At 70.9% G+C, this 56319-nt stretch carries 57 protein-coding genes (2 of these 57 only partly in view); 31 read left to right on the forward strand and 26 right to left on the reverse strand.

The features are described from left to right. On the reverse strand, positions 1–686 hold the 5' portion of the coding sequence (locus tag AMO33_RS22515) for an XdhC family protein (protein ID WP_060594156.1). The gene continues 355 nt to the left of window position 1, outside the view; only the first 686 of its 1041 coding nucleotides appear in the window; the start codon lies at positions 684–686; its stop codon lies off the left edge, out of view. A gap of 17 nt (positions 687–703) precedes the next feature. Next, positions 704–1270 carry a nucleotidyltransferase family protein gene (locus tag AMO33_RS22520; RefSeq protein WP_011211779.1) on the reverse strand — a complete coding sequence of 189 codons (567 nt, stop codon included), beginning with the start codon at positions 1268–1270 and terminating at the stop codon, positions 704–706. 132 nt (positions 1271–1402) lie between these two features. Between AMO33_RS22520 and uraD the strand changes: the two genes are divergently transcribed. The 9 genes from uraD (at position 1403) to puuE (ending at position 11449) form a co-directional block, all read left to right on the forward strand. Further along, positions 1403–1921, forward strand: a complete 519-nt coding sequence (uraD, locus tag AMO33_RS22525; protein WP_060594157.1) for a 2-oxo-4-hydroxy-4-carboxy-5-ureidoimidazoline decarboxylase — start codon at positions 1403–1405, stop codon at positions 1919–1921. Further along, on the forward strand, positions 1918–2247 hold the full coding sequence (uraH, locus tag AMO33_RS22530; protein WP_011211777.1) for a hydroxyisourate hydrolase: 330 nt from the start codon (positions 1918–1920) through the stop codon (positions 2245–2247). Before uraD ends, uraH begins: the two co-directional genes overlap by 4 nt. A 6-nt stretch (positions 2248–2253) precedes the next feature. Further along, the gene (pucL, locus tag AMO33_RS22535) at positions 2254–3147 is read left to right on the forward strand and encodes a factor-independent urate hydroxylase (RefSeq protein ID WP_060594158.1); all 894 of its coding nucleotides are present in this window, start codon (positions 2254–2256) and stop codon (positions 3145–3147) included. Beyond that, on the forward strand, positions 3135–4502 hold the full coding sequence (locus AMO33_RS22540; RefSeq protein ID WP_041560457.1) for an 8-oxoguanine deaminase: 1368 nt from the start codon (positions 3135–3137) through the stop codon (positions 4500–4502). Before pucL ends, AMO33_RS22540 begins: the two co-directional genes overlap by 13 nt. 231 nt (positions 4503–4733) lie before the next feature. After that, positions 4734–5582: an FAD binding domain-containing protein gene (locus AMO33_RS22545; RefSeq protein WP_060594159.1), complete on the forward strand. Its 849-nt coding sequence runs from the start codon at positions 4734–4736 to the stop codon at positions 5580–5582. Beyond that, complete coding sequence (locus tag AMO33_RS22550) at positions 5579–8299, forward strand: molybdopterin-dependent oxidoreductase (protein ID WP_060594160.1); 2721 nt, start codon at positions 5579–5581, stop codon at positions 8297–8299. Before AMO33_RS22545 ends, AMO33_RS22550 begins: the two co-directional genes overlap by 4 nt. Then, positions 8296–9567, forward strand: coding sequence for a DUF6986 family protein (locus AMO33_RS22555; RefSeq protein ID WP_060594161.1), 1272 nt, complete (start codon positions 8296–8298; stop codon positions 9565–9567). The genes AMO33_RS22550 and AMO33_RS22555 overlap by 4 nt, the downstream gene beginning before the upstream one ends. Continuing rightward, on the forward strand, positions 9564–10553 hold the full coding sequence (gene alc / locus AMO33_RS22560) for an allantoicase (RefSeq protein WP_060594162.1): 990 nt from the start codon (positions 9564–9566) through the stop codon (positions 10551–10553). Before AMO33_RS22555 ends, alc begins: the two co-directional genes overlap by 4 nt. After that, positions 10550–11449: an allantoinase PuuE gene (gene puuE / locus AMO33_RS22565; protein ID WP_060594163.1), complete on the forward strand. Its 900-nt coding sequence runs from the start codon at positions 10550–10552 to the stop codon at positions 11447–11449. Before alc ends, puuE begins: the two co-directional genes overlap by 4 nt. A gap of 198 nt (positions 11450–11647) precedes the next feature. Here puuE and AMO33_RS31705 read toward each other — a convergent pair whose 3' ends face one another. Both AMO33_RS31705 and AMO33_RS22575 read right to left on the reverse strand, forming a co-directional pair. Beyond that, on the reverse strand, positions 11648–12847 hold the full coding sequence (locus tag AMO33_RS31705) for a hypothetical protein (RefSeq protein WP_139337568.1): 1200 nt from the start codon (positions 12845–12847) through the stop codon (positions 11648–11650). A gap of 251 nt (positions 12848–13098) precedes the next feature. Further along, the gene (locus tag AMO33_RS22575; protein WP_139337567.1) at positions 13099–13590 is read right to left on the reverse strand and encodes a hypothetical protein; all 492 of its coding nucleotides are present in this window, start codon (positions 13588–13590) and stop codon (positions 13099–13101) included. Positions 13591–14194: 604 nt separating this feature from the next. On the opposite strand from AMO33_RS22575, the gene AMO33_RS22580 reads away from it, so the two are divergent. Both AMO33_RS22580 and AMO33_RS22585 read left to right on the forward strand, forming a co-directional pair. Then, positions 14195–14980 carry an aminotransferase class IV family protein gene (locus tag AMO33_RS22580; RefSeq protein ID WP_060594166.1) on the forward strand — a complete coding sequence of 262 codons (786 nt, stop codon included), beginning with the start codon at positions 14195–14197 and terminating at the stop codon, positions 14978–14980. A gap of 66 nt (positions 14981–15046) precedes the next feature. Then, entirely contained in the window at positions 15047–15970 is a 924-nt protein-coding gene (locus AMO33_RS22585) for an SUMF1/EgtB/PvdO family nonheme iron enzyme (RefSeq protein ID WP_060594167.1), read from the forward strand. Between the two features lie 681 nt (positions 15971–16651). Here the strand turns inward: AMO33_RS22585 and AMO33_RS22590 are convergent. Then, positions 16652–17785, reverse strand: a complete 1134-nt coding sequence (locus AMO33_RS22590; protein WP_060594168.1) for an alpha/beta hydrolase family protein — start codon at positions 17783–17785, stop codon at positions 16652–16654. A gap of 79 nt (positions 17786–17864) precedes the next feature. Beyond that, the gene (locus AMO33_RS22595) at positions 17865–18788 is read right to left on the reverse strand and encodes a cation diffusion facilitator family transporter (protein WP_082668851.1); all 924 of its coding nucleotides are present in this window, start codon (positions 18786–18788) and stop codon (positions 17865–17867) included. Between the two features lie 507 nt (positions 18789–19295). Between AMO33_RS22595 and aceA the strand changes: the two genes are divergently transcribed. The 4 genes from aceA to AMO33_RS22615 all read left to right on the forward strand — a co-directional run bounded on the left by aceA (position 19296) and on the right by AMO33_RS22615 (position 25352). After that, a complete protein-coding gene (aceA, locus tag AMO33_RS22600) occupies positions 19296–20585 on the forward strand; it encodes an isocitrate lyase (protein WP_011211764.1) in 1290 nt (429 codons plus the stop codon). A gap of 159 nt (positions 20586–20744) precedes the next feature. Continuing rightward, positions 20745–21614: a 3-hydroxybutyryl-CoA dehydrogenase gene (locus tag AMO33_RS22605; RefSeq protein ID WP_011211763.1), complete on the forward strand. Its 870-nt coding sequence runs from the start codon at positions 20745–20747 to the stop codon at positions 21612–21614. Positions 21615–21798: 184 nt separating this feature from the next. Beyond that, the gene (gene metE, locus AMO33_RS22610; protein WP_060594169.1) at positions 21799–24102 is read left to right on the forward strand and encodes a 5-methyltetrahydropteroyltriglutamate--homocysteine S-methyltransferase; all 2304 of its coding nucleotides are present in this window, start codon (positions 21799–21801) and stop codon (positions 24100–24102) included. A gap of 101 nt (positions 24103–24203) precedes the next feature. After that, positions 24204–25352, forward strand: coding sequence for a Fic family protein (locus tag AMO33_RS22615; protein WP_060594170.1), 1149 nt, complete (start codon positions 24204–24206; stop codon positions 25350–25352). 1 nt (position 25353) lies between these two features. Here the strand turns inward: AMO33_RS22615 and AMO33_RS22620 are convergent, their stop codons facing one another. Together AMO33_RS22620 and AMO33_RS22625 are read right to left on the reverse strand one after the other, a co-directional pair. Further along, positions 25354–26580 (reverse strand): AI-2E family transporter, encoded by a 1227-nt coding sequence (locus AMO33_RS22620; protein WP_240327290.1) that lies wholly within the window; start codon positions 26578–26580, stop codon positions 25354–25356. A gap of 49 nt (positions 26581–26629) precedes the next feature. Next, positions 26630–27685, reverse strand: a complete 1056-nt coding sequence (locus AMO33_RS22625) for an NAD(P)-dependent alcohol dehydrogenase (protein WP_060594171.1) — start codon at positions 27683–27685, stop codon at positions 26630–26632. Between the two features lie 107 nt (positions 27686–27792). Between AMO33_RS22625 and AMO33_RS22630 the strand changes: the two genes are divergently transcribed. After that, positions 27793–28887, forward strand: a complete 1095-nt coding sequence (locus AMO33_RS22630; RefSeq protein ID WP_060594172.1) for a S1C family serine protease — start codon at positions 27793–27795, stop codon at positions 28885–28887. 3 nt (positions 28888–28890) lie between these two features. On the opposite strand, the gene AMO33_RS22635 is transcribed toward AMO33_RS22630, so the two are convergent. The 3 genes from AMO33_RS22635 to AMO33_RS22645 form a co-directional block, all read right to left on the reverse strand. Further along, positions 28891–29457, reverse strand: a complete 567-nt coding sequence (locus tag AMO33_RS22635) for a vitamin K epoxide reductase family protein (protein ID WP_011211758.1) — start codon at positions 29455–29457, stop codon at positions 28891–28893. Beyond that, entirely contained in the window at positions 29454–30200 is a 747-nt protein-coding gene (locus AMO33_RS22640; RefSeq protein ID WP_060594173.1) for a DsbA family protein, read from the reverse strand. The genes AMO33_RS22635 and AMO33_RS22640 overlap by 4 nt, the downstream gene beginning before the upstream one ends. Positions 30201–30374: 174 nt before the next feature. After that, a complete protein-coding gene (locus AMO33_RS22645) occupies positions 30375–30950 on the reverse strand; it encodes a TetR-like C-terminal domain-containing protein (RefSeq protein WP_060594174.1) in 576 nt (191 codons plus the stop codon). A 94-nt stretch (positions 30951–31044) separates the two neighbouring features. Between AMO33_RS22645 and AMO33_RS22650 the strand changes: the two genes are divergently transcribed. From AMO33_RS22650 to lexA, 4 genes are read left to right on the forward strand one after another with little or no spacing between them, the layout of a single operon-like run. Further along, entirely contained in the window at positions 31045–32373 is a 1329-nt protein-coding gene (locus AMO33_RS22650; protein WP_060594175.1) for a carboxylesterase family protein, read from the forward strand. 23 nt (positions 32374–32396) lie between these two features. Then, positions 32397–33530 (forward strand): FAD-dependent oxidoreductase, encoded by a 1134-nt coding sequence (locus tag AMO33_RS22655; protein WP_060594176.1) that lies wholly within the window; start codon positions 32397–32399, stop codon positions 33528–33530. Positions 33531–33556: 26 nt separating this feature from the next. Next, positions 33557–34375, forward strand: coding sequence for an alpha/beta fold hydrolase (locus tag AMO33_RS22660; protein ID WP_011211753.1), 819 nt, complete (start codon positions 33557–33559; stop codon positions 34373–34375). A gap of 49 nt (positions 34376–34424) precedes the next feature. Then, positions 34425–35075 carry a transcriptional repressor LexA gene (gene lexA / locus AMO33_RS22665; protein WP_060594177.1) on the forward strand — a complete coding sequence of 217 codons (651 nt, stop codon included), beginning with the start codon at positions 34425–34427 and terminating at the stop codon, positions 35073–35075. Between the two features lie 4 nt (positions 35076–35079). Here lexA and AMO33_RS22670 read toward each other — a convergent pair whose 3' ends face one another. From AMO33_RS22670 to AMO33_RS22700, 7 genes are all read right to left on the reverse strand, one after another. Next, positions 35080–35925 (reverse strand): polyphosphate kinase 2 family protein, encoded by an 846-nt coding sequence (locus tag AMO33_RS22670; protein WP_041560454.1) that lies wholly within the window; start codon positions 35923–35925, stop codon positions 35080–35082. A 21-nt stretch (positions 35926–35946) separates the two neighbouring features. Next, the gene (locus AMO33_RS22675; protein WP_011211750.1) at positions 35947–36645 is read right to left on the reverse strand and encodes an ESX secretion-associated protein EspG; all 699 of its coding nucleotides are present in this window, start codon (positions 36643–36645) and stop codon (positions 35947–35949) included. After that, positions 36642–37289, reverse strand: coding sequence for a hypothetical protein (locus tag AMO33_RS22680; RefSeq protein WP_240327292.1), 648 nt, complete (start codon positions 37287–37289; stop codon positions 36642–36644). The genes AMO33_RS22675 and AMO33_RS22680 overlap by 4 nt, the downstream gene beginning before the upstream one ends. Positions 37290–37321: 32 nt before the next feature. After that, positions 37322–37702 (reverse strand): hypothetical protein, encoded by a 381-nt coding sequence (locus tag AMO33_RS22685; RefSeq protein WP_060594178.1) that lies wholly within the window; start codon positions 37700–37702, stop codon positions 37322–37324. 121 nt (positions 37703–37823) lie between these two features. Further along, complete coding sequence (locus AMO33_RS22690; RefSeq protein ID WP_060594179.1) at positions 37824–39068, reverse strand: saccharopine dehydrogenase family protein; 1245 nt, start codon at positions 39066–39068, stop codon at positions 37824–37826. 66 nt (positions 39069–39134) lie between these two features. Further along, positions 39135–40553: an ABC1 kinase family protein gene (locus AMO33_RS22695; RefSeq protein ID WP_060594180.1), complete on the reverse strand. Its 1419-nt coding sequence runs from the start codon at positions 40551–40553 to the stop codon at positions 39135–39137. Between the two features lie 110 nt (positions 40554–40663). Further along, the gene (locus AMO33_RS22700) at positions 40664–41344 is read right to left on the reverse strand and encodes a TetR/AcrR family transcriptional regulator (RefSeq protein WP_011211745.1); all 681 of its coding nucleotides are present in this window, start codon (positions 41342–41344) and stop codon (positions 40664–40666) included. Positions 41345–41478: 134 nt separating this feature from the next. Between AMO33_RS22700 and AMO33_RS22705 the strand changes: the two genes are divergently transcribed. The 5 genes from AMO33_RS22705 (at position 41479) to AMO33_RS22725 (ending at position 45486) form a co-directional block, all read left to right on the forward strand. Next, positions 41479–42822, forward strand: coding sequence for a DUF445 domain-containing protein (locus AMO33_RS22705; protein WP_011211744.1), 1344 nt, complete (start codon positions 41479–41481; stop codon positions 42820–42822). Positions 42823–42926: 104 nt separating this feature from the next. Next, on the forward strand, positions 42927–43334 hold the full coding sequence (locus AMO33_RS22710) for a helix-turn-helix domain-containing protein (RefSeq protein WP_041560452.1): 408 nt from the start codon (positions 42927–42929) through the stop codon (positions 43332–43334). Next, entirely contained in the window at positions 43331–43996 is a 666-nt protein-coding gene (locus AMO33_RS22715; protein WP_011211742.1) for a hypothetical protein, read from the forward strand. Before AMO33_RS22710 ends, AMO33_RS22715 begins: the two co-directional genes overlap by 4 nt. A gap of 82 nt (positions 43997–44078) precedes the next feature. Next, on the forward strand, positions 44079–44375 hold the full coding sequence (locus AMO33_RS22720; RefSeq protein WP_041560451.1) for a DUF2516 family protein: 297 nt from the start codon (positions 44079–44081) through the stop codon (positions 44373–44375). A gap of 70 nt (positions 44376–44445) precedes the next feature. Next, entirely contained in the window at positions 44446–45486 is a 1041-nt protein-coding gene (locus AMO33_RS22725) for an alpha/beta fold hydrolase (protein ID WP_060594181.1), read from the forward strand. Between the two features lie 54 nt (positions 45487–45540). On the opposite strand, the gene purU is transcribed toward AMO33_RS22725, so the two are convergent. Together purU and AMO33_RS22735 are read right to left on the reverse strand one after the other, a co-directional pair. After that, entirely contained in the window at positions 45541–46431 is an 891-nt protein-coding gene (gene purU, locus AMO33_RS22730) for a formyltetrahydrofolate deformylase (RefSeq protein ID WP_011211739.1), read from the reverse strand. Between the two features lie 57 nt (positions 46432–46488). After that, positions 46489–47013 carry a GNAT family N-acetyltransferase gene (locus AMO33_RS22735; RefSeq protein ID WP_041560450.1) on the reverse strand — a complete coding sequence of 175 codons (525 nt, stop codon included), beginning with the start codon at positions 47011–47013 and terminating at the stop codon, positions 46489–46491. Positions 47014–47195: 182 nt separating this feature from the next. On the opposite strand from AMO33_RS22735, the gene deoC reads away from it, so the two are divergent. Beyond that, entirely contained in the window at positions 47196–47864 is a 669-nt protein-coding gene (gene deoC, locus AMO33_RS22740; RefSeq protein ID WP_011211737.1) for a deoxyribose-phosphate aldolase, read from the forward strand. 10 nt (positions 47865–47874) lie between these two features. Here the strand turns inward: deoC and AMO33_RS22745 are convergent, their stop codons facing one another. Next, a complete protein-coding gene (locus AMO33_RS22745; RefSeq protein WP_060594183.1) occupies positions 47875–48597 on the reverse strand; it encodes an LmeA family phospholipid-binding protein in 723 nt (240 codons plus the stop codon). A gap of 99 nt (positions 48598–48696) precedes the next feature. On the opposite strand from AMO33_RS22745, the gene AMO33_RS22750 reads away from it, so the two are divergent. Continuing rightward, a complete protein-coding gene (locus AMO33_RS22750; RefSeq protein ID WP_060594185.1) occupies positions 48697–49305 on the forward strand; it encodes a type IV toxin-antitoxin system AbiEi family antitoxin domain-containing protein in 609 nt (202 codons plus the stop codon). Here AMO33_RS22750 and AMO33_RS22755 read toward each other — a convergent pair whose 3' ends face one another. The 3 genes from AMO33_RS22755 to AMO33_RS22765 are packed head-to-tail and all read right to left on the reverse strand — an operon-like array spanning position 49306 to position 51116. After that, the gene (locus AMO33_RS22755; RefSeq protein WP_011211734.1) at positions 49306–50103 is read right to left on the reverse strand and encodes a hypothetical protein; all 798 of its coding nucleotides are present in this window, start codon (positions 50101–50103) and stop codon (positions 49306–49308) included. After that, positions 50073–50594 carry a DUF2505 domain-containing protein gene (locus AMO33_RS22760; RefSeq protein ID WP_011211733.1) on the reverse strand — a complete coding sequence of 174 codons (522 nt, stop codon included), beginning with the start codon at positions 50592–50594 and terminating at the stop codon, positions 50073–50075. Before AMO33_RS22760 ends, AMO33_RS22755 begins: the two co-directional genes overlap by 31 nt. Before the next feature lie 36 nt (positions 50595–50630). Further along, on the reverse strand, positions 50631–51116 hold the full coding sequence (locus AMO33_RS22765; RefSeq protein WP_011211732.1) for a DUF2505 domain-containing protein: 486 nt from the start codon (positions 51114–51116) through the stop codon (positions 50631–50633). Positions 51117–51174: 58 nt separating this feature from the next. Between AMO33_RS22765 and AMO33_RS22770 the strand changes: the two genes are divergently transcribed. Both AMO33_RS22770 and AMO33_RS22775 read left to right on the forward strand, forming a co-directional pair. Next, complete coding sequence (locus AMO33_RS22770; RefSeq protein WP_240327569.1) at positions 51175–52263, forward strand: UDP-N-acetylmuramate dehydrogenase; 1089 nt, start codon at positions 51175–51177, stop codon at positions 52261–52263. A gap of 78 nt (positions 52264–52341) precedes the next feature. After that, positions 52342–53571: a L,D-transpeptidase gene (locus AMO33_RS22775; protein WP_060594187.1), complete on the forward strand. Its 1230-nt coding sequence runs from the start codon at positions 52342–52344 to the stop codon at positions 53569–53571. Between the two features lie 9 nt (positions 53572–53580). Here AMO33_RS22775 and cutA read toward each other — a convergent pair whose 3' ends face one another. Further along, positions 53581–53913, reverse strand: a complete 333-nt coding sequence (gene cutA, locus AMO33_RS22780; protein ID WP_060594188.1) for a divalent-cation tolerance protein CutA — start codon at positions 53911–53913, stop codon at positions 53581–53583. A gap of 22 nt (positions 53914–53935) precedes the next feature. After that, on the reverse strand, positions 53936–54670 hold the full coding sequence (locus AMO33_RS22785) for an SDR family oxidoreductase (protein ID WP_011211728.1): 735 nt from the start codon (positions 54668–54670) through the stop codon (positions 53936–53938). Between the two features lie 46 nt (positions 54671–54716). Here AMO33_RS22785 and AMO33_RS22790 point away from each other — a divergent pair, with 46 nt between their 5' ends. Both AMO33_RS22790 and mshA read left to right on the forward strand, forming a co-directional pair. Continuing rightward, a complete protein-coding gene (locus AMO33_RS22790; protein ID WP_082668852.1) occupies positions 54717–55538 on the forward strand; it encodes an alpha/beta fold hydrolase in 822 nt (273 codons plus the stop codon). 75 nt (positions 55539–55613) lie between these two features. After that, a protein-coding gene (gene mshA, locus AMO33_RS22795) for a D-inositol-3-phosphate glycosyltransferase (RefSeq protein ID WP_060594192.1) crosses the window boundary here: on the forward strand, positions 55614–56319 show its 5' portion. The gene runs 650 nt beyond the window's last position; the window shows 706 of its 1356 coding nt (coding positions 1–706); the start codon lies at positions 55614–55616; its stop codon lies beyond the right edge, outside the window.

The raw sequence follows: 56319 nt of genomic DNA on the forward strand, positions 1-56319 counted from the left end.
TCGATCTCGTCGGCCGCGGCGAGGGTGTTGAGGTAGCGGTGCGGCCAGTCGACCACCACCTCCGCGCCCGGGTAGGCCTCCGGCCTGGCGAACTCCTCGCGGGAATCGCAGACGGTGACGCGGTAGCCGAGCATCCTGGCCTGGGTGGCCAGCGCCGCCGCGTAGGAGTTGGCGCCGAAGATGATCAGGCGCGGCGCGGGTGCGAACGAGGCGACGAAGATGTCGGATTCGGGCAGGGCGACCAATTCGGTGTTGTGCCGCTTGTCGGTGATGAGGTGCTGGCCGATCAGGTCGGTGTCGGGGTTCCAGACCACGGTGAACACGGTGACCCGCCGGTTGGCGGCGATCTCGGCGGCGACGGTGGGGAATTCGGGAAAGTCGTGCTGGGAGAAGGGTTCGGCGAAGACGTCGATGCTGCCGCCCGCCTCCAACCCGGGCTCGCCGGGCGGCACGGACAGCCGGTGCATGGCCCGGTGGCCGGTGCGCGCCGCGCTCGCGGCGGCCTCGCGGATGCTGTTGTCGAGCGTGCCGCCCAGCCCCGCGCCGAAGACGGCGCCGTCGGCGTCGACCAGCATGGCCGTGCCGACCGGCAGCCGCTCACCGCCCGCCGCCCGCACCACGGTGGCCAGACCACCCGTGCGGCCCGAATACCACACCCGCAAGAGGTCGTCGACGATGTCGCGCATGCAGTTCTCAACTCCACTCAGTGTGCGGTGGCCGGGAAATCGTGATCGACTCCAGTCGCCAGATCGTCGCACGTGACGCACACCATATCGCTCCTGGACGCGGTATAGGTCCCGGCACCTCGATCTGCTGTGGCCATCGCGAGCGCCCCGGCCCAGTGCTTGTGCTCCATCACAACCGGATGCCCCGGCGTGCCCGCGAAAACGGCTCTGGCCAGCCCGCTCGGTGCGTGGAGCGCGGCCTCGACAACCCGGGCGACGACGGCGGCGCCGACATCGGGGGTGTCCACCGGCATGATCACCGCGTAGTCACCGCCCGCCGCGGCGCGCAACCCCGCCCGCAGTGAGGCCGACAGCCCCCGGGCCCAGTCGGGCGCCCAGACCGGGGTCGCCTCCGGAGGCAGGTCCAGCGCGTGCGGGTGCGGGCCGGTGGCGCCGAGCACGACGACCACCCGCTCGCAGCCGCCGCCGTGCAGGGCCGCGATGGCCGAACGCAGCCAGGCGCCGCCCTCGGCGAGCGCCTTGGGACGGCCGTAGCGGGTTCCCGCGCCCGCGGCGAGCACGATGCCGACGCGGGATACTGCCATGCCGGTCACCGTAATCACGGATCGTTGCTTGTGGGTTACACACGGGCGGCGGAACGGCGTAGGCCCGACACGCCGGAGCATCCATCCGTCCCTGCGCTGGCGCCGGGCGGTCGCGTCACCGATGCTGGACCGATGACGCACCCCGCACCGGCGGGTACCGCCGCCTTCGACGCGCTGCCGGCGGCCGCGGCCACCGCGGCGCTGCTCGAGGTCTGCGCGTCGCCGGAATGGGCGCGCCGGGTGGTCGCCGGTCGCCCCTACGGCACCGCCGAGCGGCTGTACGCCGCGGCCGAGCGGGTGCTCGCCGACCTGCCGGAGCGCGAGATCGACCGGGCGCTGGCCGGGCATCCCCGCATCGGCGAACAGCCGGGCGGCGCGGCCGCGTCCCACGAGCAGGCGGGCGTGGCGGGCGCCGACGCCGCGACGCGCGCGGCACTGGCCGCCGGGAACCGGGCCTACGAGCGCCGCTTCGGCCGGATCTACCTGGTGAGCGCCGCGGGTCGGTCGGCCGACGAGCTGCTCGCGATCCTCGAGGCCCGCCTGCGCAACGACCCGGAAGTCGAAAAACGCGTCGTCCGAGAGGAATTGGCGAAGATCAATCGGCTCCGGCTGGCCCGCCTGCCTGCCGTCACGGGAGAGGACCCGGTATGAGCACACCCGGTACGAGCACACTCAGTACCCACGTGCTGGACGCCGTGCGCGGCGTCCCTGCCGCCGGGGTCGCCGTCACGCTGTACGCCGGAGCCGAACCGGTCGCCTCGGGCGCGACCGACGCCGACGGACGCATCGGCGGGCTCGCCGAGGTGTCGCCGGGGACCTACCGCCTGGTGTTCGACACCGGCGCGTATTTCGCCGCGCAGGGCACACCGACCTTCTACCCGGAGGTCGCGATCACCTTCGCGGTGACCGAGGAACGTCACCACCACGTGCCGTTGCTGCTGTCGCCCTTCGCTTTTTCCACCTACCGAGGGAGTTGAGCGCCCGTGCCGCTGACCGGACCGATCGTGCTGTCGGACAATCGCTACGGCAAGTCCGAGAACCGCATCGTGCGCATCCACCGGGACGGGCCGCGGCACGAGATCCGCGACGTCACCGTCTCCACCCGGCTGCGCGGTGATTTCGCCGACGCCTACGTCACCGGCGACCAGTCGGCGGTGCTGCCCACCGACAGCCAGAAGCAGACCGCCTACGCCTACGCCAAGACCCAGGGCCTGCACCACATCGAGGACTACGGGCTCGCCTTGGCCGGGCATTTCGTCCGCGACATCGCCCCGGTCCACGCGGCCAGGGTGGAGATCGACGAATTCGCCTGGGAGCGCGCGCGGGTCGGGCCGGGCGAGCACGACCACACCTGGGTGCGGCGGGGCCCGGAGGTGCGCACGGCGGCGGTGACGGTCACGGGCACCGGGTCCTGGGTGGTCGGCGGCGTGCGGGATCTGGTGCTGCTCAAATCGACCGGATCGGAGTTCGCGGGCTTCCTGCGCGACGAATTCACCGTGCTCGCGCCGACCGACGACCGGATGCTGGCCACCGCCCTGACCGCGCGGTGGCTCTTCGCCGACACCGCGGCCGTGGACTGGGCGGCCACGTATACGGGCGTGCGCGCCCGATTGATCGAAGTGTTCGCCACCCACCATTCCAAGGCGTTGCAACAGACGCTGTTCGAGATGGGCTCGGCGGTGCTGGCCGACTTCCCGGTGCTGGCCGAGATCCGGCTGGTCGCGCCCAACAGACACCACTTCGACTACGACCTGTCGCCGTTCGGGATCGCCAACCACGGCGAGGTGTACTACGCCGCCGACCGGCCCTACGGGCTCATCGAGGCCGCGCTGCGCCGCGCCGACGCGCCGGACGCCGGGCAGGCATGGGAGCTGTGAACGCGCCGACGCTGGTGCTGGACCGCTGCGCGGTCGTCACCGTCGACGCCGCGGGGACGGAGTACCGCGAGGGCCACGTCGTGGTGCACGGCAACCGGATCGGCGCGGTCGCGGCGGGCCCGGCGCCCGCCCTGGACGTCCCCCGTATCGACGGGCGGGGCTGCCTGCTCACCCCGGGCCTGGTCAACACCCATCATCACCTGTACCAGTGGATCACCCGCGGGATCGCCGCCGATGCCACCCTGTTCGAGTGGCTGCGCACGCTCTACCCGATCTGGGCGGGCATCGACGAGGACGCCGTGCGGGTCGCGGCCACCGGCGCGCTCGCGGCGCTGGCCCGCACCGGCTGCACCACCACCGCCGACCACCACTATCTGTTCCCCCGCACCGGCGGTGACCTGCTCGGCGCCGAGATCGCCGCGGCCGCCGCGGTCGGCGTGCGATTCCACGCGTGCCGCGGATCGATGGATCTCGGCGCGAGCGACGGGGGTCTGCCGCCCGACTCGGTGGTCGAACGGCTCGACCACATTCTCACCGCCGGCGCCGAGGCGATCGATCGCTGGCACGATCCCGGCTTCGACGCCATGGTGCGGATCGCGCTCGCGCCCTGTTCCCCGTTCTCGGTGACGCCGGACCTGCTGCGCGAGTCGGCGGCGCTGGCCAGATCCGCCGGGGTCCGCCTGCACACCCACGTGGCCGAGACCCGCGACGAACTCGACTACTGCCGCACGCGCTTCGGCTGCACGCCCGTGCAGTACCTGGAACAACTGGGCTGGACCGGGCCCGACGTCTGGTTCGCGCACGCGGTGCACCTCGACGACACGGCGGTCGCCACGCTGGCTCGCACGCGAACCGGCGTGGCGCACTGCCCGACCTCCAACGGACGGCTGGGTGCGGGCATCGCGCGGGTGCCCGAGCTGGTGGCGGCCGGGGTCGCGGTGGGGCTCGGGGTGGACGGCGCCGCCAGCAACGAGGCCGCCGTGATGCTCGAGGAGCCACGTCACGCCCTGCTGTTCGCCCGCGCCGCGCACGGGCCACGCGCGATGAGCGTGCGCCGGGCGCTGGAGCTGGCGACGATGGGCGGCGCGCGGGTGCTCGGGCGGGCGGCGGAGATCGGGTCGATCGAGCCGGGCAAGCTGGCGGATCTGGCGCTGTGGCGGCTCGACACCGCCGCGCACGCCGGAATCGAGGACCCGGTCACGGCACTGATCCTGGGCGCGCCGCCGCCGCTGGCGGCGTTGGTCGTCGACGGCCGGGTGATCGTGCGGGACGGGCGGGTGCGCACGGTCGACGAGGCCGCGGTGGGGCGCGAGGTCGCGGCGGCGCAGGCGGCGCTGCTGCGCGCGGCCCGGTAGCCGTCGGATTGCTCCGCGCGGGTGTTCGCGCTGCTCGGCCGCGATCACCTGCGGATTTCGGTTCGGTCGTGTCGGGCGTGGACCGGTCGCCCGCGGGGCATACTGCGGAAGCGGCTGGTAGGGGTTACGCCCGCGAAACGCGGACGTGGCCGCGGCGCAACGCCGCGGCAATCGCACACCCCTACCGTGAGCCCTCCGAGGACGGGTCGGGCGACGGGAGCGAGGTGAGCGGTGGACCTGGACACGATCCGCGAGGTGGTCGTGGCACGCGACCGCCGCGACCTGGCCGAGGTGGGTGGCGGCACGGCGGTGCTGGCCGGCGGCACGTTCCTGTTCTCCGAGCCGCAGGAGCACCTGCACCGGCTCGTCGACATCACCGCGCTGGACTGGCCACCGCTCACCCTGCACGAGGCCGGCCTGGAGATCGCCGCGACCTGCACCCTGGCCGAGTTCGCCGGTGCGCGGCCGGGCCGCGAACTGGGGCGGTCGCCGCGATTCCCCGGTCTGCCCGCGACGACGTGCTTCGCGGCGGCCTGCCGGGCGCTGGTGGCCTCGCACAAGATATGGCGGACGGCGACCGTCGGCGGGAACGTGTGCCTTGCCCTGCCCGCTGGTGCGGTGCTGGCCGTGCTGGTGGCGTTGGACGCGGTCGCGGTGGTGTGGCCGCGCGCGGGTGGGGAGCGGCGGATTCCGTTGCGCGAGTTCGTGACCGGGCCGGGCCGGACCGTGCTCGCCGAGGGGGAGGTGTTGCGGGCGCTCGTCGTACCGCGGCGGACCCTGTCGGCACGCACCGTGCTGCGCAGGATCGCGCTCGCCCCGCTCGGTCGCTCCGGCGCACTGGTGATCGGCCGGCTCGACGCCGCGGGCGTCGTCCTGACCATCAGCGCGGCCACCGTGCGGCCCGTCGTCCTCGGCTTCGACGGCGTGCCCGCGCCCGACGCCGTCGCCGCGGCCGTCGCGGGTCTGGATCCGCGGTTGTGGTTCGACGATCCGCACGGCGCCCCGGACTGGCGCGCGCATGTCACCGGGCTGCTCGCCCGCCAGGTGGTCGCGGAGCTGAACGGCGGTGCGGCGCCGTGAGATTCGAGGTCGACGGCCGCTCCGTCGAAGCCCGGCCCCGGCCCGGCCAGTGCCTGCGCACCCTGCTGCGCGAACACGGGGCCCGCGCCGTCAAGAAGGGCTGCGACGCCGGCGACTGCGGCGCCTGCTCGGTCCTGCTCGACGGCCTCGCGGTGCACTCCTGCCTCGTCCCGGCCCATCGCGCCGCCGACGCGCGCGTCGTCACCGCCGCCGGCCTCGGCACTCCCGCCGATCCGCACCCGATCCAGCGCCGCTTCCTCGCCGAATCCGCCTTCCAGTGCGGCTTCTGCACACCCGGCATGGTCGTCACCGCCGCCGGGCTGACCGGGGCGGCCACCCCGCCCGAGGCCGATCTCCCCGAACTGTTCAAGGGCAACCTCTGCCGCTGCACCGGCTACCGGCCGATCCTCGCGGCGGTCTCCCCGGCGCCCGCGGGTGCCGCCGAGCGTCCCGCTCCGGTCGGCGCACCGGCCGGGCCGCGGGTCGTCGCCGGACTGGAACCGTTCACCCTGGATTTCGAGCCGGGGGACGACGAGCGCACCCCACCGGCCGCGCCGCTGCACCTCGCCGTGCTGCCCAGCCCGCAGCCGCACGCGCGGATCGTCGCCATCGACACCGCCGCCGCCGAGGCGCTACCGGGCGTGCACGCCGTGCTCACCTACGCCGACGCCCCCGCGCGCGCCTTCTCCACGGCCCGCCACGAACTGCGCACCGACGACCCCGACGACACCTACGTCCTCGACCGCACGGTGCGATTCGCCGGGCAGCGGGTGGCCGCCGTCGTCGCCGACACCCTCGACATCGCGCGCGCCGGCTGCCGGCTGCTGCGGGTGACCTACGCGGAGTTGCCCGCGGTGTTCGATCCCGCACTGGCACTGGCGGAGGGTGCGCCCGCGCTGCACGGTGACAAACCAGCCGAGGCGCGCATCGCCGATCCCGCCCGGAACCTGGTCGCCGAGATCCACGGCGAGGTCGGTTCGGTCGCGGCCGGGCTGGCCGACGCCGCCCACGTGGTGCGGGGTGTGTGGCACAGTCCACGGGTGCAGCACGTGCACCTGGAAACCCACGGTGGCGTCGGCTGGCTCGACCGGGCCGGGCGACTGGTGATCCGCTGTTCGACCCAGGTGCCGTTCCTGGTGCGCGACGAACTCTGCGAGGTGTTCGGGCTCGCCCGCGACCGGGTGCGGGTGTTCGCGGCCCGCGTGGGCGGGGGTTTCGGCGCCAAGCAGGAGATGCTGGTCGAGGACTTGATCGCGCTGGCCGTGCTGCGCACCGGGCGGCCGGTGCAGTACGAGTACACCCGCACCGACGAGTTCACCGCCGCGACCAGCCGCCATCCGGCGCGGGTCGAGGTCACCGCGGCCGCCGACGCGGCGGGCATCCTCACCGCCTTGGCCGTGGATGTGCTGCTGGACGCGGGCGCCTACGGCAATCACAGTCCGGGTGTGCTCTTCCACGGCGTCGGGGAGTCGGTGCAGCTCTATCGGTGCCCGAACAAGCGGGTGGACGGCCGCGCCGCCTACACCAACAACGTCCCCTCCGGCGCCTTCCGCGGTTACGGCCTCGGCCAGCTGGTCTTCGGCATCGAATCCGCGCTCGACGAGCTGGCCCGTGCGCTGGGCATCGACCCGTTCGAGTTCCGCGCCCGCAACGCCGTGCGGCCCGGCGATCCGTTCGTCGGCGCCGAGGCCGAGCCCGGCGATCTGCGCTTCGGCAGCTACGGCCTGGACCAGTGCCTGGACCTGGCGCGCGCGGCGCTGCGGCGCGGCAACGGGGTGGCCGCACCGGGCCCGCGGTGGCGGGTCGGGGAGGGCATGGCCGCGGCGATGATCGCGACCATCCCGCCGCGCGGCCACCACGCCGAGACGGTGGCCGTCCTGCGCGCCGACGGCCGCTACGAAATACGGGTCGGCACCGCCGAATTCGGCAACGGCACGACCACCGCGCACCTGACCCTGGCCGCCGCCGCGCTCGGCGTGGCCGCCGACCGCATCGACATCCGCCAGTCCGACACCGACCTCGTCGGCCACGACACCGGCGCGTTCGGCTCCACCGGCATCGTCGTCGCGGGCAAGGCCACCCACCTCGCCGCCACCGCGTTGCGCGAACGGATCCGCACCCGCGCCGCCGAACTGACCGGCCTGCCCGCCGACGCCTGCGTGCCCGGGCCGGACGGCGTGCGCTGCGGCGACCGGCTGGTCACGGCCGCCGAGCTGTGCGCGGCGGGGGAGTTGCGCGCCCGCGGCACCCACGCGGGCAGTCCGCGCTCGGTCAGCTTCAACGTGCAGGCCTTCCGCGTCGCCGTGCATCCCGACACCGGCCGGGTCCGGATCCTGCACTCGGTGCAGACCGCCGACGCCGGCACCGTGTTGCACCCGGCGCAGTGCCGCGGCCAGGTGGAAGGCGGTGCGGCGCAGGCGATCGGCACCGCGCTGTACGAGGACATGCGCGTCGAGCGCGGCGTGGTCACCACCCGCACGCTGCGCCACTATCACATTCCGCAGGCCGCCGACCTGCCCGTCACCGAGGTCGCCTTCGCCGACACCGCCGACGAACTCGGCCCGCTCGGCGCCAAATCGATGAGCGAATCCCCGTACAACCCGGTCGCGCCCGCACTGGCCAACGCGATCCGCGACGCCGTGGGCGTGCGGATGTACCGGCTGCCGATGACGGCGGACCGAATCTGGCGTGCCCTGCAGGAAGGAGAGTCGCGATGACCGCGACGCGGTTGCCGGAGAACGTGCGAGCCAGGATCGAGGCGATGCTCGACGCCGTCGACACCGAGCTGCGCACCCGATATCCCGGTTCCGACGGGCGGGCCCAGCCGATCCACACGGTCTACGTCCCGGCCGACCGGGCGGCGGCCGACACCCCCGCTCGGTGGGGCGCCGCCGCCGTCGACCTGCTCGACCGGCACCGCGACACTCTCGCCGAGCTCGACCCGATCGACGTGCTGCCCGCCGTGCGCGACCGCCTCAGCACCGCACCGGTGCAGGATCTGCGCATCGACTTCGAGGACGGCTACGGCCCGCGGCCCGACGACGAGGAGGACGCGGCCGCGCTCGCCGCGGGCGCGGTGCTCGCCGCCTGGGCCGCCGACCCCGCCGGACCGGCCCGCTGCGGTATCCGGACGAAAGGGCTGGCCGGGCTGGAACGCCGGCGTGCGGTGCGCACCCTCGAACTCGTGCTCGACGGGGCGGGTGGCGTCCCCGCCGGGTTCGTCGTCACGGTGCCGAAGGTGCGCGCGCCCGAACAGGTTTCGGCGCTGGTGGCGCTGTGCGAGGGGCTGGAGCGCGGCGCGGGCCTGCCGGAGGGGGCGTTGCGGTTCGAACTGCAGATCGAGAGCCCGCAGGCCATCATCGGCGCCGACGGCGGCACGCCCGTCGCCCGCATGCTCACCGTCGCCGAACGTCGCTGCGACGCGCTGCATTTCGGCACCTACGACTACACCGCCGACTGCGGCGTCGCCGCGCACTGCCAGGCGCTGGACCACCCCGCGGCCGACCACGCCAAGGCCGTCATGCAGGCCGCGGCCGCGCAGACGGGCGTGTGGGTGTGCGACGGCTCCACGCTGATCGTGCCGGACGGGGATCCGCCCGCCGCGCTGCGGGAACATCACCGACTGGTCACCCGGGCGCTGCGGCGCGGGTACTACCAGGGCTGGGACATGCATCCCGGCCACCTGGTGACCCGCTGGTCCGCCACCTACGCCTTCTTCCGCACCGCCGTCGAGGCGGCCGTCCCGCGGTTGCGCTCCTACCTGGTCGGGCGCGCCGGTGCCGGGCACGGCGGCGGTGCCGGGCACGGCGTTGTCGACGAACCGGCCACGGCGCAGGCGCTCGCCTCGACCGTGCTGCGCGCCACCCGGTGCGGCGCCGTCACCGAGGACGAAGTGCGTGCCGACGCACCGGAACTGGACGCGGCGGTGGTGCGCGCGCTGGCCTTGCGCAGACCGCTGCCCCAGCTGGAACAGGAGACGCCGTGAACGAGACGGCCGCCGACCGCGTCGCACCGCGCGGCTTCACCGAACTGCCGGATCTGGCGGTGCGCTCGCTCGGCGGTGCGGTGATCTGGGCCGACGACGAGTTCTTCGCCGAGAAGGAGAACCTGATCGTGCCCGAGGCACCGGAGTTCCGGCCCGCGACCTACGGGCACAGAGGCCAGGTGTACGACGGCTGGGAGACCCGCAGGCACCGTGGCCTGCCCGGCGACGACGCCGCCGTCGTCCGGCTCGGCGTGCCCGGAGTGATCCACGGCGTCGTCGTCGACACCTCCTGGTTCACCGGCAACTATCCGCCCGCGATCTCGCTGTCCGCCCTCGCGATCGACGGCTACCCGCCCGCCGCGGACATCGCCGCCCGCACCGACTGGGTACCCCTGCTCGACCGGGTGCCGGTTCGCGGCGACGCCCGCAACCCCTTCCCGATCCCCAGCCGCGACCGCTGGACCCATGTGCGCCTCACCATGCACCCCGACGGCGGCATCGCCCGGCTGCGCGTCCACGGCGAGGGCAGGCCCGACCCGGCGCTGCTCGGCCTCGGCCCGGTGGACCTGGCCGCCCTGGAGAACGGCGCCCTGGTGCTCGACTGCTCCGACCGCTTCTACGGGTCCCCGCACCAGCTGCTCCATCCCGGCAACGCCCGCCGGATGGGCGACGGCTGGGAGACCGCGCGCCGCCGCGACGACGGCAACGACTGGGTGCGCATCCGGCTCGCCGGTCCCGGCCTGATCCGGCTGGCCGAACTCGACACCTCCTACTTCCTCGGCAACAGTCCCGCCGCCGCGCGGCTGACCGGGCGCACCACCGACGGCACCGAGGTGGAGCTGCTGCCGCGCACGCCGCTGCAACCCGACACCAGGCACCGCTTCCCGATCGCTGCGGTCGCCGCCTCCGTCGAGGAGGTCCGGCTCGACATCTATCCCGACGGCGGCCTGGCCCGGGTCCGGCTGTTCGGGGAGCTGGGCGGATGACCCGCGATTTCGTCGGCTACGGACCGCACCCGCCGCACCCGCACTGGCCCGGTGCCGCGCGGATCGCCGTCCAGTTCGTGCTCAACTACGAGGAAGGCGCCGAGCGCAACATCCTCGACGGCGACCCGCACTCGGAGACGTTCCTGACCGAGCTGACCCCCTGCGAACCCTTCCCGAACCGGCACATGAGCGTCGAATCGCTCTACGAGTACGGCTCGCGCGCGGGCCTGTGGCGGGTCTTGCGGGTGTTCGAGCGGCGCGGGCTGCCGCTGACGATCTTCGCCGTCGCCCGCGCGATGCAACGCAACCCCGACGCCGTGGCCGCCTGCGTCGAGCTCGGCCACGAGATCGCCTGCCACGGCCTGCGCTGGATCTCCTATCAACTCGTCGACCGGGAGGCCGAACGCGCGGACATGGCCGAGGCGGTCGGCATCCTCACCGAACTCACCGGCGCGCCACCGCTGGGCTGGTACACCGGCCGCGACTCACCCCACACCCGCGAACTGGTCGTCGAACACGGCGGCTTCGTCTACGACGCGGACTCCTACGCCGACGACCTGCCCTACTGGGTGCGCGTGCACGACCGCGACCACCTCGTCGTGCCGTACACCCTCGACACCAACGACATGCGCTTCGCCTCCCCCGCCGGATTCCCCAGCGGCGACCAGTTCTTCACCCACCTCCGCGACGCCTTCGACGTCCTCTACCGGGAGGGCGCACAGGGCGCGCCGAAAATGCTCTCCGTCGGACTGCACTGCCGGCTCGTCGGCCGCCCCGCCCGCACAGCCGCCCTCGAGCGATTCCTCGACCACGTGCAATCCCACGACCGGGTGTGGATCACCCGCCGCATCGACATCGCCGAACACTGGCGGCGGGTGCATCCGGCCCCGGGTTAGGGCTCAGCCCTCGCCCATTTCCGACAGCCACGCCAACCATCGCGGGTCCTGTTGGTCGGCTTCCATCTGCCGGCGCTCGGCCCCGGTGGCGCCCAGATCGACACCCACCGGTTCCTCCCTGCCCGACCATGAACCGCACAACGACGAACACGCCAGTACCTGTTTTGGTTGCCCGGCTTTCGGACGGCGGTACGGGAGCTAGCAGCTTCGTTCCGGCCCCCGGTCGATGCCTCGTTCGCGGTCGCGTTCGGGTTGGCGGTGTCGGCGCTGGCTCGTCGTTGCCCGGTGGATCGCGTCTGCTCGCGCTGCCTCGATCCCTGGCTCGGCAGCGCTGACTTCCATCACGTCGCGCGTGAGGATCTGATCGACCGACAGCCCGTGCTCGACGTCGCGGGCGATGCGGGCCAGGCGCCGTTCTCGCGCGTCGTGTTCGACTTGGACGGCTGGCATGTCCGGCCGTCGATAGGTATGGGTTCTGTTCTGCGGGTCGTAACCGGTGTCGCGCCCGTCACGGACAGCGTGGAACCGGTCGAGGTCGAGTCCTGCGGTTTTGTCCGGCGTGAAGAGAAGCCGCTCGGCTCGGCGCCGAGCTTGCTCGATCGCCAAATCTCGCTCGGGCCCTGCCCGGACGAAACGCTGCTCCACCGCCCGCACATGCTCGACACCGAGTTCCCGCACTCGGGCGTTGTGCTCATTCGAGATCTCGCGCCACCGCCCCCGCTCGACCTCGCGGCCGATCAGCTCGAGATCGGTCACGACATCCCGGCGGCGCAGTTCGCGCTGCTCTTCCTTGACCTGTTCCACCGTGCGCAACTGCTCCTCCGACAGCTGTATGCCCAAGGAGCGCAGCAAAGTGCGCTCGTTCTTGCGCTCGGCTTCCCGGATTTTGTCGAGCTTCTTAATCAGTTGTTCGTGCTTCTTCGCCAGCGCTTCGGTGTCGATCGGCTCTCCGGCCTCGGCTCGCTCGGCGATCTGCTGGACCTGTTCCCGCACCTGGGCACTGTGGTGATCGCGCTGCCCCGCCAACTCCTTGCGAGCCTCGAGCGCCTTGACAAATACTTGGTCACGACCGCGGCCCCTCTGCTTCCGGACCTGCTCACGTGCCTTCTCGGCGACGCCGGGTAGCTCGAGTTGCTGCCCTCGCTCCAACTGCCTGCCCAGGGCCCAGATCTCGCGCGCGTCCGCCCGCGAAACGATCTGGTGGGTGAAGCTGTTCGGGAAATCCCGCTTCAGATTGTCGATCAATTTCTGCGCGCTCGGCGAGATGCGTTCTCCTGCAACAGAACGCAGCAGGAGATGATCTACTTTGCCATCCCTGAGCAGTTCGTAGTCACGCTCGAGTTGGTCTTCGTCCTTGACTCCTCGGATCTCGCCCGACTTCTCCTCGATTGCCTGCACTGGCCCGGTTGCGGGGTTTCCCCGCTGCTTGTCGTATCGGCGCCTAGTGCCGGATCTATCGCGCAGTTCTCGAGCTCGCGAGGGCCTAGAATAGCCATTCTCGTGATCGCGGAAGAACCGGTCCGCCCCATTTTCCCATACCCGGCCCCGCATATTGTTTTCAACATCGTCACGATCTCTGTCGTAGCCGTCACGAGACATGGCTCGCCCCCCGGAGAAAACCCAATCGATTCGACGCCGCTGGTCAGCGCCTATCGCCTACTGGTACCGGAAACCCTCTCGAATTCGTCGCGCATCTGGTCGGTCAGCAGCGAGAAGCCGTCGCCGAACTCTGCATGACGGACAACAGTCCGCATCAGCGCCCAGGCCGTAAAAACCTCGTCCTCGTCATCCTCCCCTACCCATCGAAGTGCTGGATTCACGTCGCGATAAAAAGGATGGACGCCGCCGTTCAACGCGAGGTCGAACCACTCCGCCCGCGCGTACTTGATATAGCATTCGCCGAGAAAGCAGACGAAAGCGTCTATCGTTTCGAGATTCTCGGGCTTTTCGAGCGCTTCCTCGTCGGGGAAGAGTTCGGTGAGCAGAGCGTCGAGCCGAACTACTTCCGGCGAATCGCTCTCCCACGGCTGGGCCGGCAGGCCGACAATTCCCGCATGCTCCATGAACTTGCTCGCTTGGGCGGCGCGGCGTTCAGGGGAGACCCATTTCCCCCATGCGGTCTGCTCGACTTCGAAGTCCAATCTCAACTGCTCGTCAGGTCTCACATCTACCCCTTACCGATGAAGAACTCTGGTCACTTCGTTATCGAACCCAGAAAGTACCGACGGCCGCCAATCCCGCTATCGGCCCGCCTGGCCGGCCGGGTACGGCCATCCTTTCACGACGGCGATGGCGGCATCCGAAACTCGCTGACCTCCTTGGGGTCAGCATCCCGCCCCTCGCCGATGCTCGTCTCCGATCTGAACCCGACGGAGCCACCGGGGCCGGGTGCAGCTTGTCACTTCCTCGGCGAAGACTTTGGCGACGTCCGGGTGGGCTCGGTAGTACTGAGCCCTCGTCACAGCGATACCTCGACGACGGACGAGCCAGGACGGCCCGGCGCGCGAAGCCCGTCATCGTGTGATCGATCGCCACGGGAACGCGTTGCGGCAATACGTCGTTCATGGTTTTCTCCTTGCGTGTGCAGGGCGAGGGGAAGCGCCACTGCTGCCGAGGTCGTGGCATTCAGTATCGAGGCGGGATCGCGGCACTGGAACTGTCTCCTCGGCGCATTGCACTGACGTTTCACTGACGTTCGGTGCCGGACCGACGGTCGGGTTCGGTCTGCGGTGCGACACTGACGGCATGGAATTGAACGGGTCGCCGGTCACCCAGACCGATCTCGCCGCACTGGCGTTGATCGGGTACGGGCACTTCACCTCCATGCGCGTCGAGCGCGGTGGCGCGGTGCGCGGGCTCAGCCAGCACCTGGAGCGGCTGGTCCGCGACTGCCGGACGGTCTTCGACAGCGACCTGGATCCCGACCGGGTCCGCGCGCTCGTCCGACAGGCCCTGCCCGCCGAGACCGACGGCGCGTTCGTGGTACGGGTGACGGTATTCGACCCGCACCTGCCATTGGGCAACCCCGGTGCCGACGCCGCTCCGCAGATCCTGGTGACCTGGCGCCACGGGCAGGTCGGGCCACTGGCACCGCTGAGGCTGCGGTCGGCGGTCTACACCCGTGACCTGCCGCGGACCAAGCACGTCGGATTGTTCGGCGCGCTACATCAACGTCGCCTCGCTCAACGCGACGGATTCGACGACGTGCTGTTCACCGCGCCCGACGGCACGATCAGCGAGATCGCAACATCCAACATCGGCGTACTCGTCGATGGCCAGCTGATCTGGCCGCAGGCCGATGTCCTGCCCGGAGTCACGATGCGACTGCTCGGCCAAACCCTCGACGCAGAAGTCATCTCCAAGCCGATCACCCTGGCAGACCTGGCACACGTCGACGGAGCGGTCGCGACCAACGCCGCAGTGGGAGTCCGTGCGATCAGCCGCATCGACGACGCCGACATTCCCGTCGACCACGCCGCTGTCGACCGGCTGCGCACAGAATACGAATCCATTCCGGCCCAGCAGATTTGAGCCACGCCAACGCCTACCGCTGACTAGGGTTGACGCCGACCGCTCGGAGAGAGGAGCACTGCGGCGATGGCGATTGTGGTCCGCACGTGGACCGGAGCCGAGGCACGCGCGCTGCGCGCCGCGCGGCGCATGAGTCTCACCGATTTCGCCGCCCATCTCGGTGTGAACCCGCGTCTGCTGTCTCGATGGGAGGCCGGCGGGACAGCGATCCGGCCGAGGCCGGTCAACCAAGCCGCCCTCGACACCGTGCTCAACCAATTGGCCGCTGACGAGCTCGCCCGCTTCGTCGAAGCGATCTCGCCGGACGCACTCAGCGACGCCCGCGACCCCGACGTCCCCGAACAGCCCACCACCATCCGTCACCCCGCCGACGGCAAACTGATGGCCCGGATCCCGGAAGGTATTTACCTCGCCGGACAGCAGAACCAGCCGGTCTGGCTCGCTGGCTACTGGATGGACGTCTTCCCGACCACCAACGCCGACTACGCCCGCTTCGTCGCCGCGCAGGACCACCCCGCCCCCCGCCACTGGCATGGCCAGACCCCGCCCCCCGAACTCGGCGACCACCCCGTCGTCTGGGTCAGCTGGACCGACGCGACCGCCTACGCCCGATGGGCCTGCAAATCGCTGCCCACCGCCGCTCAATGGGAGAAGGCCGCGCGCGGCACCCGTGGCAACACCTGGCCATGGGGCAACCAATCAACACCGGCCAAATGCAACATCCGAGGCTCCGGCCCGGGTACCACGACCCCCGTAGCCACCTACGCCAGCGGCGTCAGCCCCTACGGCGTCTACGACATGGTCGGCAACACCTGGGAATGGACGGCCACCGAAACCACCACCGGCCGCTACCAGCTCAAAGGCAGCGCCTACACCAGCCCGTTCGACCGCGGCGAACCCGCAGGCTTCAACGACGCCGCCAACACGATGCTCGACGACGACACCGGATTCCGTTGCGCCACAGAAGATGCGGCGATCAAAATGCCTTGAAACCGATTCCGCCGACGCGGTGAACTCGACGTCGACTACGACGTCGTCCACACTGTGGCCTCACAGCAACTCGATCCGCAGCGTGCGCCCAGTCGGCCCCGCACCCACAATCAGGACAGGATCAGCGGAGGGGAAGCTGGCCAGCGACGCCGGTGATCGCGCGCTGCACGCGTTCGAGGTGGGTGAGATCCGGCGCGATAACCGCGTGCGCGCCTTGTACATGGCCGCGTTGGCTGATGCCGGCTGACGATCGGGGATACCGACCGGGCCGCTGCGGCAGCCGAGGAGGCGTTGGCTCCGGCGACTCCGGTAGGACGTGCGTACTCGGGTGGCAGCGGCGCAGCCCCCTATTCCGGTGCGCCTGTAGAACCCGGAGCCGACCGTCATGCCCGTACCCCCAAGCGAAACCGGCAATCGCGAACCAGACGGTTCCCATCTCGACGACCTCGAAGCCGGCACTCCGTGGTGGGTTGTCACTCGAGTCGCCGACCTGATCACCGCAACACAGCGCTATCCGCGGCGATGGGGAATCACCGCACCGACACCGCCTGAACAGTGATCACGCTCGGATACGCCCTCGCGGTCGGCCTGCCACTGACCGTGCTCATCCTGACGGTGGTGCTGCCCGATCGCCGAGACAAGCGATGAAACCGTCCTTGTTCCGAGAGGCTGGAACTCGAGCTACGCGAACAGGTTCCGTACGAACGGCAGGCTGTCGGGCAGTGAGGCGTTCACCGCGCCGTTGTGGTCTTCGTCGTAGACGTGCAGCGTCACCGGCTCGCCGCGCGATTGCAGGGTGGCGGCGAACCGTAGCGTCTGGGGGGTGATGACGTCCGTGTCGCGCAAGCCCTGACCGAGGAACAGGGGTCGGTCGTAGCCGGATTCGGGCAGGCCGAGGTAGCGGGCGAGCACGCCGTGCAGATCCGGGATTTCGGCCAGCGGCCTGGCGAACAGGTCGCCGAGCACCACATCGTGCGCGGCGAGTTCCGTACCGAACGCCTCCACGCACGAGGTGCGCGCCCGCGCCACCCAGTCGCGTCCGGTCTCGGTGAGGTAGGAGCCGATGTTCAGTTCGGGGTGGGTGGTCTCCAGCCCGGCCAGGATGTACAGCACGTAGGCGGAGGTGTGCGGGCCCAGCTCGATCGGTGGCATTCCCGGCCCGAGCGGCATCAGGATGTCCTCGATGTAGGCGGGCACACCGGTGCCCACCGCGCCCCGATAGTCGAGTTCGGGCCCGCCCAGCTCGGTGGCGTACCGCGCGGTGACCACCGCCGCGCCGCCGCCCTGGGACTGGCCGACCACGGCCCACCGGCGCGCCAGGTTCGGGTACTGCGCGGTCGCCGCCCGCACCGCGTCGACGATGTTGTGCGCCTCGACCAGTCCGTTGAGGTACGGATGCTCACCGGCCGTTCCCAGCCCGGCGTAGTCGGCGGCCACCACGGCGTAGCCCTGGTCCAGCCAGGTGCCCAGGTAGGCCCAGTCCCGTTCGCGCGCCGACGGACCGGCGACGCTGTAGGCGCAGTCGTCCCCGAGACCCACGGTGCCGTGCGCCCACGCGATCACCGGCCAGCCGCCCGCGGGCGCTTCGCCGGGCGGGAAATACACGGCCGCGCTGGCGACGGTCGGCGCCTCGCCGACGGTGACGGTGTCGTAGTGGATGCGGGCCGCATCGCCGGCCCCGGGCGGGGTGGCGACCGCCGCGAGCGGCGCCACCGAGACGACGGCGCCCGGCTCGGCGTGCGCGGTGCCGGGAAGGGCGAGCAGCGTGCCCGTGCAACTGACGGCCACGGCGGCCGCGGCGACGAACTTGCGCATGGATGACTCCTGTCCGGTCGACTGCGGACCAGTCTCGCGCACGACGACCGTGCCGGCGCATCCGGCGCGGCCGTGCGGTCTACCACGGCAGTCGGTCGCACTCCTGTGCCCGGCTCGCCGATTCGACCTGCAGGGTGGCGTGGTCGATGTGATAGCGATCGGCCAGGAGTTCCTGCGCGGCGGCCAGCACGCGGTCGGTATCGGCGCCCGCCTCGACGGCCAGGTGCGCGGAGGCCACCTCCATCCCGGAGGTCAGCGTCCAGACGTGCAGGTCGTGGACCTGCGCCACGCCGGGGAGATCCGCGAGGTCGGTGCGGACCTGCTCGACGTCCATCCCGGCGGGGGCGTGCTGGAACAGGATCCGCAGCGCGTGCCGACCCAGGCTGTAGGCGCGGGGCAGGACGAACAAGCCGATGCCGATACCGATGACCGGGTCGGCGTAGCGCCAGCCGAACACCAGCGTCACCAGACCGCTGACCAGGACGCCGACGGACCCGAGCAGGTCGGCCAGCACCTCCAGGTAGGCGCCGCGCACGTTCAGGCTCTCGCCGGCGCCACGCCGCAACAGCAGCAGCGCGGCCACGTTCATCACCAACCCGACGACGGCGACCACGGCCACCGGCAGCCCCGGCACCTCGGGTGGCTCGGCCAACCGCCCCACCGCCTCGTAGAGCACCCATCCGGCGACACCGAACAGCAGCAGCGAATTGACCAGCGCGGCCAGCACCTCCGCGCGATACATCCCATAGGAGCGGTGGGCGCGATGCGCGGCACGGCGGGCCACCAGGATCGCCACCAGCGCCATCGCCACCCCGAACACATCGGTGAACACGTGCGCCGAGTCCGACAGCAGCGCCAGCGACGACGTCGACAACCCGACGACGAGCTGCGCCACGAAGGTCACCAGCCCGAGCCCGATCACCAGGCCGAGCCGCCGCACGTACTTCCCGGACGCACTACCCGCCTCGACCACCGCCACCCCGTGATCGTGTCCGTGTCCCACCGTGACCTCCTTCTCCATCGGCACCGACCCCATCGGCCGACGCCACTTCGCATCGGCCGGCTGCCGCCGACCGGAAATGATAATAACATGCGTATGTATTTATGTATCAAACCCTAGCTGTCCTGTCGGCGGCTTCGTGGCACGGGCCACAGCGCGGGCAGTCGCCCCCTCTTGTGAAACCGATCACAAATACCGACTGTCGGCGTGTTGGCGCGCCGTCAGTTGGTGACGGAAAACAGTACGGGCGTTACGGAAAAACCCGAGGTCAGCGCTACCCGCCGGTAGGTTACACGCGTGCAATCCGCAGGCTAATTTTGCAAACTTTGCAAGCCGGGGGTGAAAGCTAGCTGGAATTCGCATTTGCAACAGGTAGACGGCTATTTCCTGGTGTGCCATCGTGTGGAAGTACACCCCGAAGGCATAGCAAGCCTGCAAAACGCCGCTCCAGCAGTTCGAGCGTCACGCTCGGCCTCGCGGCACCGACCGACCAAGGAAGTGGAGTCAGAGATGTCGACCACCGGCACCCCGAAGACCGCTGAGGAGATCCAGAAGGATTGGGACACCAACCCTCGCTGGAAGGGCGTCACCCGTAACTACACCGCCGAGCAGGTGGTTGCGCTTCAGGGCAACGTCGTCGAGGAGCACACCCTCGCCCGTCGCGGCTCGGAGATCCTGTGGGACCTCGTCAACAACGAGGACTACATCAACTCGCTGGGCGCCCTCACCGGCAACCAGGCCGTGCAGCAGGTCCGCGCCGGCCTGAAGGCCATCTACCTGTCCGGCTGGCAGGTCGCCGGTGACGCGAACCTCTCGGGTCACACCTACCCCGACCAGTCGCTGTACCCGGCCAACTCGGTTCCGGCCGTGGTCCGCCGCATCAACAACGCGCTGCTGCGCGCCGACGAGATCGCCAAGATCGAGGGCGACACCTCCGTCGAGAACTGGCTGGCCCCGATCGTGGCCGACGGTGAGGCGGGCTTCGGTGGCGCGCTCAACGTCTACGAGCTGCAGAAGGCCATGATCGCCGCCGGTGTCGCCGGCTCGCACTGGGAAGACCAGCTGGCCTCGGAGAAGAAGTGCGGCCACCTGGGCGGCAAGGTGCTCATCCCCACCCAGCAGCACATCCGCACCCTGACCTCCGCGCGTCTGGCCGCCGACGTGGCCGGTGTGCCGACCGTCGTCATCGCGCGCACCGATGCCGAGGCCGCCACCCTGATCACCTCCGACGTGGACGAGCGCGACCGCCCGTTCATCACCGGTGAGCGCACCTCCGAGGGCTTCTACCAGGTCAAGAACGGCATCGAGCCCTGCATCGCCCGCGCCAAGGCCTACGCGCCCTACGCGGACCTGATCTGGATGGAGACCGGCACCCCGGACCTCGAGCTGGCCAAGAAGTTCTCCGAGGCCGTGCGCAGCGAGTTCCCGGACCAGCTGCTGGCCTACAACTGCTCGCCGTCGTTCAACTGGTCGGCGCACCTGGACGACAGCACCATCGCCAAGTTCCAGAAGGAGCTGGGCGCGATGGGCTTCAAGTTCCAGTTCATCACCCTGGCGGGCTTCCACTCGCTCAACTACGGCATGTTCGACCTGGCCTACGGCTACGCCCGCGAGGGCATGACCGCCTTCGTCGACCTGCAGAACCGCGAGTTCAAGGCCGCCGAGGAGCGTGGCTTCACTGCCATCAAGCACCAGCGCGAGGTCGGCGCGGGCTACTTCGACGCCATCGCCACCACCGTCGACCCGAACACCTCGACGGCCGCGCTGAAGGGCTCCACCGAAGAGGGTCAGTTCCACTGAGCCGAAACGGCCGGTGACTACCGGGTTTTCCGCTAGTCCCCTACGCCGGTAGGGGTGTACCGCCCTCCCTCGCTGAACAGCCCCGGCGAGGGAGGGCATCCCTATACCTTGGACCAGAACCAGCCACCGCAAGCCAGACCAGAACAGCAGGAGCGGGACGTGAGCAGCGAGAAGATTCAGCGCGTCGGAGTCATCGGCGCCGGACAGATGGGCGCCGGAATCGCGGAAGTGTGCGCGCGTGCACACGTCGACGTGCTCGTCTACGAACAGACCAGGGAACTGGCCGCCGCAGGCCGCGCCCGCATCCTGCGTTCGCTGGATCGTGGCGTCAGCAGCGGCAAGATCACCGAGCGCGAGCGCGAGCAGGCCGCCTGGCGGCTGCGCTTCACCTCCGATCTCGGCGATTTCGCCGACCGCCAGCTGGTGGTCGAGGCCGTGTTGGAGAACGAGGAGGTCAAGACCTCGATCTTCGCCGAGCTGGACAAGGTCGTCACCGACCCCAACGCGGTGCTGGCCTCCAACACCTCCTCCATTCCGATCATGAAGATCGCCGTCGCCACCGCCAATCCCGAGCGCGTGGTCGGCATGCACTTCTTCAACCCGGTGCCGGTGCTGCCGCTGGTCGAGCTGGTGACCACGCTCAAGACCAGCGAAGCGGTGTCCGCGCGGGCCGAGGCGTTCGCCGGTGACGTGCTGGGCAAGCAGGTCGTGCGCTCGGCCGACCGCTCCGGGTTCGTGGTCAACGCGCTGCTGGTGCCCTACCTGCTCTCGGCGATCCGGATGGTCGAATCCGGTTTCGCCACCAAGGAAGACGTCGACAAGGCGATGGTGCTCGGCTGCGCCCACCCGATGGGCCCGCTCGCGCTGACCGACCTGGTCGGCCTCGACACCGTCAAGTCCATCGCCGACTCCATGTACGCCGAGTTCAAGGAACCGCTGTACTCGGCCCCGCCGCTGCTGATGCGCATGGTCGAGGCGGGCCTGCTCGGCAAGAAGACCGGCGCGGGCTTCTACCAGTACAACAAGTAACCACCTTCCGGTCCCCGGGGTTGCGCACACCCCGTTACTGCACGGCGCGGTAGCGGGGTGTTTCGCACCGGTGCTTCGCGGTGCTCCCCGCGGCGGCCGACATAAGCTGCAAAGACGAGAGCGCAGCGCTGCGCGCGGCCGCCCGGCGGCGGGCACGCAGCCGATCGAAAGGGAGTTCCCGCGCATGGTCAACGTCACCGAGGGCTACGGGTCGAGCATTCTGGGCTACCCCAGGATCGGGCCGCACCGGGAACTCAAGCGCGCGCTCGAGTCCTACTGGCGCGGGTCGCTCTCGCGGGAGGAACTGCTCGAGGTCGGCCGCGACATCCAGGAGCGCCAGTTCAACGAGCTGGCCGCCACCGGCCTGACCCAGGTGCCCGGCAACACCTTCTCCTTCTACGACCACGTCCTGGACAACGCGCTGATGTTCGGCGCGGTGCCCAAGCGCTTCCAGCCCTACCAGGACGTGATGGATCCGCTGGACTTCTACTTCCTGATGGCGCGCGGGCGGCCGGACCTGCCCCCGCTCGAGCTGGTGCGCTACATCAACACCAACTACCACTACCGCCAGCCCGAGCTCGCGCCCGACACCGAGTTCTCGCTGCACCCCGAGGCGCTGCTCGACGAATTCGACCGCGCGATGGCGCAGGGCATCGAACTGCGCCCGGTCGTGCTCGGACCCGCTTCGCTGCTGCTGCTGTCCAAGGCCGGTGACCAGCCGGGCGAGGCCGAGTTCGACACGCTGAGCCTGCTCGACAAGCTGTTGCCGGTGTACGAGGAACTGTTCGAGATCCTCGCCAAGCGCGGCGCCACCTGCGTGCAGCTCGACGAGCCCGCCTACACCAGCGAGCGCAGCGAGGCCGAGCTGGCCGCCTTCGAGCGCGCCTACCAGCGGCTGTCCAAGGCGCCGCTGCGTCCCCGCATCCTGGTCACCGGCCAGTACGGCGATTTCGGCGAGGCGCTGACCATCCTGGCGGGCACCGGCGTCGAGGCGATCGGCCTCGACCTGGCCAGCCACCGCATCGACCCCGACGAGCTGGCCAAGGTGCCCGGCATCCGCCGCAAGCGGCTGTACGCGGGCGTGATCAGCGGCCGCAACGTCTGGCGCGCCGACCGGTACGTGACGCTCGAATACCTCAACGAACTCGCCAAGGTCTGCCCGGACCTGGTGGTCTCCACCGGCTGCACGCTGCTGCACGTGCCCTACGACCTGCTCGTCGAGTACGACCTCGAGGGCAACGTCGCCGACCGGCTCGCCTTCGCCAAACAGAAGGTGGGCGAGGTGGTCTCGCTGGCCAAGGCGCTCACCGAGGGGCCGTCGGACAAGTGGCGCAAGCGTCCGCGCGAGGTGCACTTCAAGCAGAAGCACGCGGTGCGCCAGCGGGTGTACTCCATCACCCCGGACATGCGCTCGCGCGAGCCCTACGCCGAGCGACGCGCCGCCCAGCAGGCCAGGCTGAACCTGCCGCCGGTGCCCGCCACCACGCTGGGCTCGTTCCCGCAGACCGGCAAGATCCGCCAGGCCCGCTACGACCTCGACCAGGGACGGCTGTCCTACGAGGAGTACCGCAAGCGGATCGAGGCCGAGATCGAGGCCACCATCCGGTTGCAGGAGGACATCGGCCTGGACGTGCTGGTGCACGGCGAGCACGAGCGCAACGACATGGTGCAGTACTTCGCCGAACTGCTCGACGGCTTCGCCACCACCCACTTCGGCTGGGTGCAGGTGTACGGCTCGCGGTGTGTGCGGCCGCCGATCATCTACGGTGACGTCTCGCGCCCGGCGCCGATGTCGGTCGACTGGATCACCTACGCCCAGTCGTTGACCGACAAGCCGGTCAAGGGCATCGTCACCGGCCCGGTCACCATGATCGCGCGCTCGTTCGTGCGCCAGGACCAGCCGCTCTACGAGACCGCCGACCAGGTGGCGCTGGCCATCCGTGACGAGGTGGTGGATCTGGAGAAGGCCGGCATCGCGATCATCCAGGTCGACGAGCCCGCCATCCGCGAGATGCTGCCGCTGCGCGCCGAGGGCCGCGCCGAGTACCTGCGCTGGGCGGTCGGCGCGTTCCGGCTGGCCACCTCCGGCGTGCGCCCGGACACCCAGATCCACACGCACATCGGCTATTCCGGGCGCACCGAGGTGGTGGACGCGATCGAGGAACTCGACGCCGACGTCACCGCGATCGTGGCCACCCGCTCCATCGAGTGGGTGCTCAAGGCGCTCAAGGAGGACGCCGCGGGCGGCCACGGCCTCAGTCACGGCGTCGGTCCCGGCGTCTACGAGAGCCGCTCGGCCCGCATCCCCGACATCGACGAACTCGACGAGCTGCTCTCCGCCGCCGCCGAAGCCGTCACCCCGGAACGCCTGTGGGCCAACCCCGACGGTGGTCTCAAGACCCGCCACTACTGGCAGCTCGAGCCCTCCCTGCGCAACATGGTCGCCGCCGCCCGCCGCATCCGCAGGCGGGTGCAGGCCAGGGACTGATTCCGCGCCGGAGCGGCAATCCCGATACTCCCCAGCGATGGTTGTGCTACTTTTCGCCGGAAAAGTAGCACAACCATCGCGTGATGGGAGGTAAGTAGCACTTGCGCCTCGACGACTTCACCGCAGGTCAGCGGTCACATGTGGTGCGGGCGGAAGGTGGCTACCGCGCGTTCGTACCGCCGCCCTTGCCGCCCGAGGTGGCACTGACGCCCGTGCTGGTGAAGAGGCTCTCGGCTGCCGACCGAGCCATCGGTGAGCTGGCCGGTCTCGGCCGCGGGTTGCCGAACCCGGATCTGTTCTGCCGAGCCCTTGTGCGGCGTGAGGCGGTGCTGTCCAGCCGGATCGAAGGAACCGTGGCGTCCCTGTCGGACCTGGCCTTGTTCGAAGCCGAGCAGCCGAGCAATCCGGTGGGTGACGTTCGCGAGGTGTTCAACTACATGGCGGCGATGGACCACGTGCTTGCTCCGGACCGCCGCCTGCCGTTGAGCCTGCCGTTGCTCCGTGAGGCGCACCGTATCCTGCTGTCCGGGGTCCGCGGCGATTTCGCGACTCCCGGTGAGTTTCGGCGCAGCCAGAACTGGATCGGACGGCCCGGGTCGGTGATCGACACCGCTACCTACGTTCCGCCGCCCCCGGATCAGATGTGGGACTGCCTCGATGCGCTGGAGAAGTACTTGCACGCGTCGGGTGACCTGCCCCCGTTGATGGCGATCGCCGCCGTGCATTACCAGTTCGAGGCCATCCATCCCTTCATCGACGGCAACGGTCGCATCGGGCGATTGCTCGCGGTGATGCTGCTGGTCGAGTGGGGTCTGCTGCCTGGCCCGATGCTCGACTTGTCCGCCTACATCGAACCACGTCGCGATCGTTACTACGACGGCTTGCTCAGAGTGTCCACCGAGGGTGATTGGGCACTCTGGTTCTCCTTCTTTCTCGAGGTGGTCGAGGAGCAGGCGCGCGACAGCCTCGCGCGAGCAGTTCGGTTGGACGAATTGCGTATTGAACTTCGACGTCGGGTGGCCACCGCGCGCTCCTCGGGGTTGCTTCCCGTTCTCGTCGACGAACTGTTCCGCTCCCCGGTTCTCGGTATCGGTACCGCGAAGAAAGTACTGGGCGTGACCCATCGCGCGGCAACGTTGAATCTCGAAAAACTGGTCGCCGCAGGCATGCTCGTCGAGGTCACCAGGGGACGTGCACGGCTGTTCATGGCGCCGGAAGTGGTGGCCGCGATGTCCGAGCCGGTGACCTGAGCTAGGTGGTGCGGCCGGGGGAGTCGGTGCCGGTGAAGCGGATGGTCAACTGGCGGGCCCAGTTCCGCGGCTTCTTCGGGCGTGGAGCGGGTGGGGGCGGGGTGGTGTCGAGGTCGGTGCGGACTTCATAGCGGCGGACGTAGGCGCCGGCGAAGGCCTGGACGGTGGCGGTGACGGGGATGGCGAGCAGGGCGCCGGTGGCGCCGAGCAGGGCGGCGCCGGCGAGTACCGCGCCGAACGCCACGGCGGGGTGCATGTCCAGGGTGGTGGCGGTGATGCGCGGTTGCAGCACGTAGTTCTCGAATTGCTGGTAGAGGACGATGAATCCGAGCAACCACAGCGCCGAGCCCGGATCGTGGACGAGGGCCACGACGATCGGGATCGCACCGGCGAGATAGGTGCCGACGGTCGGAATGAACTGGGACACCACGCCGACCCACAGCGCCAGCGCCAGCGCCGAGGGCACCCCGAGTACCCGCAACGCGGCGTAGTGGGCGATCGCCGAGCACAGCGCGAGCAGGCCGCGCGAGTAGATGTAGCCGCCGGTCTTCTCCACGGCGATGTCCCAGGCCCGCAGCACGTGTACCTGCCTGCGCGGCGGCAGCAGCGAGCAGACCGCGTTGCGGAAGCGCGGCCCGTCGGCGGCGAAGTAGAAGGTGAACAGCAGCACGCCGAGTGCCTGGAACAGCGCGCCGACCGCGGCCGTGCCGATGCCCCAGGCGTTTCCGGCGAAGCCGACGAGGTAGCCCTCGAGCTTGTCGCTCCATTCGGTGGCGTACTTCTCGATGTCCTCACCCGAGAGCTGGGTGCGGAAGGTCCGGTTGATCCAGTCGACCACCTGGTCGGCGTAGTCGGGTGCGTTCTGCACCAGCGTGGTCACCTGGTCGACCAGCAGCGCGCCGAGCGCGCCGAAGAACGCGACGACGACCGCCACCAGGCCCAGGAACACCAGCCCGGTCGCGGGCCCGCGCCGCATGCCGCGCGCGGCCAGCCAGTTCACCGCCGGCTCGATCGCGAAGGCCAAGAACAGCGAGATCATCAGCACGGTGAGCAGCCCTTGCAGGCGCTGCAACACCCAGAAGCCGAGCACCAGCCCGCTGACGGTCGCCGCCGCGAGCAGGAAGGCCCGCAGCAGCCACGGCGGCGGTCCCGCACTCAGTTCGGCGGTCACCACCGCTTCCTGCGGTGCGGGGGCGTTCTCCTCGGTCGATTCGTCGTCGGCGGCCACAGCACCAACGTAGCGACGCGGCCGCGCCCCCGCTCACACCGCGCCGCGGCTACATGGTGGCGGCGTCGATCACGAAGCGGTACCGCACGTCGCTGGCGACCACCCGGTCGTAGGCGTTGTCGATCTCGTCGGCGGAGATGAGCTCGATCTCGGCGCCGATACCGTGCTCGGCGCAGAAGTTCAGCATCTCCTGGGTCTGGGCGATGCCGCCGATCATCGAACCGGCCAGTGAGCGGCGGTAATTGGCGAGGGTGAAAGGCCGCACGCTGAGCGGGTTCTCGGGCAGGCCGAGGATCACCAGGGTGCCGTCCAGGCGCAGCAGGCGCATGTAGCTGTCGATGGGCAGGTCGGCCGAGACGGTGTTGATGATCAGGTCGAACCGGTTGCGCAGATCGCGGAAGGTCTGCTTGTCGCCGGTGGCGTAGTAGTGGTGCGCGCCGAAGCGCTTGCCGTCCTCCTGCTTGCTCAGCGAATGGCTGAGCACGGTGACCTCGGCGCCCATCGCGGCGGCCAGCTTCACGCCGATGTGGCCGAGCCCGCCCATCCCGACGATGGCGACGCGCTTGCCCGGCCCGGCCTGCCAGTGCCGCAGCGGCGAGAACAGCGTCACGCCCGCGCACAGCAGCGGCGCCGCGACGTCGAGGCCGATGCCCTCGGGGATGCGGACCACGAAGTTCTCGGTGACGACGACCTGGGTGGAGTAGCCGCCCAGGGTGTGCCCGCCGGGCTGCACCTCCTCGGGCACCGGGGTGTTGTAGGTCATGGTGGCGCCGCGCAGGCAGTACTGCTCCTCGTCGGCCAGGCACGGCGGGCACTGACCGCACGAGTCGACCATGCAGCCCACACCCACCCGGTCGCCGGGCCGGTATTTCGTGACCGCCGAGCCGACCGCGGCGACGAGGCCCGCGATCTCGTGGCCGGGCACGCACGGGTAGCGGGTCCCACCCCACTCGTCACGGGCGGTGTGGATGTCGGAGTGGCAGATGCCCGCGTACTTCACATCGATCAGCACGTCGTGCGGCCCGAGCTCCCTCCGGGCGATGGTGACCTTCTCGAAGGATCCGTCGGCGGCGGACACGGCATAGGCGGCGGCAGCGGTGCTCATGAATACATGCCTACCGTCGCATGCACCGGATTGCCAACCGATCGCCGTCCCCGGCCGCCACAATGGGATTCGTCACGGCCGTCGGGCCAGGTGAGGGTGGAGGGCGCATGCAGGACGAACCGCGCGGCAGCGGCGGCCGATGGTCCGCGCTGCTGGTGGCGGCCGTGCTCGCCCTGGCCGGGTTCCTCGGTTTCCGCGGTGAGCTGCCCGGATGGCCGCTCGGAGACACCGGGACCACGGCCGCGCCGACGGTCCGGCCGCCGAATCCGCCGCTCGACCAGGCTGCCGTCGCGGCCGAGGTGACGCCGGCGCTGGTGAACATCAGCACCCGGACCCGCCCGCTCGGCCAGGGCGCGGCCGGGACCGGCATCGTGCTGACCGCCGACGGGCAGGTGCTCACCAGCCATCACGTGGTGAAAGGCGCCGAGCAGGTCGTGGTCACCACGCAGGCGACCGGCGCCGAGTATCGCGCGACCGTGCTCGGCTACGACTCGACCGCCGACATCGCCCTGCTGTCGCTGCCGGGGGCGAACGGCCTGCCGACCGTCCGGCTGGGCAGTTCGTCGAGCGTGCGGGTGCGTGACGAGGTGCTGGCCCTGGGCAACGCCGGTGGCACCGGCGGCCCGCCGACCGCGACACCCGGCCTGGTCACCGCGCTCAACAGCACCATCGTGGCGCTCAACGCCGCGGATCTGTCGCGGAAGGCGTTGCGCGGGATGGTGGAGGTGGCCGCCCCGGTCAGCTCCGGGCAATCCGGGGGCGCACTGGTCGACTGGCAGGGCGCGGTCGTCGGCGTCGTCACCGCGTCGTCGGGGGAGACGGCGGCCGAACTGGAACGGCCGAACGGCTACGCGGTGCCCATCGACACCGCCATGCGAGTCGTGCGCCAGATCCGGTCCGGCATCCCCACCGACACCGTGCACATCGGCCCGACCGCGACCCTCGGCGTGCTCATCTCCGACGCCAGCCCCAGTGGCGCCCGCATCGACGTGGCCCTCTACGGCCTGCCCGCCTACGCCGCCGGTCTCGCCGACGGCGAGGTGATCGTCTCGATCGACGGCCGCCCGATCGGCTCGGCCCGAGTGCTGCGCACGGCCATCGACCGGCGCAGGCCGGGGGAGACCGTGCGCCTCGGCGTGCTCGGCGCCGACGGGGTGGAGCGCACGGTCACCGTGGAACTGGGCCTCGGCACGCCGAACTGAGCCTCACACCAGGCTCAGCCAGTAGTCCTGGAAGCGCAGGAACACCAGCAGCAGGACCACCGCGTAGAACAGGGCGACCAGGGTCCACCGCCATTCGGCCAGCACGCCGAGGGGGCCGCTCGCGCGGCCCCAGAGCTGGTCGGTGACGACGGCGAGCAGCGGGGTGATCACCGCCCAGACCACCATGCAGTACGGGCACAGCGCGTTGATCCGGTAGAGGCTCTGGAAGATCAGCCAGCACACGAAGACGGTGCCGAGCACCGCGCCCAGCCACAGCCCGCCCCAGATCCAGCGCGGCAGCGCGACCCCGGCGACCGCGAGCACGGCCAGCGTCACCACCACGGAGAAGCCCGCGATGCCCATCAGCGGGTTGGGGAAGCCGAACACCGCCGCCTGATCGGTGACCATCACCGAACCGCAGGACAGCACCGGGTTGAGGCTGCACGAGGGCCGGTAGTCGGGATCGAGGAACAGCTTGTACCGCTCGACGGTGAGGGTCACCGACGCGATCCAGCCCGCGAGGCCGCAGACCAGCAGCAGCCACGCGGACCTGGGCGGAGCCGCGATCACCGGCCCGCGGCCGCCGCGGCGATGGCCTGCTCGAGGCCGTTGGGCTGCACCTGCTGGCCGTTGACGAAGACCGTCGGGGTGGACTGCACGCCCTCACCGAACACGGCCTGGGTCTTCGACGTCACGTACTTGGCGTAGGTGCGGTCCTGGATGCAGCCCGCGACGGCGTCGGTGTAGCCGACCTCGCGGGCGATCTCGATCAGCTGGTCGTCGGTGTGACCGGCGCCGCCCTCGGCGGGCTGCTGGGCGAACATGGTCTTCAGCCAGGTCTGGAACTTGGCCGGGTCCTGCTCGGCCACGCAGTAGGCGGCGTTGGCGGCGCGGCTCGAGTACTCGTTGGTCGAGGCGCGGTCCAGGAAGGAGATCACGTTGTACTCCACGGCGGCGGTGCCGTTGTTCACCGCGTCCTCGAGCAGCTGCCCGTAGGTCGCTTCGAAGTTCTTGCACGCCGGGCACTGCAGGTCGGCCACCACCCGCACGGTGACGGTGGCGTCGGGCTTGCCGATGCGCACCGCGCCGCTGTCGGTGATCGAGCCGGTGACCGCGGCGCCGTTCTGGGCGGCGATGGCCGGTGTCGGGCCGGGATCGTCGCGCTCGGCCTTCTTGACCGCGATGCCGATGCCGATGGCGGCGACGAGGCCGATCAGCACGGCCGCCACGCCCGCCTGGATCGCGATCTTGCGCTTGCGGTCGGCGCGTTCCGCCTCCAGCAGCGGATTCCTCCGGCCCGGATTGTTGCTCACCGTGCGTTCACCACGCCTTTCCCTCGCCTGACGGTTCGACCTGCCGCCCCGATGGTAGTGGCGCGGGTGGGCGCCGGGCGGCCGGGCACGGCGCCCATCATCGCGGGTCAACCTGAGAGTTTCCGAAAATGTGGCGTCCGGCTCAGCGGACGCGTGCGAAATGTGGCGTCCGGCTCAGCGGACGCGTGCGCCGTCGAGCACCAGGCCGACGGCTTCGCGCGGCCAGGTCGCCGGGATTTCGCCGCCGAGGTGGGTCACTTGCAGGTGCACCAGGCCGCCGAGCGCGAGCATGATCAGTCGCGGGTCGGCGGTCGCGGCGAGTTCGCCCCGGGCGATGCCGCGCCGGACGATCTCCTCCGACGCCGAGAGCCGGCGCACCCAGAACTCCCGCCTGGCTTCGGCGACCTCGGGGTCGGCGCCGACGATGGCGGTGCCGCGGATCAGTGCCGCGCCCGACGGGGTCTCGGCGAAGCGGATCAGGTCGGCGAGGAAGGCTCCCAGGTCGGCGCGGGCGGAGCCGCTGTCGGCGATCGGGATCTCCGTGTCGATGCGCGAGAGCAGCGCGTCGAGCAGCAGTTTGGGCAGGGTTTTCCAGCGGCGGTAGATCGAGGTCTCGTGCACGCCGGCGTCGGCGGCGACATCGGCGACCCGCACCTGCTCGATACCGGCGGATTCGATGCGCGCCAGCGTCGCGTCGAGGACGGCGCGGCGCAGCCGCGCGCCGCGGAGCTGGGGGGTGGAGGACGTCATGCCCCAATTATCGCAAGACCTCTTGCGTTATTGCCCACGGGGTTCTAGCGTGAAGGGGTATCGCAAGTCGACTTGCGTTAGAGGCGGGAGTGGCATGGACAACGTGGTCGAAGCGCCCTCGGGAGGCTGGCGCGGCGTCGTCGCGGACGGCGTGCGGACGTTCCGGGGCATCAGGTACGCGCGGGCCGAACGGTTCGCCGCACCGGAGCCGGAGCCCGCGCACGACGGCGTGATCGACGCGAGCACCCGCGGGCCGAGCGCGCCCCAGCTGCCCTCCCGGCTGGAAGCGGTGATGGGTGCGCCCGCGCCGTTCGAGCAGTCCGAGGACTGCCTGCGGCTGACCGTCACCGCGCCGGTGCGGCCGGCGCCCGGTGGGGCCGCGGTGCTGGTCTGGCTGCACGGCGGCGCCTACCTCTCCGGCGGCGGCGAATGGAATCTCTACGACGCCGACCGGCTGGTGCGGGAGACGGGCATCGTCGTCGTCTCGGTGTCCTACCGGCTCGGTGTGCTGGGCTGGCTGCGCGCGGCGGGTGTGTCCGAGGGCAATCTCGGCCTGCTCGACCAGCTCGCCGCGCTGGGGTGGGTGCGCGAGAACATCCGCGCCTTCGGCGGCGATCCCGCGCGGGTCACCGTGGCGGGCCAGTCGGCGGGCGGTCAATGCGTGGCGGCGATGGTCGGTATGCCGCGGGCGCGCGGTCTGTTCGCGCAGGCGATCGTGCAGAGCGCGCCCTTCGGTATCGGATTCCACGACGTCGCCGCGGCCGAGCGTGCCGCCGCCGTGTTCCTGGCCGAACTCGGCACCGATCCGCGCACCGCACCGGTGCCGGAACTGCTTGCCGCCCAAGCCCGCACCGCGATCCGCCGGGCCGGACCGGGCGGCCTGAACGCCGCGCCGCCGTTCCTGCCCGTCGAGGAGACCGACGTCCTGCCGGGGCCCGCGCAATGGGCGGCCGCGGTGCGCGCCGCCCCCGTCCCGGCCCTGGTGGGCTGCACGGCCGCGGAGATGCGCGCGTTCTTCGGCGGGCCGCACCCGGTGTTCGGGCGGGTCCGGCGGATATCGGTCGCCGGACCGCGCGTGGTGACGCTGGCCGAACGGGCGGTCGGCCGAAAGGCCTTCGCGGACGGTGTGTTCCGCTTCGCCGACCTGCTCACCGACGCGGGTGCGGTGGCGCGCTGCTACCGCGTCGGCGCACTGCATCCCGGCAGTCCGCTCGGCGCCTGCCACTGCATCGAACTGCCCCTGCTGTTCGGCGACCCCGACGACTGGCGCGCCGCCCCGATGGTGCGCCCGACGACCCCGGCCGAGCTCGACGAGCTGGGTGCCCGTACCCGGCGCAGCTGGGGCGAATTCGTGCGCACCGGCGCCGTCGCCGACTGGCCGGCCCACCGGCACGGATCACGTGCCGTTCGACAGCTCCCCTGAGCGAAGGCAGAAAGGAACCGGCCGTGAACCGACGGCATGCGGACGTGATCGGCGGCGGTATCGGCGGGCTCAGCGCGGCGACCGCACTGGCCCTGGCGGGCTGGCGGGTCCGGTTGCACGAACGGCAGCCCGCCATTCGCGCCGTCGGCGCGGGAATCTACGTGTGGGACAACGGGTTGTCCGCCCTGGCGGCCATCGACGCCTACGACGAGGCCACCGCGGGCGCGCACATCGGTCCGGCGGTGGAGGCCCGCTCCCGCAGCGGCCGCACCCTCTACCGGATCGACATCAACGGTCCCGGCGGGCCCCGCTGCTACACCCTGCTGCGCGACCGGCTGATCGCCGCGCTGGTGCGGGCCGCCGAACGGGCGGGCGTGGACCTGATCACCGAATCCCGCGCCGTCGCCGCCACACCCGACGGCACCGTCACCTTCGACGACGGCCGCACCAGCACCGCGGACCTGGTCGTGGCCGCCGACGGCGTGCACTCCCGGCTGCGTGACGGGCTCGGCCTGACCCACCGCCGGGTGCGCATGCGCCAGGGCGCGGCCCGGCTCATGGTGCCCGCCGGGGACTACCTGCCCGCCGACGACCTGCCCAAGCACCTGGAGTACTTCCAGGGCCGACGCCGGCTGCTCTACACCCCCTGCACCCCCGAGCACGTCTACCTGGCGCTCGTCTCCGACGCCGACGATCCCGCCACCACCGGCACCCGCCTCGACCTCGCGTCCTGGCGGCGCAGCTTCCCCGGACTGGGGGACCTGCTGGACAGCACCGACGGCATCCCGATCCGCTGGGACACCTTCGAGTTCATCCGCCTGCGGTCGTGGTCGTGCGGGCGGGTGGCGTTCCTCGGCGACGCGGCGCACGCCCAGCCGCCCTACCTCGGACAGGGCGGCGGCACCGCGATGACCAACGCCGTCTCCCTCGCCGCCACCCTCGCCCGGCCCGGCCTCGACCTCCCCGCGGCGCTGACCACCTGGGAACGCGAGCAGCGTCCCGGCGTGGAACGCACCCAGCGCACCTCCTACCGGATGCGCCTGCTCAACACCGTGCCCGACGCGGTGCGCGACCCGCTGATGGGGCTGCTCGGCCGCACCTCCGGCTTCGCCGACACCCAGTTGGCCGCCACCCGCCTGCGTCCGGCCTCGTCCTGACGCATCCCGAGAAACAGGAGAACACCATGCTCAACACCTATCGGATCAACGGCGTCGAGATCGGCTTCGACGATCAGGGATATGCCCCGGATCGCCCGGCCATCGTGCTGCTGCCCGGCTGGGGCCACGACCACCGCGCCTTCGACCGCATGCTGCCGCATCTGCGCCCGCACCACCGGGTGATCCGGGTGTGCTGGCGCGGCCACGGCATCGACCGCACCCTCGTCGGCGATTTCGGTGTCGCCGAACAGGTCTCCGACACCATCGGCCTGCTCGACGCTCTGGAGGTCGAGCGTTTCGTGCCGCTCTCACACGCGCACGGCGGGTGGGCGGCCATGGACATCGCCGACACCCTCGGCGCCGACCGCGTGCCCGCGCTGCTGCTGATGGACCTGATCATGACCCCGCCGCCGCCGGAATTCGCCGCCGGCCTGCGCGCGCTGCAGGACGAGCGGACCTGGCGGGCCGCCCAGCGCGGCCTGCTCGACAGCTGGCTGGCAGGCAGCACCGACCAGGCCGTGCTCGACCACGTGCGCTACGAGGCGGGCGGTCACGGCTTCGACATGTGGGCCCGCTCCGGCCGCGTCATCGAAACCGCCTACGCCACCTGGGGTTCCCCGATGGGCCGGCTGGACAAGTTCACCGAACCGCGCCCCGTCCGCCACGTCTACTCCCACCCCAAGTCGGCCGAGTACGACGCCGTGCACGCCGAATTCCGCCGCACCCACCCCTGGTTCAGCTACACCCGCCTCGACGGCCACACCCACTTCCCGGGCATCGAACTCCCCGAGCGCGTCACCACCGAACTGTTCGACCTCATCGGCACCCAGACACCCGCGACCTGACCGGCCGCTGACTCGTGCCGGTCCACCGCACCCGCCTAACATCTCCCGGGTGACCGACTACGACTTCGAGCATCTCGACACCTCGGCGCTGCCGGTGCGGCAGCGGCGGATCCTGGAGGTCATCCGGGACTGGGTGGTCGAGCACGGGTACGCGCCGAGCACCCGGCAGATCGGTGCGGCGGTCGGTCTGCGCTCGATGTCGTCGGTCGCCCGGCATCTGCGCAGCCTCGAGGAGCGCGGGTTCCTGCGGCGGGGGGAGGGGGTGGTGCGGCCGATCGATGTGCGGCTGTTCCTGCACGGCACGGCCGCCGCGGCGCCCAGCGGGGACGCGGTGACCGTGCCGGTGGTGGGCGACATCGCCGCGGGCGCACCGATCCTGGCCGAGGAACACACCGACGACCTGCTCACCCTGCCGCGCGAACTGGTCGGCCGCGGCACCGTGTTCGCGCTGCGCGTGCGCGGCGACTCCATGATCGACGCCGCCATCTGCGACGGCGACACCGTCGTGGTGCGCAGCCAGCGGGAGGCGAACTCGGGCGACATCGTGGCCGCCATGATCGGCGAGGAGGCCACCGTCAAGGTCTTTCGCCGCCGCAACGGCCACGTCCTGCTGGAACCCCGCAACCCCGCCTACGAGGTGATCGACGGCGACGAGGCGGTCATCCTCGGCAAGGTCGTCTCGGTTCTGCGCCGGATCTGAATCCTCACGCCCGGTCGAGGCGGCGCAGTTGTTCGGCGACGTCGAACTGGGCGGGCGGCCAGTCCAGCTGGAACGTGGACAGTGCGTCGATGAGCAGTTCGGTGACGGCGAGGCGGGCGTACCACTTGCGGTCGGCGGGGATGACGTACCAGGGGGCGTGGCCGGTGTGGGTGCGGTCCAGCATCGCCTGGTAGGCCTCCTGGTAGGCGGGCCAGTAGGCGCGTTCGTCGATGTCGGCGGGATTGAACTTCCAATACTTGTCCGGGCGTTCGAGACGTTCGCGCAGCCGCCGCTTCTGCTCGTCGAGCGAGACGAACATCGCCACCTTCACCAGGGTGATGCCCTCGTCGGTGAGCTCGCGCTCGAAGTGGTTGATCTCGTCGTAGCGCGGCTCCCACTCCGCGCGCGGCACCAGGTCGTGCACCCGCACCACGAGCACGTCCTCGTAGTGCGAGCGGTCGAAGACCCCGAGCTGACCGCCGCGCGGCAACGCCTTGCGGATGCGCCAGAGGTAGTGGTGGCGCTTCTCTTCCGGCGTCGGCACGCCGAAGGCGGCGTGGTCGACGCCCTGCGGGTCGACCGAGCCGATCACGTGCCGCACGATGCCGCCCTTGCCCGCGGTGTCCATGCCCTGCAACACCAGCAGCACGCTGCGCTTGTCGCCGGATCGGCCGTTGGCGTAGAGCTTCTCCTGCAGGTCCGACAGCACCGCGGTGCGTTCGGTCAGCAGGTCCTGCCCCTGGGTCTTGTCACCGTCGAAGCCGGGCGTGGCCGAGGTGTCCAGGTCGGCGATCCGCACGCCGTCGGCACGCAACGCCTCGGTCGCGGGGATGGTCCAGTTCTGCGCCATCGTCCACAACTACCACGGTGGTCAGCGAATCTGCGCCAGACGCAGCAGATGCACGGCGAAGTCCTCGTCCGAGGCGGGCGCCAGAACCAGATCGTGGGCGGTGGTGAGCAGGTAGCGTCCGTCGCCGCTGACGTCGAGCCAGCTGCGGTGCCGGGTCGGCGGCGACATCGGGTTCTCCGGGTCCACGGTCACCGTGATGAACCCGCGGCCGTCGAGCGGTTTGCGCAGCGTCTGCCGGAACCGTTCGGCGCCGTCGTCGCCGCCGCTCGGTTCGCCGAGCACGCGGTCCTGGGGTTCGCGCAGCGGTCCGAGCCGCCCGGGCCGGGCCGAGCCGATCACCTGCACCAGCCGGGCGCCGACGGTGCGGGCGTGGCACATCAGCACGGTCATCTTCTCCGGGGTGGCCACCAGGATGCTCGCGTGATGGTGCACGACGGCGGCGAAGGCGAGCACCCGGTCGCCGGTGCCGTTGTCGGTGCGATACCGCTCCCCGGACACGGTGATGGTGGTGGCGTCGGTGCGCGCGCACAGCATCAGCGCGGCGGCCAGGTCCGGATCGGCCTGCCGGGCGAAGCGTTGGTGCAGGCGCAGCGCCTCGTACTCGGATTCGGTGCGCACCAGCGAGGCGGGCACCATGTTCACCGGGTACGGCCGCCGATCCAAGTTGGTTTCGCTTTCCCAGACATGGGTGAACTCGTCCGGGGTGAGGACCCATCTCACCGTGCGCCGCTCCCACCCGTCGGGCCTGTCCCGGGCGGTGTGAACCGGGGCACGCTGTCGCCGGTGGCGGGCATGGTGGGGGTGTAGACGTAGGTCATGATGTCGCGCACGTCGGCCTCGAGCTCGGCCGCGGCGCGGTCGTGTTCCATCCGGCGGCGGCCGCCGTGCACCGCCTCGGCGACCGGGTCGGGCAGCGGCAGATAGTGCGGCGGCGCGGGGACCGCGGCCCGGATCGTCTGGGCCACATCACGGTTGAGCTCCATCAGGCGCTGCACGGCGCGGCACACGTCGTGCGCGTCCATGCCGAGGGTGACGAAGGAGCGGGTGGCCTGGGCGGCCGCCTCGCCGGAACGGCCCGACCAGCGGGCGAATTCACGGGCGGTGGCGTCGGCGAAGGACTGGAACGCCGCACCGATCGTGTCCGCGCCGGTCCGCCACGCCTCGGCGGTCTCCCCGAGCGCGGCGGGATCGAGCGCCTCGCGCACCCGCTCCCAGATCTCGGCGTGGGTGTAGGCGGCGAAGCGTTCCCGCTCCGGCGCGTAGGCGGGATCGGTTCCGGCGCCGGAGGTTTCGGCGGCGTTCGCGAGCGCGCGTCCGCGCGCCAGCATCTCCTCGGCGGCGGCCCTGGCCGCGGCGTCCACCACGGTTCACCGCACCCGGAGCGCGGCGACGGCGCTCATCGCTGATCCAGGTAGTCGGCGACGGCGTGCAGCGCGGCGCGGTGGGCGGCTTCGGCCTCGGCGAGCCGGTGCCCCGCGGCGAGGTAGGCGGCCTTGAACAGCAGCGCCGTCTCCTGGAACGCCGCCACCGTGGCGCGCAACTGCCCGCCCTTGGCGGCGAAGCCGGCGGCCAGCGCGCGGCCGGTCGGCAGCTCGGGGAACCCGCTCACCGCGGCGGCGGCCTCGCTCGCGGTCAGCGCCGCGCCCAGGTCCTCGACCAGCTTGTCGCAGGCGGCGGCCAGATTCACCGCGACGTCCTCGGCGAGTTCGAAACGCTCGTCCACCGCCGCCGCGTACAGCCCCCTGGCCACGCCCTGACCGGTATCCGGTACCGCCACGGGCTCACCCCCCTTGCGCTCGGTCCACTCACCGCCCTACCGATCCGCACTCTAGCGGCAGGTCAGGGCGACGCGGATCGGCTTGGGGCCCAACTGTGACGGGCCGCACGTGCCGACCGGGTCAGGCGCGCGCCACCTCGATCGTCATGCCCGCGGCCCGCAGCCGCTCGGTGAGCGCGTCGCCCATGGCGGCCGCGGGGGTGAGAATGCCCGCCCGCTCGGGCAATTCGTCGAAGGCCAGGCAGAGTCCGGACTGGCCGAGCATCACCGCGGTGGCCTGGTAGCCGGGATCGCCCTTGCCCGCGAAGGTCGCCACGTACTTGGCGCCGGAGGTGGTGCGCGCGAAGGTCTTCATGGTGAACCAGCCCGAGCGCCTGCTCTCCTCGCTGGGGCCGGTGCCCGGCTTGGGCAGCACCGTGTCCAGCAGCTTGCGGCCCGCCCGCGCCCGCGAGAGCACCGCGCCCGCGGCCAGGCCCGCCACGATGCCGCCGCTCATGACGGTCGCGATCACCGGGGACAGCCGCGAGGACCCCGCGCTCATCACCTCGCGGTACCGGAAGTTCTTGCCGTACACCCAGCCGAGCAGGCCGTTGGTGCGGCGGACGATCTTGGTGTTGTGCGCGGCCATCACGAAGGTGCCGACCCAGCCGTCCAGGCTCGGGTCGATGTTGCTCGCCCGCTCCAGCGCCTGATCGGACTGCCGACCCACGTCGGGATCCATCGACTTGTCCGGGCTCAGCGAGTACGGGTGCGCGAGCACCGCGGCCTTGGACGAATCCGCGGCCACCGCCTCCATCATGGCCCGGCCGGAATCGATGGTGCCGCCGCTGACGCCGCCCTTGAGCGAAGCGACCAACGTGACGTCGGTCAGCTCACCGGTGTTGTCCGCCACCGAACTCCGGTAGAGCTGGTAGACGCTCAGGTCGGAGGGCACCGAGTCGTAACCGCAGGAGTTGACGATCTTCGCGCCGGTCTCGACGGCCCGGTCGTGATGGGCGTCGATGGCCTCCCGGATGAACAGCGGCTCACCGGTGAGATCGGCGTAGTGCGTGCCCGCTTCGGCGCAGGCGCGCACCAGCGGCATGCCGTAGCGCAGGTAGGGGCCCACCGTGGTGATCACGGCCGTGGTGCGGGCGGCCAGCGCGTCGAGCGCGGCCTGGTCGGTGGAATCGGCGACGACGAGTTCCCAGTTCGCCGCGCGCGGGCCCAGTTCCTCGCGCACCTTCGCCAGCTTGTCGGCCGAGCGCCCGGCCAGCGCGATCCGCGCGCCCTCGGGTGCGGCGTCGAGCAGGTATTCGGCGGTGAGCTTGCCGACGAAGCCGGTCGCGCCGAACACGGTGAGATCGAAATCGCGGGTGTCTGTCATGTGGTCCGTCACTCCTGAGCGTCACGACCGGTGGCCGGGACGGTGGTAGTCGATGCGGTGCGGGATTCAGCGCCGGGTGGCGGTCTTCTTGCGGGCGCGGGCGGGTTTGGGCGGTGTGCGCTGCGCCAGCCACTGCCGGTGCGCGCGGCCCAGCTCGGTGACGGGGTCCTCGTCGTAGAGCCATTCCCGCGCGATGCGATGCCAGTTCGCGGTGGTGTGCAGCTGGCCGAGCATGCCGAAGGTGAGGAAGTCCGCGCGCCGGGAGAACAGGTGCTCCGGGGGCAGATTCTGCTGCTTCATCCCGGCGAACTCGCTCGCGCGCGGGTCGACCGCGAGCAGGAACGCGCCGCTGGCCAGCTCCGGGGTGATGGTGAGTTCCTCGTCCACCAGACACCATTCGGACGCGGCCAGCACGTACTCGAGGCACTCCTCGGCACCGATCTCCTCCGGCGAATCGATGACACCGCGCTGGATCATCAACTGCCGCAGATCTTCGGCGCGTTCCTCGGCCGCCGCGCGCAGGCAGGTGATCTCGAAACGCACGTGTGCCGGGTCCATCCGGTTGAACAGGCCGAAGTCGAGGAAGCCGACCCGGCCGTCGTCGAGCAGCAGCACATTGCCCGGATGCGGGTCACCGCAGAACTCGGCGAACTCGAACAGCGACCCGACATAGAAGCGGTAGATGATCTCGCCGATGCGGTTGCGGTCGGCGTCGGGCAGGCCGCGGATCTCGTCGAAACCGCGGCCGGGCAGATACTCCGAGACCAGCACCCGGGTGGTGCTCAGCTCGAGCAGCGTGCCGGGCACCACGATGAACGGATGGTCGGCGTAGAGCTCGGCCAGCTCGGCCTGGGTCTGCGCCTCGGCGCGGTAGTCGAGTTCGCTTTCGATGTTGAGGCGTAGCTCGTCGAGCACCGCGGGGGTCACCCACGGCATCGCCGATTGCAGCACCTTGCGGAACATCGTCAGGTTCTTCAGGTCCGCGCGCACGGCGGCGTCGATGCCCGGATACTGCACCTTCACCGCGACCACCCGGCCGTCGTGCAGCCGAGCGCGGTAGACCTGCCCGATCGAGGCCGCCGCGATCGGCTCCGGCTCGAACTCGGCGAACACCGCGTCCAGCGGGGCGCCGAAATCCTCCTCGACCACCCGGCGCATGCCCTCGAAGGGCACCGTCGGCGCGGCGTTGCGCAGGACGGCCAACCGTTGCTGGAAGCGTTCGCGATGGGCTTCGGGCACCAGGTCCAGGTCGAGCACCGACATCATCTGGCCCAGCTTCATCGCCACGCCCTTCATGGTGCCCAGCACCGCGACCACCTGCTCGGTGGTGCGGATCATGGACTCCTCGGCCATCTTCGCGCGCACCGCCTCCGAGCGTCCGCGCATGGACAACCGGGTGCGCTGGGTGCGCAGCACCGATCCGGCCGCGACCGCGCCCAATTTGGTTCCGCGAGCAAGCCGCGAGGTCGGCACTTGCTTCGCCATCGAGGTACCTCCATCGGTGCCGACGCGATCCACGGTGATCCGGTCCGCCCCCCGGGCGCACCACCCGCGTTCAGACTAACCGCCGACAGCGCGATGTCGACCCGGGCCGGTCAGGCGGGCGACTCGGTCTCCGGGGTGGGCAGCACGTGCTGCTGGGTGTTGAAGATCTCCCGCGAGCCGCCGGCGCGGGCCATGCCCTCGATCGCGCTCCAGACCATCATCGTCAGGTAGTCGATGACCTCTTCGCGATCCATCGACTTGTCCGTGGTCCACCAGTGCGTGGCCAGCTGGATACCGCCGACCAGCACATACGACCACAGCTGGGAGCCCTTGGTGTCGATGCCGCGCGAGCCGGCGCGGTCGATGATCACCGCCGAGACGACATCGGCGAACAGCTTCTCGAACTCCGCCAGCGAGGAGGCGTCCGAACCGTTGCCCATGATGAACCGGTAGACCTCGGGGTCCTCGTCGACGGTGACGACGTAGGCGGCCAGCGCCGAGCGGGTCAGCTGGAACTCGTCGGCGTCGACGCTGATGGCGCCGTAGACCCGGGGCATCAGGGTCGTCTCGATGAAGCGCTGCATGGTCGCGTGGACCAGGTCGTGCTTGTCGGCGAAGTACCGGTAGAGGACGGTCTTGGAGACGCCGATCTGGGCGGCGATCTCGTCCATGCCCGCGGTGGCGCCGCGCGTGCGGACAGCCGCCAAAGTGCCGTCGACGAGTTCTTCGCGCCGGTCGATCTTGTGCTGGCGCCAGCGGCGTTTGCGGCCGTCCACCCGGCCGGTGCGCACCGCAGCCGGTCGCTCGGCGCGCTCACCGATGTCGACAAGGTCTTCGGTGGACAGGGCAGGCTCCTTGGTCGTTGGGGTGGGGGGTCGTGTCGGGTGGGTCGGCCTACAGCTTATGGCACAGCAGAATGGAGGACATGGAGAAAGCTCCCGGCAACCTCACCGCCCCCGAGATCGCGGCGCCGCCCGCGCCGGCGGTGACCCCCGCCGCGCCGACGGGATTCTTCGTCGACGAGACGGCCAAGCGCCGTGACCTGCGCAAGATGAAGACGCTGGCGACCGGCCTGCTCGCCGCGGCGACGGCGATCTACCTGCTGTGCCGCTGGCTGGAGTCGCGCGGCGGCGGCGGTGAGTGGGTCGGCTACGTGCGCGCCGCCGCCGAGGCGGGCATGGTCGGCGCGCTGGCGGACTGGTTCGCGGTCACGGCGTTGTTCCGGCATCCGCTCGGCCTGCCGATCCCGCACACCGCCATCATCCGGAAGAAGAAGGATCAGCTCGGCGCCAGTCTCGGCAGCTTCGTCGGCACCAACTTCCTCGCACCGGAGGTGGTGTCGGCGAAGGTGAACTCGGCCGAGGTGTCGTTGCGCGTCGGCCGCTGGATGGCCGATCCGGGGCACGCGGCGCGGGTGGCGCAGGAGAGTTCGACGATCCTGCGCGCCGTGGTCGGGGTGCTGCGCGACGAGGACGTCGAGCAGATCATCGACAACACGATCGTCAAGCGCATCGCCGAGCCGCTGTGGGGTCCGCCGATCGGTCGGGTGCTCGCGGAACTGATCGCCGACAACCGCCAGCTGGCGTTGCTGGACCTGCTTGCCGAACGCGCGCACCAGTGGGCGCTGGGCAGCCAGGAAATCGTCGACAAGGTGGTCATGGAGCAGGCACCGCAGTGGGCGCCGAAATTCGTCAACATTCTGTTGTCGGAAAAGATCTATCGGGAATTGGTCGAATTCACCTGGAAGGTGCGCTCCGACCCCGAGCACGAGGTGCGCCTGGCCGCCAACCGGTTCCTCGAGGAATTCGCCCGCGACCTGCAATTCGACGACGCGATGATCAAGAAGGCCGAGCGGGTCAAGGCGCAGGTGATGGGCCGCGAGGAGATCACCGGCCTGGCCGAGGCCACCTGGCGGGCGGCCAAGCGGCTGATCCTGGAATCGGCCGACGACCCGAACAGCACGTTGCGGCGTAAGGTCGGTGAGAACGTCCAGCAACTGGGCGAGCGCTTGCGCGACGACGCCGAGATGCGCGCCAAGGTCGACGGCTGGATCGATCGCGGCGTGCGCTATCTGGTCGCCAACTACGCGGGGGAGATCACCACGCTGGTCACCGACACGGTCGCCAAGTGGGACGCCGAGGAGGCGAGCAAGAAGATCGAATTGCAGGTGGGACGGGATCTGCAGTTCATCAGGATCAACGGCACGGTGGTCGGCGCGCTGGCCGGGCTGGTGATCTACACCGTCTCGCATTTGTTGTTCCCCGGCTGAGCCGGCGCGGGCGGTAGCCCCCCGGAATTTCTGCTAACACAGTGCTTGCAAGAGCTAGCACCCTGACCTAGACTCGTTCTCGTACAACCGCCAGAAGGTGAGTGATGGCTGACCATCCCGAGGGCCGCGTGGCGAACGCGGCGCACGACATCGGAGGTTTCATCAGGGCACAGCGGGAAGCTGCGCAAGTCTCGTTGCGTCAACTCGCCGCCCTGGCGGGGGTGAGCAATCCGTATCTCAGCCAGATCGAGCGGGGATTGCGCAACCCGTCCGCGGAGGTACTCGCGCAGATCGCGAAAGCGCTGCGGGTGTCCTCGGAGGTCTTGTACGTACGGGCCGGCTATCTCGAGCAGCGGCCGCACGGTCCGGTCCGGGACGCCCTGCTTGCCGACACCTCCATCACGGAGCGGCAGAAGCAGGTGCTGCTGGACATCTACGAATCGTTCCGTCGAGAAAACGGCGAGAACGAGACAACCGACACTCCGCCACGCCAGGAGAGCGAACAACCATGACCGAGAAGACCGCCACCGTCACCAAGCCTCTGCTCGCCGCGGTCGGCGCCGGGGACGCCGTTTACACGGCGGCCCTCGACGTCGTCACCCAGGTGCGCGAGAAGGCCACCACCACCGACGTCTCCGGCCGGGTCGAGGAGGCGCGCGAGCGCTTCGCTCACGTGCCCGCCGATGTGCAGGCCCAGTTCGAGTCGCTGCGCGAGCGGCTGGCCGGCCTGCCCACCGAGCTGCCGGACGAGCTCGCCGAGCTGCGCGAGAAGTTCACCGCCGAGGAACTGCGCAAGCTGGCCGAGGAGTACTACGCCAAGGTGCTCGACCTCTACTCCGACCTCGCCGTGCGCGGTGAGGAGACCGTGGAGCGGCTGCGTGCCAACCACCTGGTCGAGGATCAGATCGAGCGCGTGGAGAGCCTCTACAAGGACGCCGCCTCGCGCGCCGAGGAGGTCGTCGGCCGGGTGAACGGCCTGCTGGGCCGTCCGGCCAAGGCGGAGGAGAGCGCTCCCGAGGCCACCGCCACCGCGGCGCCGGTCGTCGACGCCGAGGTCGTCGAGGTGACCACCGAGACCACCCCCGCCCCGGCCAAGAAGGCCGCCCCCGCCGCCAAGAAGGCGCCGGCCAAGAAGGCCGCCCCGGCGAAGAAGGCCGCCCCGAAGAACGTCTGATCGCGTCCGGCAGCCCGGACCGGGTTTTCCGACCGCCCTCGCGCACGCTGCTGCGCGGGGGCGGTTTTCGTATCATGGGGGAGTGCAAACGGTGAACGGGTTGACCGGCCTGATTCTGCTCGTGCTGTGGCTCGCCGCGCTCGGCGCGACGATCTTCGCGCTGATCCACGCCATCCGGCAGCGCCCGGACGCGTTCACCGCTGTTGACAAGCAGACCAAACCCATCTGGCTGGCGATCCTGGGTGTCGCCGTGCTGTTGTTGCTGCTCTCGGCGGGTGGTCTCGGCCTGCTGGCCTTCGTCTCGATCATCGCGACCGGCATCTACCTGGCCGATGTGCGACCGAAGGTGGACGAGGTGCAGCGCGGACCGCGCTGGTAGCGCGCGCAGGCACTGGAATCTCCCGCGCATCGGCGTTACTGTATCTAGCAGTAACACAAAGGAGTGTCCGATGCGTGCACAGCTGCCTGCCGTCCTGGCGCAGCTCCCGGCCAAGATCGCGGAGCTGCTCACCGCGCACCGCGCGAACCTGCGGGCGCGCACCTACCCGACCACGGCGCTGAATCCGCCCACCGCCCAGCGCGAGGTCATCCCCGTGACCCGCCCGGACGGCGCCCGGCTGCGCGTGCACGCCTACGGTCCCGCGGGCGCGCCGACCATCGTGCTCGTGCACGGCTGGACCTGCGCCATCGAATACTGGAACCCGCAGATCAACGCCTTCGCCGGGGACTACCGGGTGGTCGCCTACGACCAGCGCGGCCACGGCGAGAGCGAACGCGGCACCGCGCCCCTGACGATGGACCTGCTCGCCGACGACCTCGCGGCCGTGCTCGACGCCGCGGTGCCCGCGGGGGAGAAGGCGGTCCTCGTCGGGCACAGCCTCGGCGGCATGACCCTGCAGGCCTGGGCGGCGCGCAACCCCGGCGAGGTCACCCGCCGCGCGCACGCGGTGCTGCTCACCAATACCGCCCCGCACGGCCTGGTCGACACCACCACGGTGGTGCCGTTCTTCAACCGGCCGATGCGGTTCAAGCGCACCGGTGTGTCGCTGCCGCTGGCCGTCGGCAAGGTCGGCCTCGGCACCCCGATCGTCTTCCCGCCCGTGCGGCCGGTGCGCTGGCTGTTCGCCCGCCAGGTGATGTGCCTGGCCTGCGACAGCGACCGGGTCGACTTCGGCATGGCGATCGTGCGCTCGTGCCCGGCCGCGGTGCGCGCGGAGTTCGGCAAGCTGCTCGCGGTGATGGACCTCGGCGAGGCGGCCCGCAACCTGGTGGTGCCCACCACCGTGCTGGCCGGGTCGTTCGACGATTTGACGCCGCCGGTGCACTCCGAACTGATCGCCGAGATGCTCGAGTCGGTGGGCAGCCTGGACCGCTACGCGGTGTTCGAGACCGGCCACCTGGGCAACGTCGAGATGTTCGAGCGATTCAACGACGAACTGGCGCGCGTGCTGGACTCGGTGCACAGCAGGCGCGCCGAAGCCGTCGGCTGAGGTTGTCGCAGCCGTCGGCTGAGGTTGTCGCAGCCGTCGGCTGAGGCTGTCTCTTCAGGAGAAGACCACGGTGCGGCGGCCGTGCACCAGCACCCGCCCCTCCAGATGCCAGCGCAGGCCACGGGCCAGTACCACCCGCTCGATGTCGCGGCCCTGCCGCACCATGTCGCGCACCTGGTCGGCGTGGTCGATGCGGATCACGTCCTGCTCGATGATCGGCCCGGCGTCCAGTTCGGGCGTCACGTAGTGGCAGGTGGCCCCGATCAGCTTCACTCCGCGGGCGAACGCCTGGTGGTAGGGCCTGGCCCCGACGAACGAGGGCAGGAAGCTGTGGTGGATGTTGATGGCGCGGCCGGCCCAGTGCTCGCACAGCTGCGGCGGCAGCACCTGCATGAACCGGGCCAGCACCACCGCGTGCGGATCGTGCGCGTCGACCAGTTCCCGCACCTGCTCGAAGGCCGGACCGCGCTCGGCGGGGTCCTTCGGGAAGGGCACGTGGTGGAACTTCACCCCGTGCGCCTCGGTCATCGCGGCCAGATCGGGATGGTTGCCGATCACCGCCTCGATGGTGGCGGGCAGTTCCCCCGAGGCGGCCCGGCCCAGCAGGTCGTGCAGGCAGTGCCCGTCGCGGCTGACCAACAGCACCGCGCGCCTGCGCGCGCCGGAGTCGTGCACCTGCCATTCGGTCTCCGGGCTGAGCTCGGCGGCCACCTCGGCGAAGCGCTCGCGCAGCTCGTCGAGCTCGAAGGGCACCGTCGCGGCCTTGATCGCCTGGCGGGTGAAGAACCAGCCGGTGTCCTCGTCGGAGTGGTACCCGGCCTCGGAGATCGACCCGCCGAATTCGGCGATGAAGGACGTGATCCTGGCGATGATGCCCGGACGGTCCGGGCATCCCAGGGTGAGCACGTAGCGACGATCTTCCTGACTGGGCACGGCGGGACTCATGAGCCCATTCTCACAGGCCACCGCCGCGCACCGGCCGGGTGCCCGGGCCCGTGCCGCTCACAATTCGTAAAAGGGCTCCGCATAATGGAATTCGCCGGCGATCTGCGGCTCGAAGGCGGTCAGCGGCCGCACCTGGAAGTGCGAGGCCCATTCGGGCTCGTCCGGCGCGATGCCCAGTCGCGCCGCCGGCACGAAGCCGAAGCGGGGGTAGTACTCCAGGCTGCCCAGCAAACCGATCAGCGACTCGTCCAGCGCGTCGGCGGCGCCGAGCGCGGCGTGCATGAGCGCCGAGCCGACCCCGCGGCCCTGGTGGTCGGCGCGCACGCCGAGCGGGCCGAGGCCGAGGGCGGGGAACGGGCCGACCGCGGCCCTGGTGAGGCAGACGTGGCCGACCACGTCGTCGTGTTCCACCGCGACCAGGGAGAGCGTCGCGATCCAGCCGGGGTCGCGGCGCAGCCGCTCGACCAGCGCCACTTCGGGCGGTTCCGGCAGGTTCGCGGACCCGGGGGCCGTGGCGAAGGCGCTGCGATGCACCTGCGCGATGGCGGCGGCATCCGCGGCGCGTTCGCGTCGGATCAGCACGGTGTCGTCTCCTCCCGAACGAAGTTGGCCATGCACGCGAAACCACCGATGCGTATGCAGTCTGCGGGACGCACCACCGGCCTGGCAACGCAATTCGGTGGTGTGCCGCGCTTCACGTGCGGTGTGCCGAGCTTCGCATACGGCGTGCCGGACCGCGCAGACGGTGTGCCAGACTGCGCAGCATGGCAGAAACCGCGTTGCCGACCAGGGCCGAGGTGGCCGCTCGCATCGACCACACGCTGCTGGCGCCCGAGGCCACCGACGACGACGTCGCCGCGCTGGTGGCCGAGGCGCGCGACCTCGGCGTGTACGCCGTCTGCGTCTCGCCGTCGATGCTGCCGGTGCGCGCGCCCGGACTGGTCGTGGCCACCGTCGCGGGATTCCCCTCGGGCAAACATCATTCGCTGGTCAAGGGGGCCGAGGCGCGGCTGGCGGTGGACCAGGGCGCGGCCGAGGTCGACATGGTGATCGACGTGGGCGCCGCCCGCGCGGGCGAATACAGCGCGGTGCTCGCCGACATCGTGACCGTGCGCGAGGCGATCTCGGATCGCGCGGTGCTCAAGGTGATCATCGAATCGGCGGCGCTGTCGGACGAGGCGATCGTGGAGGTCTGCCGCGTCGCCGAACGCGCGGGCGCCGATTTCGTCAAGACCTCGACCGGTTTTCATCCCGCGGGCGGGGCGAGCGTGCACGCGGTGCGGCTGATGGCCGAGACGGTGGGCGGCAGGCTCGGCATCAAGGCCAGCGGTGGCATCCGCACCGCGGCGGCGGCCGCCGAACTGCTCGCGGCGGGCGCCACCCGGCTCGGGCTGTCCAAGTCGGCGGCGGTGCTGGACGGTTTCCCCTCCTGACCGCATCCACTCAGCAGCGGACGTCGCTGCTGCCGGTGCTCTGGAGTTCGGTGCGACCACCGGCCAGGTGCACGTCGATCCCGTTGTCGGTGACCTCGATCTCGGTGGCGCGCAAGCCCATCGGATAGCTCTGCAGGCTCTCGGTGAAGACGTCGACGATGCCCGCGACCAGGTCGGTCGGCAAGCCGATGCCCAGTACCTCGGCGGACATGGTCTGCACGTCCACCGCGCCGTCGCGCACCTGCGGGCGGACCTGGAGCTGGGCCAGGCCGCCGAGCACGTCGAGGGTGATGACGTCCGACGCCGCCGACGACCGCACCCCGCTGACCATGCCGGCCAGGGTCTGCTCGATGCCGTCGTTGCTCCAGGTGACATCGGCCTCGGAGCTGCCCACCGTGCCGCCCTTGCCGTTGTCGGCGACCTCCACGTCGCGGAAGGTGGCGTGCACGTTCATGCCGACGGCGGGGCCGAACTTGTCGTCCTTGCTGTCCACGGTCACCGAGGAGACCTTGCCGTCCAGCCAGGTGATCAGCAGCGGCTTGGCGCCGAACCCGACGTCGATCTTCGAGCCCATCTCCTGCTCGAACTGGCTGCTGATGCACTTGGAGACCGCGTGGCGGGCGTATGCCTCACCGGCGACCAGCGCCGTGACCAGCAGCGTGGCGACGACAGCCAGCGCGATCACCAGGGTGCGCCTGCTGACGCGCGGTGCGGCGGGGGGTGAGGTAGTCATGACGGAGATTCTTCCGCACGTTTCTGTGGCGGCTCTGAGGTCGGGGTGAGGGATGCGAATGTGACATGTGACACAGAATTCCAGCGTAGCCTGAGTGTCATGGCTGGTGAGGCGCGGGGCAGCGCACCCGGATCCGTCGATCGACGGTGGCGGGTGCTGCGGCGACTCGCCGGTCGACACGCCGGATTCTTCACCACCCGGCAGGTGCTGCGCGCCGGATGTGAGGCGCGGGTCCGCGCCGCCCTCGCCGAAGGGACGGTCCGGCGCGCGGGCGTCGGCATCCTGCGCCTGTCCGAATGGCCGGAAGGCCCGCTCGACGAGTACGCGATGTGGTCGGCCTGGTTCGACGGCGCGGTCGCCGTCTCCCACCACAGCGCGGCCGATCTGCACGGGCTCGGCCGGCTGCGCCCCCGGTTCCTGCACCTGTCGGTGGGCGCGGGCCGGCCGCCGGTGACGCCGCGGCTGGTGGTGCTGCGCCGCGCCCTGCCCGCCGCCGATCTGGAGTCGGCGGGCGCGTTCCTGGTCACCACCCCGGTGCGCACCGTCGTCGATCTCGCCGAGACCGACATCGGCCAGGCCGCCCTCGACGAGGTGGTTCGCGACGCCGTCGTCATCGGGCGCTGCACCCACGACGAGATCGCCACCGCCGCAAGCACTCTCGAGCTCCGCTCGGCCGCCCGTGTGCGCCGTGCGCTGGACGGGGTGTGATCAGCGCGGCGCCACCGCCGACCACGGCACCGACAGCACGTTGTCGCGCATCCGCCTGCGGTACTCGCGCACCGGAAAACCCTGATCCCGCAACAATTCCGCGGCCGCGCGCCAGCGCACTCGCGGGCCGAACGGCGCCATCGGCGCCGCGCGCGACCAGGCCCGGTCGGCGGCGGCGAGCAGGGCGTGCACCTGCTCGCCCGCCACGTTGCGGTGGATCAGCGCCTTGGGCAGCCGCTCGGCCAGATCCGACGGTCTGGCCACGGTGAACGGATCCCAGGCCAGCGTCAGCGACAGCGGGCCGTCGCGGTCGAGCAACACCCAGGCACAGCGACGGCCGAGTTCGTCGCAGGTGCCGTCCACCAGCAGCCCGCCCGGCGCGAGATTGGCCGTCACCGTCGCCCACGCGCCGGCCACCTCGGCCTCCGGGTACTGGCGCAACACGTTGAACGCGCGCACCAGCACCGGCCGCAGCCCGGCCAGCTCGAAACCGCCGCGCGCGAACGAGACTCCGTCCCGGCCCGGCACCACCCGTGCCGGATCGATCTCCAGGCCGACCAGCCGCACGTCGGACCGCACCGCGCGCAACCGGCCGGCGAGCTCGAAGGTGGTCCAGGGGCTCGCGCCGTACCCGAGATCGACCACCAGCGGGTCCGCGGCGGCGAGCAGGGTCGCGCGCACGAGGTCGTCGTGCACGAGCCAGCGATCGCTGCGTCGCAGCCGGTTGATGCCGGTGGTGCCGCGGGTGATGGTGCCTATCGGAGGGGTCAGCCGGCCGGCTTGCGCTCGTCCAGCCACCGCACGGTCTCCTCGGCTTCCCCGCGGAACAGGTCGACCAGATTCACCAGCATCAGTTGTTCCAGCCGGGGACCCACCATCGGGATGTAGACCTTGGCTTCCGAGGAGAACCGCATGGTGCAGCCGGTCTCGGTGGGGAACAGTTTGATCGTGCCGCCCAGGCTGCCGGGGCCGGCCGGGATCGAGGCCGAGTACTTGCCCACCGACTCCGCGGCGTCGAAGGGGCCCCAGCTCTCCTTGCGGGTGATGACCATGTCCTTGCGCATCACCGTCTGCGCGATCTCCGGCAGCATCTCGCGCGGCAGGATGTGACGCAGCTCGACCCGGATGCCCGATTCGTCGACGTCGAGGCTGACCACTTCGTTGCCGGGGGTCAGCTCGCGCATCTTCTCCACCCGCGCCTCCCAGTAGTCCCGGGAGGACAGGGCCTCATACAACTCCGCGGTGGTGTGCAAGGGGTAGCGGGCGGAGTAGTCCAGACGACGTGCCATGGGTCTTAACGTTAGGGGGTGCCTTTTTCGCCCGGGCTAGCGCCCGGCGAGCCAGGTGTTGGTGAACTCCTCCTCGGCGCGCAGCAGCTCGAGCAGGTGTTCGTTGATGGCGGCTTCGATCTTGCCGCCGAACAGCGGGACCTTGACCTCGATGGTGCCGTCCACCACGGCCGTGGCCGAGGTGTCGTCGCCGGAGAGGGCCACCGCGCCGCTCATCTGGGCGGGGGCGTTCTCCACGCGGGCCTCGAACGCGCCGGTGGTGCCGGTCCAGGTCTCGGTGCGGGGGATGATCAGGTCGCCGGGCCGCACGGCGGTGACGGCGGGCGGCAGCAGTTCGGCGGCGATGGCCTGCACCATGTGGATGCGGGCGGTATCGCCCTCGACGGTGACCGATTCCAGGCGCGCGTTGGGACCGCCGACCTCGGCGATACGGTCCTTCCAGTACTGCTCGTCGGAGAAGGCCGCGCGCACGGCGGAGACGGGATGGGTGTAGCGGGCCGTGAACGCCAAGGGTGTCGCCATGACTGGACACGCTACCGTCTGGGGCGTGCGAATTTCACGGGTGGTGCCGGGCCGCGCGGTGACCGGCGACGAGGTGCGCGAGCTGCTCGCCGACACCGGCGCGACGGTCCGCGAGGCGGTGCGATTGGCGGAGCTGACCACGTTGCGCGTCGGCGGCCCCGCCGTGCTCGCCGAATGCGGTACCACCGAAGCCCTGGTGGCGACCGTGCGGGCGCTCGACGCCGCCGGTGTGCCGGTGCTGCTGCTCGCGGGCGGCTCGAATCTGCTGGTCGGTGACGACGGTTTCGACGGTGTCGTGGTACGGGTCGCGACCAGCGGGGTGGAGCTCGGCGCCGACGGCGTGCTCGCCGAGGCGGGCGCCGACTGGGACGCGGTGGTGGCCGCCACCGTCGCGGCGGGTCTCGGCGGGCTGGAATGCCTGTCCGGCATTCCCGGTTCCGCGGGTGCGACGCCGGTGCAGAACGTCGGCGCCTACGGCGTGGAGGTCGCCGAGCTGTTGCGCCGGGTGCGGCTGCTGGACCGGGCCACCGGCGAGATCCGCTGGGCCGGTCCCGGTGAACTCGGCTTCGGCTACCGCACCAGCGTGCTCAAGCACAGCGACGCGGCCGTGGTGCTCGCCGTCGAGTTCGCGCTGCGCCCGGACGGCAGCAGCGCGCCGCTGCGCTACCGGGAGCTGGCCGCGGCGCTGGCGGCGGACGAGGGCGAGTCGCGGCCCGCGGCCGCCGTGCGCGAGGCCGTGCTGCGGTTGCGCGCGGGCAAGGGCATGGTGCTCGATCCGGCCGACCACGACACGTGGAGCGCGGGCTCGTTCTTCACCAACCCGGTGGTGCCCGCCGACCGGATCGAGCAGGTACGCGCCGCGATCCACGCCCATGTGGGTGAGGTCACGATTCCCACCTATCCGGCCGCGGACGGTGTCAAGCTCTCGGCGGGCTGGCTGATCGAGCGCGCCGGCTTCGGCAAGGGCTGGCCCGGTGCGGAGGCGCCCGCCCGGCTGTCCACGAAACACACACTGGCGCTGACCAATCGAGGTACCGCCCGGGCCGCCGACGTGGTCGCGCTGGCCCGCGCTGTGCGCGACGGTGTCGCCGAGCGCTTCGGCATCCGGCTCGAACCCGAACCGGTCACCGTCGGCGTGCGGCTGTAGACGGCGCGCCACCCGAACCCGGCGGGGCGCGCCGCGCGTGCGGCCGCGCGGCCCGCCCCGCGCGTAGATTCGACAGACGTGAGCTACCGCCCGTTGACCCGACCGGCCGCCGTCGTGGCGGCACTGCTCGCCGTGCTCGCGCTGCTCGCGGGCTGCACGATCGACCGCTCCGGCGACGACAACGGCGGCGCCCGCGGTCCCGTCGCCGAGGTCACCATGGACCCGGGTGACGGCGCGACCGAGGTGAATCCGGTGGCCCCGGTCTCGGTGCGGGTCGAGGACGGCACCATCGCCCAGGTCGCGCTGACCAACGCCGCGGGCAAGCAGGTGGCGGGCGAGCTCGCCCCCGACCACCGCTCGTTCCGGATCACCGAACCGCTCGGCTACGGCGCCACCTACACCTGGTCGGGCACCGCGGTCGGCACCGACGGCGCCCCGGTGCCGATCGAGGGCAGCTTCACCACCCTCACCCCGGCGAACACCCAGCCGGCGACGGTCAACATCGGCGACGGCCAGGAGGTCGGCATCGCGGCGCCGATCATCCTGCAATTCCAGGGCGCGGTGCAGGACAAGGCGGCCGTCGAGAAGGCGCTGACGGTCACCACGAACCCGCCGACCGCGGGCGCCTGGGCCTGGTTCCCCGACGACAACGGCGGTTCCCGCGCGCACTGGCGGCCGAAGCAGTACTGGACGCCCGGCACCACCGTGCACGTCGCGGCGCGGCTCTACGGACTGGACCTGGGCGGGGGCAACTACGGCGCCGCCGACCTGACCACCGACTTCACCATCGGCCGCAGCCAGATCGTGCGGGCGCACGCGCCGAGCCACCGGATGCAGGTGGTCCGCGACGGCGAGGTGATCTTCGACTTCCCGGCCAGCTACGGCGAGGGCAACGAGGCGCGCAACGTCACCCGCTCGGGCATCCACGTGGTCACCGAGAAGTACGAGGACTTCCTCATGTCCAACCCGCCCTACTACGAGAACGTGCGGGAGCGCTGGGCGGTGCGGATCTCCAACAACGGGGAGTTCATCCACGCCAACCCGGCCTCGCTGGCCGCGCAGGGCTCGGCCAACGTCACCAACGGCTGCATCAACCTCTCGCCCGAGGACGCGCAGGCCTACTTCCCGACCGCGTTGTACGGCGACCCGGTGGAGGTGACCGGTACGTCCATCGCGCTGTCCGCCGCCGACGGCGACCTCTACGACTGGACCATCGATTGGGACACCTGGCAGACCATGTCGGCGCTCGACGGCTCGGCGGCCCCGGTGGTCTCGGCGACACCGGTCACCCCGGGCCCGCCGCGCTGACCGCGCGGCTCAGGCGTCGGGTCGCGCGGTCGAGTCCAGCACCCACTGCCGGTATCCCGGGTGGGCCTCGACGACCGGCACGGCGAGCACCTGCGGCGTGGTGGCCGGGTGCTCGGCGCGGGCCCGGTCCAGGATGGCGGGCACCAGGCTGCGGCGGGTGTGCAACACGACCAGCGCCTCGGTGTCGTCGCAGAGCGCGCCCTCCCAGCGATAGATGGAGCGCACGCCGCTGACGATGTTGCCGCACGCCGCCAACCGATCCCGCACCAGTCCGCGGGTGAATTCCGCCAGCCACTCGGCGGATTCGGCGGTGACGGAGACGTCCACGATTTCCTCGGTCATGGCACCAGTCTCCCGGCCGGGATCAGCCGCGGCGGGCGAAGCGGCCGGGATCGGCCTGGTCGCGCGGCTTGACGATGATCTGGTCCAGGTTCACGTGCGGCGGCCGCGAGGCGACGAAGCCGACGATCTCGGCGATGTCGGCGGCGACCAGCGGGTCGATGCCCTCGTAGACCTTGGCCGCGCGCTCGGCGTCACCGTCGAAGCGCACCAGCGAGAACTCGGTTTCCACCGCGCCGGGCGCGATCTCGGTGAGCCGCACCGGCTGCCCCAGCAGCTCGCCGCGCAACGTGCGGTGCAGCACGGCCTGGGCGTGCTTGGCGGAGGTGTAGCCGGAGCCGTTGTCGTAGGCGTGGAAGGCGGCCACCGAGGTGATGGTGACGATCAGGCCGTCACCGGAGTCGATGAGCTTGGGCAGCAACGCCTTGGTGACCCGCAGGGTGCCGAGCACGTTGGTCTCCCACATCCACCGCCAGTCGTCGAGGTCGGCCTCGGCCACCGGCGCCAGGCCCTTCGCGCCACCGGCGTTGTTGACCAGCACGTCCACCCGCTCGACCGCATCGGTGAACGCGCGCACCGAATCCTCGGAGGTGACGTCGAGTTCCAGTGCCGTGCCACCGATCTCCTCGGCCAACGTCCGCAGCCGGTCCATCCGGCGCGCGCCGACGTAGACGTGGTAGCCGTCGGCGGCGAGCTGCCGCGCGGTGGCCTCCCCGATGCCGGAACTTGCTCCCGTGACGACGGCGGTGCGAGTGCTCATGGCCCTCGATCCTAGGTCCGTGCCCACGGCACCTAGCATGCGGTGCATGGCTACACGGGACGCGGTCAGCGCGGATGGCACCAGGATCGTCTATCGGGTGAACGGGCCGGAGGGCGCACGCCCGCTGCTGCTCGTGCACGGCTGGTCGGCCGACCTGACCTGCTGGGGCGCCGCCGCCGACGAGCTGGCCCGGCACTACCGGGTGATCGCCATGGACCTGCGCGGCCACGGCTACTCCGACATTCCGGACTCCGGCTACGACGATCCGAAGAACTGGGCCGCCGACGTCGCGGCCGTGCTCGCCGCGGAGGCGGCCGGCACCCCGGCGGTGCTGCTGGGCTGGTCCTACGGCGGCATCGTGATCAGCGACTACCTCACCGCCCACGGCACCGACGCGGTCGCCGGGGTGATCTACACCGGCTCGATGGCCAACATCGGGGTGGACGTGCCGGGCGCGGAGATGGGTTCGGCGCTGCGGCAGGCCATCCCCGGAGTGTTCGACGAGAGCCCCGGCAAGGCGGTGCGCGGCTTCATGGCCTTCGGCAATGCCAACACCGGCGAGGGCACCGACAAGGGCGTCGACGCGCAGCGGCTGTTCGGCATGAGCCTGTCCACCCCGCCCGCGGTGCGCAAGGCGCTGTTCTACCGCACCGTCGACAACACCGAGACGCTGCGCACCCTCGACGTCCCGGTGCTGGTACTGCACGGCACCGCCGATCCGGTGGTTCCCCTCGCCAACGGCCGCTACGTCGCCGAGACCGTGCCGACGGCCCGCACCTCGTTCTGGGAGGGCGCCCAGCACGGCCTGTTCATCGAGGATCGAGCCCGGTTCGTGGCCGAAGTCCGCGAGTTCGTCGACGGGCTGTAGCCCGCGGGCAACGCTGTGTGATAGCGGTCACTCGCCCGGTGGCGGGGCAATCGAGCGTGGAAGTGGGCGTGCACTATGGATGGTGTGAGTCAGCGTGTGGACCAACGGCCGAACCGGATCGCGGTGTTGTCGGTGCACACCTCCCCGCTGGCCCAGCCGGGCACCGGTGACGCGGGCGGGATGAACGTCTACGTGCTGCGTACGGCTGTCGAGCTGGCCCAGCGCGGCATCGAAGTGGAGATCTTCACCCGGGCCACCGCCTCGCACATCCCGCCGGTGCAGGAGGCGGCCCCGGGCGTGCTGGTGCGCAACGTGGTCGCCGGTCCGTTCGAGGGACTCGACAAGCAGGACCTGCCCACCCAGCTGTGCCCGTTCACCGCGGAGGTGCTGCGGCAGGAGGCCAGGCAACTGCCCGGCTACTACGACCTGGTGCATTCGCACTACTGGCTGTCCGGCCAGGTCGGCTGGCTGACCCGGGACCGCTGGCGGGTGCCGCTGGTGCACACCGCGCACACGCTGGCCGCGGTGAAGAACGCCGCGCTCGCCGAGGGCGACGCCCCCGAGCCGGTGAGCCGCGAGATCGGCGAGAAACAGATCATCGCCGAGGCCGACCGGATGGTGGCCAACACCGCCGAGGAGGCGCGCCAGCTCGTCGAGTTGTACGGCGCCGACCGCGACCGCATCGACGTGGTACCGCCCGGCGCCGACCTGACCCGCTACCGCCCCGGCGACCGCGCGGCCGCCCGCGCCGAACTCGGCTTGGCGCTCGGGGAGCCGATCG

The organism is Nocardia farcinica, assembly GCF_001182745.1.
Lineage (GTDB): Bacteria > Actinomycetota > Actinomycetes > Mycobacteriales > Mycobacteriaceae > Nocardia > Nocardia farcinica.

What these genes read in the sequence shown, in the direction of transcription:
- AMO33_RS22520 (WP_011211779.1), bottom strand. Translation starts at nt 1,270, where the DNA reads ATGGCAGTATCCCGCGTCGGCATCGTGCTCGCCGCGGGCGCGGGAACC.
- uraD (WP_060594157.1), top strand. Translation starts at nt 1,403, where the DNA reads ATGACGCACCCCGCACCGGCGGGTACCGCCGCCTTCGACGCGCTGCCG.
- uraH (WP_011211777.1), top strand. Translation starts at nt 1,918, where the DNA reads ATGAGCACACCCGGTACGAGCACACTCAGTACCCACGTGCTGGACGCC.
- AMO33_RS22540 (WP_041560457.1), top strand. Translation starts at nt 3,135, where the DNA reads ATGGGAGCTGTGAACGCGCCGACGCTGGTGCTGGACCGCTGCGCGGTC.
- AMO33_RS22555 (WP_060594161.1), top strand. Translation starts at nt 8,296, where the DNA reads ATGACCGCGACGCGGTTGCCGGAGAACGTGCGAGCCAGGATCGAGGCG.
- puuE (WP_060594163.1), top strand. Translation starts at nt 10,550, where the DNA reads ATGACCCGCGATTTCGTCGGCTACGGACCGCACCCGCCGCACCCGCAC.
- AMO33_RS22580 (WP_060594166.1), top strand. Translation starts at nt 14,195, where the DNA reads ATGGAATTGAACGGGTCGCCGGTCACCCAGACCGATCTCGCCGCACTG.
- AMO33_RS22585 (WP_060594167.1), top strand. Translation starts at nt 15,047, where the DNA reads ATGGCGATTGTGGTCCGCACGTGGACCGGAGCCGAGGCACGCGCGCTG.
- AMO33_RS22590 (WP_060594168.1), bottom strand. Translation starts at nt 17,785, where the DNA reads ATGCGCAAGTTCGTCGCCGCGGCCGCCGTGGCCGTCAGTTGCACGGGC.
- aceA (WP_011211764.1), top strand. Translation starts at nt 19,296, where the DNA reads ATGTCGACCACCGGCACCCCGAAGACCGCTGAGGAGATCCAGAAGGAT.
- metE (WP_060594169.1), top strand. Translation starts at nt 21,799, where the DNA reads ATGGTCAACGTCACCGAGGGCTACGGGTCGAGCATTCTGGGCTACCCC.
- AMO33_RS22625 (WP_060594171.1), bottom strand. Translation starts at nt 27,685, where the DNA reads ATGAGCACCGCTGCCGCCGCCTATGCCGTGTCCGCCGCCGACGGATCC.
- AMO33_RS22630 (WP_060594172.1), top strand. Translation starts at nt 27,793, where the DNA reads ATGCAGGACGAACCGCGCGGCAGCGGCGGCCGATGGTCCGCGCTGCTG.
- AMO33_RS22645 (WP_060594174.1), bottom strand. Translation starts at nt 30,950, where the DNA reads ATGACGTCCTCCACCCCCCAGCTCCGCGGCGCGCGGCTGCGCCGCGCC.
- AMO33_RS22650 (WP_060594175.1), top strand. Translation starts at nt 31,045, where the DNA reads ATGGACAACGTGGTCGAAGCGCCCTCGGGAGGCTGGCGCGGCGTCGTC.
- AMO33_RS22660 (WP_011211753.1), top strand. Translation starts at nt 33,557, where the DNA reads ATGCTCAACACCTATCGGATCAACGGCGTCGAGATCGGCTTCGACGAT.
- AMO33_RS22670 (WP_041560454.1), bottom strand. Translation starts at nt 35,925, where the DNA reads ATGGCGCAGAACTGGACCATCCCCGCGACCGAGGCGTTGCGTGCCGAC.
- AMO33_RS22690 (WP_060594179.1), bottom strand. Translation starts at nt 39,068, where the DNA reads ATGACAGACACCCGCGATTTCGATCTCACCGTGTTCGGCGCGACCGGC.
- AMO33_RS22695 (WP_060594180.1), bottom strand. Translation starts at nt 40,553, where the DNA reads ATGGCGAAGCAAGTGCCGACCTCGCGGCTTGCTCGCGGAACCAAATTG.
- AMO33_RS22705 (WP_011211744.1), top strand. Translation starts at nt 41,479, where the DNA reads ATGGAGAAAGCTCCCGGCAACCTCACCGCCCCCGAGATCGCGGCGCCG.
- AMO33_RS22710 (WP_041560452.1), top strand. Translation starts at nt 42,927, where the DNA reads ATGGCTGACCATCCCGAGGGCCGCGTGGCGAACGCGGCGCACGACATC.
- AMO33_RS22715 (WP_011211742.1), top strand. Translation starts at nt 43,331, where the DNA reads ATGACCGAGAAGACCGCCACCGTCACCAAGCCTCTGCTCGCCGCGGTC.
- AMO33_RS22725 (WP_060594181.1), top strand. Translation starts at nt 44,446, where the DNA reads ATGCGTGCACAGCTGCCTGCCGTCCTGGCGCAGCTCCCGGCCAAGATC.
- purU (WP_011211739.1), bottom strand. Translation starts at nt 46,431, where the DNA reads ATGAGTCCCGCCGTGCCCAGTCAGGAAGATCGTCGCTACGTGCTCACC.
- deoC (WP_011211737.1), top strand. Translation starts at nt 47,196, where the DNA reads ATGGCAGAAACCGCGTTGCCGACCAGGGCCGAGGTGGCCGCTCGCATC.
- AMO33_RS22745 (WP_060594183.1), bottom strand. Translation starts at nt 48,597, where the DNA reads ATGACTACCTCACCCCCCGCCGCACCGCGCGTCAGCAGGCGCACCCTG.
- AMO33_RS22750 (WP_060594185.1), top strand. Translation starts at nt 48,697, where the DNA reads ATGGCTGGTGAGGCGCGGGGCAGCGCACCCGGATCCGTCGATCGACGG.
- AMO33_RS22760 (WP_011211733.1), bottom strand. Translation starts at nt 50,594, where the DNA reads ATGGCACGTCGTCTGGACTACTCCGCCCGCTACCCCTTGCACACCACC.
- AMO33_RS22765 (WP_011211732.1), bottom strand. Translation starts at nt 51,116, where the DNA reads ATGGCGACACCCTTGGCGTTCACGGCCCGCTACACCCATCCCGTCTCC.
- cutA (WP_060594188.1), bottom strand. Translation starts at nt 53,913, where the DNA reads ATGACCGAGGAAATCGTGGACGTCTCCGTCACCGCCGAATCCGCCGAG.
- AMO33_RS22785 (WP_011211728.1), bottom strand. Translation starts at nt 54,670, where the DNA reads ATGAGCACTCGCACCGCCGTCGTCACGGGAGCAAGTTCCGGCATCGGG.
- AMO33_RS22790 (WP_082668852.1), top strand. Translation starts at nt 54,717, where the DNA reads ATGGCTACACGGGACGCGGTCAGCGCGGATGGCACCAGGATCGTCTAT.